The sequence below is a fragment of the Rossellomorea sp. SC111 genome (genome assembly GCF_024733565.1).
Classification (GTDB): Bacteria; Bacillota; Bacilli; order Bacillales; family Bacillaceae_B; genus Rossellomorea.
In genome coordinates, this window is the sequence record NZ_JANIOC010000009.1 from 1 (window position 1) to 56130 (window position 56130).

General features: G+C 45.8%; 66 protein-coding genes and 1 pseudogene (1 of these 67 only partly in view). 24 read left to right on the top strand and 43 right to left on the bottom strand.

Going from position 1 to position 56130, the window contains the following annotated elements; translation table 11 throughout:
- Positions 1-209: integrase core domain-containing protein (locus NQ095_RS12650; RefSeq protein ID WP_258263832.1), on the top strand; the 209-nt coding region annotated here is incomplete at its 5' end.
- 47 nt (positions 210-256) lie between these two features.
- Here NQ095_RS12650 and NQ095_RS12655 read toward each other — a convergent pair.
- Positions 257-867 (bottom strand): annotated as a pseudogene (locus NQ095_RS12655) (LysE family translocator).
- A 127-nt stretch (positions 868-994) separates the two neighbouring features.
- On the opposite strand from NQ095_RS12655, the gene NQ095_RS12660 reads away from it, so the two are divergent.
- Positions 995-1540: a cupin domain-containing protein gene (locus NQ095_RS12660; protein ID WP_258263833.1), complete on the top strand. Its 546-nt coding sequence runs from the start codon at positions 995-997 to the stop codon at positions 1538-1540.
- Positions 1541-1641: 101 nt separating this feature from the next.
- The gene (locus NQ095_RS12665) at positions 1642-2475 is read left to right on the top strand and encodes a YitT family protein (RefSeq protein ID WP_258263834.1); all 834 of its coding nucleotides are present in this window, start codon (positions 1642-1644) and stop codon (positions 2473-2475) included.
- 54 nt (positions 2476-2529) lie between these two features.
- On the opposite strand, the gene NQ095_RS12670 is transcribed toward NQ095_RS12665, so the two are convergent.
- The 7 genes from NQ095_RS12670 to NQ095_RS12700 all read right to left on the bottom strand — a co-directional run bounded on the left by NQ095_RS12670 (position 2530) and on the right by NQ095_RS12700 (position 10048).
- Positions 2530-3396 carry an alpha/beta fold hydrolase gene (locus NQ095_RS12670; protein ID WP_258263835.1) on the bottom strand — a complete coding sequence of 289 codons (867 nt, stop codon included), beginning with the start codon at positions 3394-3396 and terminating at the stop codon, positions 2530-2532.
- Positions 3397-3742: 346 nt separating this feature from the next.
- Positions 3743-4750 (bottom strand): aminoglycoside phosphotransferase family protein, encoded by a 1008-nt coding sequence (locus tag NQ095_RS12675; RefSeq protein ID WP_258263836.1) that lies wholly within the window; start codon positions 4748-4750, stop codon positions 3743-3745.
- Positions 4751-4840: 90 nt separating this feature from the next.
- Positions 4841-5248 carry a RidA family protein gene (locus NQ095_RS12680; protein ID WP_258263837.1) on the bottom strand — a complete coding sequence of 136 codons (408 nt, stop codon included), beginning with the start codon at positions 5246-5248 and terminating at the stop codon, positions 4841-4843.
- Positions 5249-5321: 73 nt separating this feature from the next.
- Positions 5322-6029, bottom strand: a complete 708-nt coding sequence (locus NQ095_RS12685) for a DNA alkylation repair protein (RefSeq protein ID WP_258263838.1) — start codon at positions 6027-6029, stop codon at positions 5322-5324.
- Between the two features lie 43 nt (positions 6030-6072).
- Positions 6073-7182, bottom strand: a complete 1110-nt coding sequence (locus NQ095_RS12690) for a GerAB/ArcD/ProY family transporter (RefSeq protein ID WP_258263839.1) — start codon at positions 7180-7182, stop codon at positions 6073-6075.
- Between the two features lie 24 nt (positions 7183-7206).
- The gene (locus NQ095_RS12695) at positions 7207-8433 is read right to left on the bottom strand and encodes a Ger(x)C family spore germination protein (protein WP_258263840.1); all 1227 of its coding nucleotides are present in this window, start codon (positions 8431-8433) and stop codon (positions 7207-7209) included.
- Entirely contained in the window at positions 8423-10048 is a 1626-nt protein-coding gene (locus tag NQ095_RS12700) for a spore germination protein (protein ID WP_258263841.1), read from the bottom strand. Before NQ095_RS12700 ends, NQ095_RS12695 begins: the two co-directional genes overlap by 11 nt.
- A gap of 132 nt (positions 10049-10180) precedes the next feature.
- Between NQ095_RS12700 and NQ095_RS12705 the strand changes: the two genes are divergently transcribed.
- The gene (locus tag NQ095_RS12705) at positions 10181-10405 is read left to right on the top strand and encodes a YczF family membrane protein (protein ID WP_258263842.1); all 225 of its coding nucleotides are present in this window, start codon (positions 10181-10183) and stop codon (positions 10403-10405) included.
- Between the two features lie 81 nt (positions 10406-10486).
- Here the strand turns inward: NQ095_RS12705 and NQ095_RS12710 are convergent, their stop codons facing one another.
- Positions 10487-10690: a hypothetical protein gene (locus tag NQ095_RS12710; RefSeq protein WP_258263843.1), complete on the bottom strand. Its 204-nt coding sequence runs from the start codon at positions 10688-10690 to the stop codon at positions 10487-10489.
- Between the two features lie 195 nt (positions 10691-10885).
- Between NQ095_RS12710 and katG the strand changes: the two genes are divergently transcribed.
- The 3 genes from katG to NQ095_RS12725 all read left to right on the top strand — a co-directional run bounded on the left by katG (position 10886) and on the right by NQ095_RS12725 (position 14915).
- Entirely contained in the window at positions 10886-13102 is a 2217-nt protein-coding gene (gene katG / locus NQ095_RS12715) for a catalase/peroxidase HPI (protein ID WP_258263844.1), read from the top strand.
- A 497-nt stretch (positions 13103-13599) separates the two neighbouring features.
- A complete protein-coding gene (locus NQ095_RS12720; protein ID WP_258263845.1) occupies positions 13600-14142 on the top strand; it encodes a helix-turn-helix domain-containing protein in 543 nt (180 codons plus the stop codon).
- Entirely contained in the window at positions 14139-14915 is a 777-nt protein-coding gene (locus NQ095_RS12725) for a phosphatidylserine decarboxylase (protein ID WP_258263846.1), read from the top strand. Before NQ095_RS12720 ends, NQ095_RS12725 begins: the two co-directional genes overlap by 4 nt.
- 416 nt (positions 14916-15331) lie before the next feature.
- Here NQ095_RS12725 and NQ095_RS12730 read toward each other — a convergent pair whose 3' ends face one another.
- The 3 genes from NQ095_RS12730 to NQ095_RS12740 are packed head-to-tail and all read right to left on the bottom strand — an operon-like array spanning position 15332 to position 16956.
- Entirely contained in the window at positions 15332-15808 is a 477-nt protein-coding gene (locus NQ095_RS12730) for a DMT family transporter (RefSeq protein ID WP_258263847.1), read from the bottom strand.
- Positions 15809-15820: 12 nt separating this feature from the next.
- The gene (locus NQ095_RS12735; protein ID WP_258263848.1) at positions 15821-16519 is read right to left on the bottom strand and encodes a Crp/Fnr family transcriptional regulator; all 699 of its coding nucleotides are present in this window, start codon (positions 16517-16519) and stop codon (positions 15821-15823) included.
- Positions 16520-16530: 11 nt separating this feature from the next.
- Complete coding sequence (locus NQ095_RS12740; RefSeq protein WP_258263849.1) at positions 16531-16956, bottom strand: DMT family transporter; 426 nt, start codon at positions 16954-16956, stop codon at positions 16531-16533.
- 214 nt (positions 16957-17170) lie between these two features.
- Here NQ095_RS12740 and NQ095_RS12745 point away from each other — a divergent pair, with 214 nt between their 5' ends.
- Complete coding sequence (locus NQ095_RS12745) at positions 17171-17746, top strand: type 1 glutamine amidotransferase family protein (protein WP_258263850.1); 576 nt, start codon at positions 17171-17173, stop codon at positions 17744-17746.
- Positions 17747-17834: 88 nt separating this feature from the next.
- Here NQ095_RS12745 and NQ095_RS12750 read toward each other — a convergent pair whose 3' ends face one another.
- From NQ095_RS12750 to NQ095_RS12765, 4 genes are all read right to left on the bottom strand, one after another.
- The gene (locus tag NQ095_RS12750) at positions 17835-18377 is read right to left on the bottom strand and encodes a DUF3231 family protein (protein WP_258263851.1); all 543 of its coding nucleotides are present in this window, start codon (positions 18375-18377) and stop codon (positions 17835-17837) included.
- Between the two features lie 214 nt (positions 18378-18591).
- Positions 18592-19212 carry a TetR/AcrR family transcriptional regulator gene (locus NQ095_RS12755; protein WP_258263852.1) on the bottom strand — a complete coding sequence of 207 codons (621 nt, stop codon included), beginning with the start codon at positions 19210-19212 and terminating at the stop codon, positions 18592-18594.
- Positions 19166-20425 carry an MFS transporter gene (locus NQ095_RS12760; RefSeq protein ID WP_258263853.1) on the bottom strand — a complete coding sequence of 420 codons (1260 nt, stop codon included), beginning with the start codon at positions 20423-20425 and terminating at the stop codon, positions 19166-19168. The genes NQ095_RS12755 and NQ095_RS12760 overlap by 47 nt, the downstream gene beginning before the upstream one ends.
- A 218-nt stretch (positions 20426-20643) precedes the next feature.
- Complete coding sequence (locus NQ095_RS12765) at positions 20644-21105, bottom strand: hypothetical protein (protein WP_258263854.1); 462 nt, start codon at positions 21103-21105, stop codon at positions 20644-20646.
- Between the two features lie 136 nt (positions 21106-21241).
- Here NQ095_RS12765 and ahpC point away from each other — a divergent pair, with 136 nt between their 5' ends.
- The gene (ahpC, locus tag NQ095_RS12770; protein ID WP_258264048.1) at positions 21242-21805 is read left to right on the top strand and encodes an alkyl hydroperoxide reductase subunit C; all 564 of its coding nucleotides are present in this window, start codon (positions 21242-21244) and stop codon (positions 21803-21805) included.
- Between the two features lie 12 nt (positions 21806-21817).
- On the top strand, positions 21818-23344 hold the full coding sequence (gene ahpF / locus NQ095_RS12775) for an alkyl hydroperoxide reductase subunit F (protein ID WP_258263856.1): 1527 nt from the start codon (positions 21818-21820) through the stop codon (positions 23342-23344).
- 142 nt (positions 23345-23486) lie between these two features.
- Here ahpF and NQ095_RS12780 read toward each other — a convergent pair whose 3' ends face one another.
- From NQ095_RS12780 to NQ095_RS12805, 6 genes are all read right to left on the bottom strand, one after another.
- Positions 23487-24344: a protein phosphatase 2C domain-containing protein gene (locus NQ095_RS12780; protein ID WP_258263857.1), complete on the bottom strand. Its 858-nt coding sequence runs from the start codon at positions 24342-24344 to the stop codon at positions 23487-23489.
- A 141-nt stretch (positions 24345-24485) separates the two neighbouring features.
- Complete coding sequence (locus tag NQ095_RS12785; protein WP_258263858.1) at positions 24486-25166, bottom strand: Dph6-related ATP pyrophosphatase; 681 nt, start codon at positions 25164-25166, stop codon at positions 24486-24488.
- A 142-nt stretch (positions 25167-25308) separates the two neighbouring features.
- A complete protein-coding gene (locus NQ095_RS12790; RefSeq protein ID WP_258263859.1) occupies positions 25309-25761 on the bottom strand; it encodes a helix-turn-helix domain-containing protein in 453 nt (150 codons plus the stop codon).
- A gap of 171 nt (positions 25762-25932) precedes the next feature.
- Positions 25933-26325 carry a DUF5412 domain-containing protein gene (locus NQ095_RS12795; RefSeq protein WP_258263860.1) on the bottom strand — a complete coding sequence of 131 codons (393 nt, stop codon included), beginning with the start codon at positions 26323-26325 and terminating at the stop codon, positions 25933-25935.
- Between the two features lie 125 nt (positions 26326-26450).
- On the bottom strand, positions 26451-26846 hold the full coding sequence (locus NQ095_RS12800) for a nuclear transport factor 2 family protein (RefSeq protein WP_258263861.1): 396 nt from the start codon (positions 26844-26846) through the stop codon (positions 26451-26453).
- Positions 26847-26931: 85 nt separating this feature from the next.
- Positions 26932-27822 carry a DUF6843 domain-containing protein gene (locus tag NQ095_RS12805; RefSeq protein WP_258263862.1) on the bottom strand — a complete coding sequence of 297 codons (891 nt, stop codon included), beginning with the start codon at positions 27820-27822 and terminating at the stop codon, positions 26932-26934.
- Positions 27823-28474: 652 nt separating this feature from the next.
- Between NQ095_RS12805 and NQ095_RS12810 the strand changes: the two genes are divergently transcribed.
- A complete protein-coding gene (locus NQ095_RS12810; RefSeq protein WP_061809084.1) occupies positions 28475-28744 on the top strand; it encodes a DUF3243 domain-containing protein in 270 nt (89 codons plus the stop codon).
- 53 nt (positions 28745-28797) lie between these two features.
- On the opposite strand, the gene NQ095_RS12815 is transcribed toward NQ095_RS12810, so the two are convergent.
- Together NQ095_RS12815 and NQ095_RS12820 are read right to left on the bottom strand one after the other, a co-directional pair.
- Positions 28798-29565 carry a PAS domain S-box protein gene (locus NQ095_RS12815; RefSeq protein WP_258263863.1) on the bottom strand — a complete coding sequence of 256 codons (768 nt, stop codon included), beginning with the start codon at positions 29563-29565 and terminating at the stop codon, positions 28798-28800.
- Positions 29566-29764: 199 nt separating this feature from the next.
- Positions 29765-30313: a CBO0543 family protein gene (locus NQ095_RS12820; RefSeq protein ID WP_258263864.1), complete on the bottom strand. Its 549-nt coding sequence runs from the start codon at positions 30311-30313 to the stop codon at positions 29765-29767.
- Between the two features lie 247 nt (positions 30314-30560).
- Between NQ095_RS12820 and coxB the strand changes: the two genes are divergently transcribed.
- The 5 genes from coxB (at position 30561) to NQ095_RS12845 (ending at position 34781) form a co-directional block, all read left to right on the top strand.
- The gene (gene coxB, locus NQ095_RS12825; RefSeq protein ID WP_258263865.1) at positions 30561-31550 is read left to right on the top strand and encodes a cytochrome c oxidase subunit II; all 990 of its coding nucleotides are present in this window, start codon (positions 30561-30563) and stop codon (positions 31548-31550) included.
- Between the two features lie 93 nt (positions 31551-31643).
- A complete protein-coding gene (locus tag NQ095_RS12830; RefSeq protein WP_258264049.1) occupies positions 31644-33518 on the top strand; it encodes a cytochrome c oxidase subunit I in 1875 nt (624 codons plus the stop codon).
- Positions 33515-34099 carry a cytochrome c oxidase subunit 3 gene (locus NQ095_RS12835; RefSeq protein ID WP_258263866.1) on the top strand — a complete coding sequence of 195 codons (585 nt, stop codon included), beginning with the start codon at positions 33515-33517 and terminating at the stop codon, positions 34097-34099. The genes NQ095_RS12830 and NQ095_RS12835 overlap by 4 nt, the downstream gene beginning before the upstream one ends.
- Before the next feature lie 2 nt (positions 34100-34101).
- Complete coding sequence (locus tag NQ095_RS12840; protein WP_258263867.1) at positions 34102-34368, top strand: hypothetical protein; 267 nt, start codon at positions 34102-34104, stop codon at positions 34366-34368.
- Between the two features lie 176 nt (positions 34369-34544).
- Positions 34545-34781: a hypothetical protein gene (locus tag NQ095_RS12845; RefSeq protein WP_258263868.1), complete on the top strand. Its 237-nt coding sequence runs from the start codon at positions 34545-34547 to the stop codon at positions 34779-34781.
- Between the two features lie 84 nt (positions 34782-34865).
- Here the strand turns inward: NQ095_RS12845 and NQ095_RS12850 are convergent, their stop codons facing one another.
- Positions 34866-35162: a general stress protein gene (locus NQ095_RS12850; RefSeq protein WP_309137641.1), complete on the bottom strand. Its 297-nt coding sequence runs from the start codon at positions 35160-35162 to the stop codon at positions 34866-34868.
- Positions 35163-35225: 63 nt separating this feature from the next.
- Entirely contained in the window at positions 35226-35495 is a 270-nt protein-coding gene (locus NQ095_RS12855; RefSeq protein ID WP_483880575.1) for a KGG domain-containing protein, read from the bottom strand.
- Positions 35496-35706: 211 nt separating this feature from the next.
- Between NQ095_RS12855 and NQ095_RS12860 the strand changes: the two genes are divergently transcribed.
- Positions 35707-36900, top strand: coding sequence for an MFS transporter (locus tag NQ095_RS12860; RefSeq protein WP_258263869.1), 1194 nt, complete (start codon positions 35707-35709; stop codon positions 36898-36900).
- 311 nt (positions 36901-37211) lie between these two features.
- Here the strand turns inward: NQ095_RS12860 and NQ095_RS12865 are convergent, their stop codons facing one another.
- The 8 genes from NQ095_RS12865 to blaOXA form a co-directional block, all read right to left on the bottom strand.
- A complete protein-coding gene (locus NQ095_RS12865) occupies positions 37212-37712 on the bottom strand; it encodes a hypothetical protein (RefSeq protein WP_258263870.1) in 501 nt (166 codons plus the stop codon).
- On the bottom strand, positions 37709-37999 hold the full coding sequence (locus NQ095_RS12870; RefSeq protein WP_258263871.1) for a phosphatase: 291 nt from the start codon (positions 37997-37999) through the stop codon (positions 37709-37711). The genes NQ095_RS12865 and NQ095_RS12870 overlap by 4 nt, the downstream gene beginning before the upstream one ends.
- Positions 38000-38003: 4 nt before the next feature.
- On the bottom strand, positions 38004-38183 hold the full coding sequence (locus tag NQ095_RS12875; RefSeq protein ID WP_258263872.1) for a hypothetical protein: 180 nt from the start codon (positions 38181-38183) through the stop codon (positions 38004-38006).
- Positions 38180-38896: a DUF2711 domain-containing protein gene (locus NQ095_RS12880; protein ID WP_258263873.1), complete on the bottom strand. Its 717-nt coding sequence runs from the start codon at positions 38894-38896 to the stop codon at positions 38180-38182. Before NQ095_RS12880 ends, NQ095_RS12875 begins: the two co-directional genes overlap by 4 nt.
- 259 nt (positions 38897-39155) lie before the next feature.
- Complete coding sequence (locus NQ095_RS12885) at positions 39156-39416, bottom strand: hypothetical protein (protein ID WP_258263874.1); 261 nt, start codon at positions 39414-39416, stop codon at positions 39156-39158.
- Complete coding sequence (locus NQ095_RS12890) at positions 39413-39853, bottom strand: GNAT family N-acetyltransferase (protein WP_258263875.1); 441 nt, start codon at positions 39851-39853, stop codon at positions 39413-39415. The genes NQ095_RS12885 and NQ095_RS12890 overlap by 4 nt, the downstream gene beginning before the upstream one ends.
- A gap of 12 nt (positions 39854-39865) precedes the next feature.
- Entirely contained in the window at positions 39866-40078 is a 213-nt protein-coding gene (locus NQ095_RS12895; RefSeq protein ID WP_258263876.1) for a hypothetical protein, read from the bottom strand.
- Between the two features lie 230 nt (positions 40079-40308).
- A complete protein-coding gene (gene blaOXA, locus NQ095_RS12900; RefSeq protein WP_375162838.1) occupies positions 40309-41091 on the bottom strand; it encodes a class D beta-lactamase in 783 nt (260 codons plus the stop codon).
- A gap of 144 nt (positions 41092-41235) precedes the next feature.
- Between blaOXA and NQ095_RS12905 the strand changes: the two genes are divergently transcribed.
- Complete coding sequence (locus NQ095_RS12905) at positions 41236-42606, top strand: aminotransferase-like domain-containing protein (protein ID WP_258263877.1); 1371 nt, start codon at positions 41236-41238, stop codon at positions 42604-42606.
- 68 nt (positions 42607-42674) lie between these two features.
- On the opposite strand, the gene NQ095_RS12910 is transcribed toward NQ095_RS12905, so the two are convergent.
- The 3 genes from NQ095_RS12910 to cidR form a co-directional block, all read right to left on the bottom strand.
- Positions 42675-43049, bottom strand: coding sequence for a hypothetical protein (locus NQ095_RS12910; protein ID WP_258263878.1), 375 nt, complete (start codon positions 43047-43049; stop codon positions 42675-42677).
- The gene (locus tag NQ095_RS12915) at positions 43046-43582 is read right to left on the bottom strand and encodes an acyl-CoA thioesterase (RefSeq protein ID WP_258263879.1); all 537 of its coding nucleotides are present in this window, start codon (positions 43580-43582) and stop codon (positions 43046-43048) included. Before NQ095_RS12915 ends, NQ095_RS12910 begins: the two co-directional genes overlap by 4 nt.
- A 189-nt stretch (positions 43583-43771) precedes the next feature.
- Positions 43772-44665, bottom strand: coding sequence for a cidABC operon transcriptional activator CidR (gene cidR / locus NQ095_RS12920; protein WP_258263880.1), 894 nt, complete (start codon positions 44663-44665; stop codon positions 43772-43774).
- 57 nt (positions 44666-44722) lie between these two features.
- Between cidR and NQ095_RS12925 the strand changes: the two genes are divergently transcribed.
- Positions 44723-45511, top strand: a complete 789-nt coding sequence (locus tag NQ095_RS12925; protein WP_258263881.1) for a class I SAM-dependent methyltransferase — start codon at positions 44723-44725, stop codon at positions 45509-45511.
- Between the two features lie 429 nt (positions 45512-45940).
- On the opposite strand, the gene NQ095_RS12930 is transcribed toward NQ095_RS12925, so the two are convergent.
- The 3 genes from NQ095_RS12930 to NQ095_RS12940 are packed head-to-tail and all read right to left on the bottom strand — an operon-like array spanning position 45941 to position 47310.
- Positions 45941-46813, bottom strand: a complete 873-nt coding sequence (locus tag NQ095_RS12930) for a GNAT family N-acetyltransferase (protein WP_258263882.1) — start codon at positions 46811-46813, stop codon at positions 45941-45943.
- Between the two features lie 6 nt (positions 46814-46819).
- Positions 46820-47116 carry an RNA polymerase alpha subunit C-terminal domain-containing protein gene (locus tag NQ095_RS12935; protein WP_258263883.1) on the bottom strand — a complete coding sequence of 99 codons (297 nt, stop codon included), beginning with the start codon at positions 47114-47116 and terminating at the stop codon, positions 46820-46822.
- Complete coding sequence (locus NQ095_RS12940) at positions 47113-47310, bottom strand: hypothetical protein (protein ID WP_258263884.1); 198 nt, start codon at positions 47308-47310, stop codon at positions 47113-47115. The genes NQ095_RS12935 and NQ095_RS12940 overlap by 4 nt, the downstream gene beginning before the upstream one ends.
- 96 nt (positions 47311-47406) lie before the next feature.
- Here NQ095_RS12940 and NQ095_RS12945 point away from each other — a divergent pair, with 96 nt between their 5' ends.
- Both NQ095_RS12945 and NQ095_RS12950 read left to right on the top strand, forming a co-directional pair.
- Positions 47407-48315 (top strand): WD40/YVTN/BNR-like repeat-containing protein, encoded by a 909-nt coding sequence (locus NQ095_RS12945; protein ID WP_258263885.1) that lies wholly within the window; start codon positions 47407-47409, stop codon positions 48313-48315.
- On the top strand, positions 48302-49150 hold the full coding sequence (locus NQ095_RS12950) for a hypothetical protein (RefSeq protein WP_258263886.1): 849 nt from the start codon (positions 48302-48304) through the stop codon (positions 49148-49150). Before NQ095_RS12945 ends, NQ095_RS12950 begins: the two co-directional genes overlap by 14 nt.
- A 238-nt stretch (positions 49151-49388) precedes the next feature.
- Here the strand turns inward: NQ095_RS12950 and NQ095_RS12955 are convergent, their stop codons facing one another.
- The 3 genes from NQ095_RS12955 to NQ095_RS12965 all read right to left on the bottom strand — a co-directional run bounded on the left by NQ095_RS12955 (position 49389) and on the right by NQ095_RS12965 (position 52410).
- Entirely contained in the window at positions 49389-49934 is a 546-nt protein-coding gene (locus tag NQ095_RS12955; RefSeq protein ID WP_258263887.1) for a hypothetical protein, read from the bottom strand.
- 94 nt (positions 49935-50028) lie between these two features.
- Positions 50029-51003: a class F sortase gene (locus NQ095_RS12960; protein WP_258263888.1), complete on the bottom strand. Its 975-nt coding sequence runs from the start codon at positions 51001-51003 to the stop codon at positions 50029-50031.
- Between the two features lie 63 nt (positions 51004-51066).
- On the bottom strand, positions 51067-52410 hold the full coding sequence (locus NQ095_RS12965; protein ID WP_258263889.1) for a copper amine oxidase: 1344 nt from the start codon (positions 52408-52410) through the stop codon (positions 51067-51069).
- Positions 52411-52913: 503 nt separating this feature from the next.
- On the opposite strand from NQ095_RS12965, the gene NQ095_RS12970 reads away from it, so the two are divergent.
- From NQ095_RS12970 to NQ095_RS12980, 3 genes are all read left to right on the top strand, one after another.
- Positions 52914-53942 (top strand): ATP-grasp domain-containing protein, encoded by a 1029-nt coding sequence (locus NQ095_RS12970; RefSeq protein ID WP_258263890.1) that lies wholly within the window; start codon positions 52914-52916, stop codon positions 53940-53942.
- The gene (locus NQ095_RS12975) at positions 53939-55642 is read left to right on the top strand and encodes a methyl-accepting chemotaxis protein (RefSeq protein ID WP_258263891.1); all 1704 of its coding nucleotides are present in this window, start codon (positions 53939-53941) and stop codon (positions 55640-55642) included. Before NQ095_RS12970 ends, NQ095_RS12975 begins: the two co-directional genes overlap by 4 nt.
- Before the next feature lie 388 nt (positions 55643-56030).
- Positions 56031-56130: the start of a nuclease-related domain-containing protein gene (locus tag NQ095_RS12980; RefSeq protein WP_258263892.1), read on the top strand. It continues 863 nt past the right edge of the window; 100 of the gene's 963 nt are visible here — the first part of the coding sequence; it begins with the start codon at positions 56031-56033; its stop codon lies off the right edge, out of view.

Genomic DNA, 56130 nt, shown 5'->3' on the forward strand with positions numbered 1-56130 from the left:
CTAGAAGAGGAAACTGTTGGGACAATGCCCCTATGGAGTCATTCTTTGGTCATTTTAAAGACCATGTTAATCACAAAGAGTGTGAAAGTCTTACTGAATTAAGACAACAAGTTGATTGGTTTATAGAGGAGTACAACTATTATCGTTATCAATGGGGCTTGAAAAAAATGACCCCAGCGCAATACCGGGGTCATTTACTAGCAGCATAGGTCCTTTTTTTATAAACTGTCCATTATTAGGGGCGCAGTTCATTGCTTCAAGGTTGTTTTTCAAAGGCCAACTTCAGTCCGAATCCGATTAATACTGTGCCTGTGGCTTTTTCCATCCATCCCTGCACTCTTGGGGTGGTGAGCCAGGTGCGCAGGTAGTTGATGAAGAAGACATAAATGAAGAACCAGAGAATGGAAAGGATCGTATAGGTCATGCCCATGAGGATGAGCTGTTCCGCTGCCCCGGATTCTGCATTTACGAACTGAGGCAGGAACGTCAAGAAGAAGATGGCGACTTTGGGATTGAGCACATTCGAGAACAGCCCCTGCTGAAACGCTGACTTATTGACCGCTCTCTGATCCGGGACCTCCTCATTCTCTTTTTTCGATAAGAAAGAAGAAACGCCAAGATAGATCAGGTAAATCGCCCCTACATATTTGATGATTTCGAAGGCAGCAGCCGACTGCATGAGGATGGCGGAAAGTCCGAACGCCGCCGCGAAGGTATGGACAAGTGAACCGGATGTAATCCCAAGTGCCATCTTGAACCCCTCGGTCTTTCCATCCGAGATGGTCTCTTAGTCAGTAATGCCGTGTCGATTCCGGGACTCATGACCACAAACAGAGAAAGCAGAATAAACGTGACGAATTCATTCATGTCATTCAATCCTCCTGACAAATATGGTAAAATTTGATTTAACTAAAGTTAATTTATTTTAACACATTCTTCCCACCTGTGTTCATTTAAATTAATTAAAAGTAAATTAAATTTAACGGAGTGACTTATGGAAGACATCAATATCGGTAAAAAAGTAGAAACATATAGAAAGTCCCAAGGTCTCAGCATCAGGGAACTGGCCAACAGGGCCGGCATCACCCCCTCAATGTTAAGTCAGATTGAACGGGGCCTTGCCAATCCATCGATCCAAACCCTTAAGGTCCTTGCCAAAACCCTCCAGGTTCCTACATTCAGTTTCCTGTTGGAAGAAGTGAGGACGGAGGAATTGGTGGTCAGATCTCAACATCGCAAAAAAATGATCATGGATGATGTATCATATGAGCTGGTGTCCCCGGATATATCAGGGAAATTGGCAACGGCCATCATGCATTTCCCACCGGATAGTTCTTCCTCTGAAAAGCTCCTGGATCACCAGGGGGAAGAAGTCGCTTACGTCATAGAAGGCAAAATCCGGATCAGCCTAGAAGGCGAGGAATACATTCTGGAATCAGGGGACAGCGTGAAAATCCCATCCTATATGAAGCATAGATGGATCAACGACTTTAATGAAAAAGCAGCGATTTTATTTTCCGTGACGCCTCCTTCGTTTTGAACCATGGAGGCAGGTCATTGCAAAAAACAACCAAGGGACCTGTCCCCGCGGTTCCCCATGTGCTATAGTATCCTAGTATCAATGGAGAACGGAGTGAGCATATGAATTCAACAACGAAAGAAATCACACTGATTATCATCGGGTCCCTATTCTTCGCCCTCGGGGTCAATTTATTTGCCATCCCGAATGAGCTTGGGGAAGGCGGCGTGACGGGGATTTCCATGACCCTCTATTATGTATTGGATTGGTCGCCTGGTATCACGAACTTCGTCATGAACGGCATCCTCCTCGCGATCGGATATAAAGTATTAAATAAACGGGTGACATGGTACACCATGCTTGCCATCTTCTTTACATCCCTCTTCATTCAACTGACGGAAGGGATGGGAAATTCAGTCGACATCATGCTTGGCACTGTGTTTGCCGGGGTGTTCATCGGGATCGGACTGGGACTTGTGCTTCGCTCAGGCGGGACAACGGGTGGATCGACGATCATTGCCCGCATGCTCAACCAGCAATTCGGCTGGGCTGTCAGCACGACCATGTTTGTCTTTGATATCGTTGTGGTGCTAGGTTCCTCGTTCGTCATCGGGATCGAGAATACGATGTACACCGGAATCTCTATCTACATCAGCACGAAGATCCTCGATTACCTGATCGACGGATTCGATACACGGAAAGCCGTCACCATCATCTCCCAAGACACCGATGCCATTGCGGAAAAAGTAAGCGCCGAAATGGACCGTGGTATCACAATCATCAACGCTCGAGGCCATTATTCCAAATCATCTAAAGATATTCTCTATGTCGTGATCAACAAACAGGAGCTCTTTCTCCTGAAAAAAATGATCCAACAGATCGATGAGAAAGCATTTGTGGTCGTGCATGATGTGAGGGATGTGTTTGGGGAAGGATTTACGTTTCCGAAGACGTAAGCAGGGGGACGGTTCTCGTGCTTCCACTTTTACTAGAGAGACAGGTCCCTTGGCTCAATTGGGCCATGGAACCTGTCTCTCTTTTAATTTCTGTAAACATTCCACCACAATCCCCGGCTGATCTTTATGTACCTCATGGTCACTTCCCTCAGCAATTACAAGTTCCCCTTTCTTTGATAACAGTGCAAGCTCCACTTGCAGTTCACGCCACACCTTTTCATGAAGCAAAGCTTCCTCTTCTGGTATGCCATGTTCCATGTAAGGCTTGGCAGAGAATTCCTCATCTCTTGCGATGACAATCAGGGGAATATCCGGAAAAGGTCTACCAGACTTGATTCCTTCCCTGCTGTTGGACCAGTTTGCAAACTCATCTGAAATCGTTTGGTAGAGGACAGGGTTTGTAAGAAATGCTTCCTCCTCATCTGACAATACGCTATTATTTTCTTTATACCATTCTTCCAATTCACCTTTGCTTTTCCCTGCAGTTTCCTCGTTTGTCTCAATCAGTTGCTCCAACGAAATCATAGAGTACATGACAGGCAGATTGAGATCATAAAGTCGTTGAAAGTTGTGGGAAGTCGCATCAATGAGGAGGACCCCGTCCAGTTTTCCAGGGTACATCCTCGCATACTGCTGAGCACATAGCCCACCGAATGAGTGGCCGGCTAGTAGAAACCGGTCGATCTTCAGATGTTCCATAAGTGCATTGAGCTCCATTGCGATATTTGCTGTAGTCCGATGCTCCGGGGACGTCCCGCTTTTTCCATAACCTGCCCGATGATACAAGATAACGGTAAAGTCGTTCTTGATCCGGTCCATAAACGGAATCCAGCTGTAGAAGGAATTGCCGATTCCAGTTTCAAGGACGAGTATTTGCTTTCCTTCTCCTAAAATGCGATATTCGAGATTGATTTCACACATGGTATGCCTCCTGAGTTTAGTGTTCTCTTATAAAAAAAGCCATTTCCCTACCAGGTTTTGATGAAAATAGAATCAAACTCTCTTGTTTCCTCATCAGTAGGGCTCCCATGAGGACGTTATCTCAGTCTTCATTGTCATTCAAAGCGCTATCCCCCATTTTATGATCCGCTTTTCACCATTTATGGTCCGCTTTACTGATATATGATCCGGTCTGGATATTTATAAACTCGTACTCTGAAATATGAGCCACCATTAACCCTATATGAACCCTTTGTCGAATAATCTCGTTTCATAACTAAAGTACTCTTTCAAATCAGGGCAGACATGGTACCCGATACCCGCCACCTCAGCTTCTCCCCAACATCTCCTCATACGTCCTCCCCGCAACCTCCACCTCATACCCCGCTTCAAACTGCCCGATCAGCAGTCGCAATCCATTTTTACGGTCTTCAAGGTCTCCTTCTTCCTCCAATAACTGTATGCCATATGAAGCGATATCCGCCACAACCCGTTCATTCCGGTAATAAGCAAGAAGGACCGGATCCACCTCCACTTCTCCATAGCCCCTGTAGAAAAGGTCGATATGCTCACGGCCCTCATCCTTGAAGCACAACCCCAAGCCCACTCCAGGGAACATCAAATCCCTTTCGACAGGGGCCATGACGGGATCGTCCCAATCGACGATCAAAAGCCTTGAATCCTCATCAATCATCACATTCCCGGGATGGATATCCCCGTGGCATAACACAAACCCACTTTCATCTCGATCCTGGAGCTTCTTCCCTAGTTCCTCTGTCCGCTCCACAAGTGTCAGAATGTCCAACCGCTTCCTTTTCCAAAAATCAATGAGTTTCTTTGCCAATTCGTCACGGGGGTGATCTGAATCCATCTCCCGGTCGAGTTCCCGGACTTTCTCACACCAGGGACCGGAGAAATCTTCTTGACGCAGTTGCTCTTGAAGGTCATGAGGGACCCCTACAGAATGAATGGACTTCAGGATCTGACCAAACCGGATGGACTGTTGCTCGCTTAACGGCGTTTCGAAACCCGTTCGCCCGTCTACGAATGGCGAGAGGATCCAGTTGTATCCTTCATGATGGACCGAAAGCTCATGACTAGTCGCAGGGATGGGAGGTATGACCGCGTCGATCCCTTGAGTAGAGAGGAAATGAACGATCCTGATCCCCGTGTCATCAAAGGAACCTTGGATCATTTTTAGAAAAAAGACTTCGTCACTCCACCCAGCGACACGATAGACTGCCGCTTTCGGATCATGTCCGATGGGCAGGAACGTCACTTCTTTCGCTAATCCATCTATGATTTTTTCCTGGTTAAACTCAGGTTGTGTTAACATACATCCGGTTCCCCCTTCACATGCGCCAGAGGGACAGGTACCGAGTCTCAACATGAGCCGCGGGACCTGTCCCTCTGGTTTACCTCTGATTTATACGGTTCTGATTGCCGCAACCGCTTCGATTTCCACCAATTGATGTGTGTATCCGAGCACAGTCACTCCTGATAATGTACTCGGAACGTCATGATCCCCAAATTCTTTTCTTATCGCCTCCCAAGCCGTCACTAAATCGGACTGATGATGAGACGCTACAAGGACCCGGGTATAGACGACGTCCTTCAAGGAGGCACCGCTCTCTTTCAGTACTTCCTTCATATTCTCCACACACAGCCTGGCTTGGAGTTCGTAATCCTGCGCATGAGGAACTTCCCCTTCTTTATTCAGAGGACAGGCTCCGGCTAAAAAAAGGAGGTCCATGTCTGAAGGCACTCTTGATGCGTAGGCATAATCAACATCAGCTAAATGCGTTGATCGAATAAAGGAAATAGTATTTGTCATGGTGTTTCCTCCTCTCTGAGAAAATTTCACGAGTGGCTCAATACTAAGCCATGGGACCTGTTCCCATGACGACTCAACACCTCACATACTTCCGCTTAAACCCAATCCGTCCCTTCTCCACCTGCTTAAGAATATCATCAGCAGACTTCAGGACACTGTTCTTCTTCCCTTCCCGCACCATCTCGACAGGACCGATTTCCTTGGCTGTCTCGAGGGCAGCTTCATGAAGGGGAACATAGGAAACGCCAACTGTCGTGACGAAATTACTCATCGCCGATTTCGTCCGTTCGGGTGCCTCGTGAATGGTTTCTTTCACTTTCTGAAGCATTCCGGCAAGCTTCGTTTCGGAAAACTCTTCATCCTTCCGGTTCCCAAGGAGCCAGCAGTAGCAGCTCCATCCCGCTGACATTTTCAGTTCCTCCCCGCTCTCAATCCACTTATCGGCGACAGCTTGCGCGATATCGGCTTCTGCCAATGTGACCGATACCACGTTATCGGACAGCATGTAGAAGTACGCCCCTTCGATCCAGCGGTCAAAGTCCGCTTCGGTCATCGCTTTCGGATCGGCAATGACGCCGGCAAAATACATAGCATCGTAATTTCCCGTAGCGTATAATTCCTCGGCCAAGGCCTGATCCTTCTTGATTTCCTTTGCCATCGGCTTCATGGCACCAGTCGCGACGCCAAATACCGGCTCACGGGCACCGTTCGATACGTACATTTTCTTCGTCCGTTCCTTGCCCAGGCCTTCTAGTTCCTGCATGACGGTTTCCAAATTCATTCCATCCACTTCCTTTATTTTGTCCATCTTATATGTATTCTTCTTACATCGTCTTGTCCCTTTTATTTTTTCTGTTTTTTATAAACGCAATCAAAAGGAGAAGAATCGGAATCGCTACAAAGAGAGGCATATGTAAGATAAACATTGCTATCTTTAGTCCTTCATGGATATGTTCCTGGAAATTGCTCGCAATCGTCATAGACATAAAGAGAACTACCAGACCCAATGGATAGGCCAGGCGTGAAGGCGATTGAACCTTAAATAAGCTGGCTGATCCTATGACAGCTGCATAAAACAACATGCTTATCTTAAAAAAAATCCCGATCACTAAGCCAAGCATAAAAAATACATCCAGCCGTTCCAAAAAATCTGCTACTTGGATGGTCTGAACTGTACTAAGAAGAGGAAATTGTGACCTTGCAGTCAGCCCCACACCAAGTACACTGATATTAATGAGCATTGTAAGAATCAAATTGATTCCACTTAATCCTGTTGCACATAACATGGTTATCTTTGCCTTCTTGGGGTTATTCAAATACGGTAAAATCATCGTAAATACGATGACTTCTGTAAAAGGGAAATAAAAGGTTTGAGTGAAAACCACTTTTAGGACAGGTGCAATTCCTTGTTCAAGGACCGGTTGTAAGTTGGAAAAGTCGATTAGACCAGAACTTACGATCAATATAAATCCAACGACCGAAAGGATAAACATGAGCATAAAAAGCAGTTCTCCTGATCGGGCGATGACCTCAATTCCTTTTCGGACCATATAAATAATGACCAGCATTAACAGGGCATTGGCGATGAATAATGGAGTTTCCGGATAAGCAAAGGTTAACAGCATTTCCCCAAAATCGCGCAGAACCCTTGAAGCATCATACATAAAGTAAAATAAATAAACAAAAGCAAGGACGGTTCCAGCTGCTTTCCCCAGAATCTTTTGCATGTACTCTGTGGGCAGTAGATCGGGATAATACCAATAAAGTTTATGATAAACGAGTAATAGGACGAAACTGACGACCATTCCAATCAGAATAGCCATCCAGGCGTCCTGTTTTGCTTCTATGGCAAGAGGGACTAGTAAAGCACTCCCCAGTTCAAACAGAACCATTAAGACAAAGAGCTGACTTGCACTAATTTTAGCTTTTTCCACTCTACCGGTCCCTCCTTTTCCTCACTATTGATCATCATTTAAACTTGAAAGAAACGATTTGTTTCGTAATCCCGCTCGACGGATATATGCTTCTACCGTGATGTCCACCTTTATTTCCGGAAAGTACACATCGTTCCACATCGGTTTTATTTTCTTCCATTCACTTGGATGGCTACGGTGGATGGCTTCCCCAAACCCAAAGATATCCGCTTTATTTTTTTGAGCCTCTACAACCGCTGTTCTTATCTCTTTTTTAACCTCTTTCTCCACCTCTTCTTCCATTTTTGAGATAACCTTTACATTCGTGATATCGACAGGTACATTCATTTCACCTATACTCCCTTCCACGCGTGTATGAATAGAGAGATGGGGGGCCCCATTCTTCACGTGTGCAGACACGTTTGTCTTTTGACGGATCGTTTGATAGGCGATGGCTTCTTTTTTTTCTTTCCAATCAATGTTGATGGCTGTCCCTTGGATTTTGTCAAGGGTCCATACAGTGCCTCTCGCCGTTTTGCCATACCACCAATCCACCAACTTACCTTCTTTTAAAATGGCAATACCGCTGGCTTCGAGGGTAGATTCAGGCTCACTTTCCTGAATGTTTTCCAACTGACTCGCATGCTTTGGATTTCCTACAAGACGAAATCCAGAAACCACCGTTGTTTCATCAGGGGATTGCAGACCTTTCATCACGTCCTGGATCGAGGTCTTTATGGTTTCTCCCCATTTCCTTTGGGAAAACTCTAGTGTTTTCAGTACTTTATTCGCTGGAATCTTATCAACGGGGGTTAATGCTTGCACGAGCTCTGCTGCAGATGAATGATTCGCAATCACCATGGTCGTGGTGATCCGGAATTCATGATCTCGATCAATGGCATCGATAAATGTCGCCACCCCTTCTTCTCTGGCAAGGCTTTCCCCCACGACCACCAGGTTGGCATGAGCATAATATAATCTTCGGGAAATTTTGCTTGAAGCATGCCTGCTTGCTTCTACTAAATTATCTCCTGTAGCAGAATAGATCGTAACAGGTGGGCTTTGAGTCCCACCGCCACCTCCACGCATGCCCCCGGCCACGTTCCCGGGATTAATAATTTGAAGTGTTATGGCATATTTTCCATCTTCCGTTTTATCTACCCCCAAGGCTGCCACGATGGCAAGATCGGTTAACTCCTTCTTACTCCAACAACCAGAAAGCAAAAGGGCCATGGTCATCAATAGTAAGAGAAAAGGCACTTTACGATTCATTGGTGTCCCCTCCTTTTCCATCCCGATTGACCATCGAACGGGAGGCAGGAGTCTTAGGTCCTTGTGTCGTCCCTTCCCTCACCGTATTGGCACTCATCAATCGTGGCCGTTGTTTAAGTGTCCACCATGGTAACCGTACAAATGTATCTTTATTATTGACGGGTATGAAAGGAGCGAATGGAGCCATATAGGGAACACCAAATGAACGTAAACTGCATAAATGGACAACCATCATCAGAAAGATCAAAATCATTCCGTAAAAACCAAATGTCGCTGCACCAATCATAAATAAGAATCGGATGAGACGGGCAGAAATCGCCATATCAAACGATGGGGTCGCGAAGCTTGCGATTGCCGTGATCGATACGATAATGACCATCGCCGGTGACACAATGCTCGCCTGAACGGCAGCCTGTCCGATAACAAGGGCGCCGACAATCGATACAGCGGAACCAATTGCTTTTGGCAGACGGATCCCTGCTTCCCGCAGAATTTCAAACGTGATTTCCATCAGAAGGGCTTCCACGAATGCCGGGAACGGAACCGCTTCCCTCTGTGCTGCAATCGCGACGATGAGGGTTGTCGGCACCATTTCCTGGTGGAAGGTGGTGACGGCCACAAAGGAAGCAGGGGCAATCAGCGAGATAGTGAACATCAAAATACGTAAAAGGCGAATGGATGTTGCAATATCAAAACGGGAGTAATAATCCTCTGCCGACTGAAAAAATTGAATGAACAGAGCAGGGGCAATCAACACAAAAGGGGTGCCATCGACAAAAATGGCGATCCGTCCCTCTAATAGATTCCCCGCCACAACATCGGGTCGTTCAGTGTTGAAAATCGTTGGAAATGGAGTCATGGTTTGATCTTCAATTAGCTGTTCGATATAACCTGATTCCAAGATGCTGTCGATGTCGATTTTTTTGATCCGCTGACGGATTTCTTCGATTACTTGATCATTGGCAATTCCTTGTATGTACATAAGCGTCACATCTGTCTTCGTTATGCGGCCAACCTTCAAGGTCTCCATCCATAAATCAGGAGTCTTAATGATGCGGCGAATCATTGCCGTATTGGTCCAGATCGACTCTGTAAACGCCCCTTTTGGTCCGCGGACCACCATTTGGGTGGTCGATTCTGATATGGAGCGTTGTTCTCCACCTTTCGTGCAAGCACTCAATGCCTTACCTATTCCGTCCACCAGAACAAGAGTGTCACCTGCCATTAAGGATGAAAACAGGTCATCCCACGTATCGAAAGATGACACGTTCCCAACCGTCATCATGTCATCAGAAATCAAATCTAACGCATCTTGCTCATTCAACTCTTCTTTATGGTCATCTTTCATCATGGATTGCAGTAAGAACTCTTGAATCGATTGATTGTCCACTATTCCTTCGACATACACAATCGCTGTTTCAATATCGGAATTCTTCCCCATATTCAAGTGACGAACGATCACGTCTGAACTGTGTCCTGTTTTCCGTCTAATGATCTCCAGGTTATTTGATAATGAGTTTTGTATATTTTTCTCTGATGAGCGATCAGAAGCTTGTTTTTCGGGATCTGATTTTTGGTTCTTTTTTGGTTTACGACCTTTAAAGAACGAAGGCATAGATTCTGACACCCTTCTCTTATTTTTTATTACTTTAACCATATGAGGGGGTTTTATGTAATTTTTAACAAAAGAGATGACTGTATGATACAGCACCCAAGGGAGGAAGCTAAGATGAGGAGCGTGATCTGTATGAAGATCATTGGTATTACCCTTTTAATGATGGGATGTCTAATGGCATTTTCTCTAAGTCTCGATATTCTTCAAGGTTTCGATGTTTCAGACGCATTGTACAATGCTCTCAGTCCCTTTCGAGTAATGGAAGTGGCCGAATTAGTTGTGCTCTTTTTCCTTCTTTTCCTTTTTTTCATGAAAATTGCCTATGATGTTATTAAGAAGAGAAAAGAAGCTAAATAAGCTTTGAAAATTCCTCCCCTGAGCTTGAGATAAAAGACACTCCATTACAGATGACTTACGATATATATGCGGTTCCTACAATCAAACCAGTGAACCCGAAGAAGTCACCATGATAAAATAGGTCAAATTCTTTATACACTTCACCTCTCCCTGAACTCGTATGTGATGATGATATGAGAATGGGTCTACATAGTCCATTATGTAGACCCATTCTTTATTGTTTAGAAATGGGTTATCATCCCACCCCCACTTTTTCAACCATTCCTTAAGATCGTTTCCATTCATTGGACTTTCCCCCTGGGGTCTTTAAATAATCTCATTTTGGTCACACCATGTTAAAATTCACCATTAAGAGAAGCTTCACGCTTTCAATACACATTCTAATCTTTTATAATGATAATTAAGAATTATTATAATTATCACACTATTTAGTGTGATAATTGTTTTTCCCTATATTTTAGAATAGGAAGGTGAATCGTAATGGAAAAAGAGAATCGCCCTGATCAAAAGGATCACTCTGCAGCATCTGGAGAATGTCCGTTCACTCATCACAAGGATAGCGCCATCACGACAACGACGGCTCCTGGAGGCACGACGAACAAAGAATGGTGGCCGAATATGCTGAACCTGAGCATCCTTCGCCAACACGACCGAAAAGCGAATCCAATGGGGGAAGACTTCAATTATAAGGAAGAATTCTCGAAGCTTGATTACGACGCCCTCAAACAGGATCTTCACAATCTGATGACAGACAGCCAGGATTGGTGGCCCGCAGACTACGGTCACTATGGTCCCTTCTTCATCCGTATGTCATGGCATGCAGCAGGTACATACCGCGAAACGGACGGCCGCGGAGGCGGTTCATCAGGTTCACAGCGCTTTGCTCCACTCAACAGCTGGCCGGATAACGTCAACCTCGATAAAGCCCGCCGCCTGTTATGGCCGATCAAGCAAAAGTACGGCAACATGATCTCATGGGCTGACCTGCTTGTGTTGACGGGTAACGTCGCCCTTGAATCCATGGGCTTGAAGACTTTCGGATTCGGTGCCGGTCGCGAAGACATCTGGCATCCTGAAGAAGATGTGTATTGGGGCAACGAGAAAGAATGGCTCGCCGACAACCGTTACTCCGGTGACCGTGAGCTAGAGAATCCACTCGCTGCCGTCCAGATGGGTCTCATCTACGTGAACCCCGAAGGACCGAACGGAGAGCCGGATCCACTGGGAAGTGCCCGTGATATCCGCGACACATTCGGACGCATGGGAATGAACGATTACGAAACCGTCGCCCTTATCGCAGGCGGTCACACATTCGGGAAAGCCCACGGAGCCGGTGATGCAGAGCTTGTAGGTGATGATCCAGAAGCTTCCGACATTGAAAACCAGGGACTCGGCTGGATCAGCTCACACGGAAGCGGTAAAGGCCGCGACACGATTTCAAGTGGTGTCGATGGTGCCTGGACAACGAATCCGACGAAATGGGATAACGGCTATTTCGACCTTCTATTCGGCTATGAGTGGGAGAAAACGAAGAGTGCAGCCGGCGCTTCCCAATGGACACCGGTCGGCATGACGGAAGAACATATGGCTCCGGACGCCGAAGATCCGTCCATCAAAGTGAAGACGATGATGACGACGGCAGACATGGCGCTTCGCATGGACCCTGATTACGAAAAGATTTCCCGTCATTTCCATGAAAATCCGGAAGAATTCGCCGATGCCTTCTCCCGTGCCTGGTTCAAATTGCTTCACCGCGACATGGGTCCGAAAGCAAGATACTGGGGTCCGGAAGTTCCGGATGAAGAGTTGATCTGGCAGGATCCGGTTCCGGCAGTGGATTATGATCTGTCCGAAAGTGAAGTCGCTTCATTGAAGGAAAAAATCCTCGAGACTGGCTTAACGGTGAGCGAACTCGTGAAAACGGCATGGGCTTCCGCCAGCACCTATCGCGGTTCCGACATGCGTGGTGGCGCGAACGGTGCCCGCATCCGACTCGCTCCTCAGAAGGACTGGGAAGTGAACGAGCCACAGCAGCTTGAGAAAGTCCTTGGTGTCTACGAAGATCTTCAAAGCAAGCTTGATAAAAAAGTCAGCCTTGCCGATCTGATCGTATTAGGCGGAAACGCAGGTGTTGAAAAAGCAGCTCGTGATGCAGGCTTCAACGTGCCCGTTCCATTCTCCCCTGGACGCGGCGACGCATCGGCCGAACAGACCGACGACGAGAGCTTCGGCGTATTGGAGCCGGTATCAGACGGCTTCCGCAACTACCAGAAGCAGGAATACGCCGTCAGCCCGGAGGAAATGCTTGTGGATAAATCACAGCTTCTTGGTTTGACTGCACCTGAAATGACCGTCCTCATCGGAGGCATGCGAGCTCTCGGTGCTAACCACGGCAATTCGAAACACGGCGTCTTCACTGACCGGGTCGGTGCATTGACGAACGACTTCTTCGTCAACCTGCTGGATATGAACATCGAATGGAAACCAGCCGGCTTCAATCAGTATGATGGCCGCGACCGGAAGAGCGGTGAAGTTGTGAGAACCGCTACCCGCTTTGACCTTGTGTTCGGATCGAATTCCGTGCTCCGTGCTTTAGCTGAAGTATACGCGCAGAATGATAACCAAGAGAAATTCGTCCGTGACTTTGTTGCCGCGTGGGCGAAAGTGATGGATGCAGATCGGTTTGATTTAAGATAATGAGTTACACGCCTTACCCCGTCCGGGATAAGGCGTGTTTTTTTGGGGGAATCATATAGTGGTTCCGGCTGATAGTTTGGGTGTCCGGATCATTAATCCGTATTCAGGATCATATCTCAGGATTCCAGCTCGTAAAAGCTGATTGCCGCTCATAAATTGAAATTCCGGATCATATTTCGGGAGACCAAACCATTACTCCACATTCGGGATCATTTCTCATGGTTCCAAGCTCATATCTATTTAGCCCCCTATAAAAAGCCTAAAACCAAGCCCTATCTAGCAATAACGAATCATATTTACCGCTCCACTAACAAAGGATTTCCCTACTAATCCTATAAATATTGCAAGATTCGAGTTCATATAGAGATAAATTTTCATTCTAACCGGTCACCCTTTTTATTTGTGAACCTACTGGCCCTCTTCCCTCCTATTGACAAATCCCCTTCGACCAATTATTATCAATATCGATAACAATAACAATTGAAGGATTGAATTCCATGACTGAAATAGATACAGACCTATTCCTCCACCCGGTCCGTATGCGGATCATCCAGCAGCTTTCCAAGGGGACGGCTACGGTACATGAGCTCAAGGAATGGATGGCAGATGTCCCCCAGGCCACTCTTTACCGCCATTTAAATCGACTGACCCAAAGCAAGATCATTCATATTGTCGATGAACGGAAAATCCGCGGTGCCGTCGAGAAAACCTATGCCATGCAGGAAGACAGCCCGTATAGGACGGTTGAAGAATTGGAGCAGCTGTCAGGTGAAGAACATCTTAAATTGTTCATGACCTTCCTTTCTTCCGTGACGGGACAGGCCAGGACCTATCTTCTGAACAATCCTGACCTTACCCGGGATTCATTCGGTTATAACCAGCTGGACCTGTACCTGACAACCGATGAACTTCAGGAGTTAACTCAAGGTATGAACGAGCTCCTGAGTAAATTCCATTCCAACAGACCGACGGATGAGAACGAAAAGATTTCCCTCATCCAAATGCTTCTCCCAGAACCCAAAGGACGTGACCACATATGATCAGAACGAAATTTTACCGAAAAGTATTCGAACTGAACGGCCATCCCATCATTGCCAAAGGATTACGCTCGTTCGCTCAATCCAAGGTGAGCAAACCGTTCATCGCTTCTTTTGCCAAACTCTATAAACTGAACATGGAGGAAGCCACCCGCGGACTCCGTGACTACGGCACCCTTCATGACATTTTCACAAGGGAACTGAAGCCTGATGCCCGCCCTGTCTCAGATTCTCCCGATGCCTTCGTCAGCCCGTGCGATGCTTATTTATCCGTCGTCGACGACTTGACCCCGGAAAGCACGTTCATGGTCAAAGGGCAGAACTATACGGTGGAAGAACTGCTCGGATCGAGAGAGAAAGCAGCACCCTACTCAGGCGGGAAGGTTCTCATATTCTACTTAAGTCCGACCGATTATCACCGCGTCCACGTACCGATCGATGCGACGGTCGAGGAAGTCTACACACTCGGTAAGCACGCAGATCCCGTCAACGAACTCGGACTCACGCACGGTGTCCGTCCCCTCACGCGAAATTACCGACTCGTCTCACGGTTCGATGTGGCAGGAGCCCCTCTTGCCCATGTCATGGTCGGGGCGTTGAACGTGAACTCGATCGTCCGGACGAATATGAATGACGTCGTTCACCGGGGAGATCCTTACGGGTACTTCTCATTTGGATCGACGGTGGTAATTTGCGTTCCGGAAGGCAAGTTCAGCTTTACGAGAGAAAAAGGACCCGTGAAGATGGGGGAAGAAATCGGAAAGTGGCATTCATAAAAAGGCGTCTGCTCCCTAAAAGGTGGATTTCACTTATCGACTGGGAGATCGAGTTAAGCACTAGAGCTGATAAATAAACGGAAAAATTCCGTTTATTAAGTAATGAATAGTAAAAAAGGTGGAAATAGAAGGAAGGATTCCGCCTATTTACTCAAGAAATAAAAATATTGGTTATCTTTTTAGATATAAGCGGAATTACTTCCCTTATTCACCCCTAAGACAACCTCCATACGAAATGTAACCGGAAAATCTCCGGTTATTTTTCTTTTGCTGGTCTTTTATTAAAGATTACGAAGGCCGCATTACAAGTATCCAAATGTACTAAGGTCAATTCTACTCATTTATATACTACTACCGTCATTAAAAAAACGCCTGTTCCCCGCAAGGAACAGGCGTTTTTCCTATTTGACCGGGCATCACGCCCCGATACTCTTCCGTACTTCTTCCTCTGGTTTCTCCGTCCGCGTCTCCAACTTATACACCAGCACTCCACCGATCAACAACCCGATCCCAAGCAGCTTCTCCCAGGATAATGAAGACGGTTCAAACCCGAACCAGCCTCCCGTGTTGACGATGAAAGCAATCGTGATCTGCGAAATAAGCGCGATGGAGATCGCATATGCCGGGCCAATCAACGTGACTCCCCTCATCAGGAAAAACACGATCCCGACGCCGAACACTCCGCTGAAAAGAAACACGGGATTAACGCCGCTGAAATCAAAAAGACTTTTATCTTCCATTGTATAAAAGACCGGCAATGAACAGACGAGACCGAGGCCGAGAACGAGACTCGTCGTGGCCCATGGACCGGTTTTTTCACTGACCCGTGCATTGAATACGTTTTGTAAACTGATCAGGATTCCTGCCACGATGGCTAATCCGATTCCGAACATGTGAGATCCTCCTTATTCATAGATGTTTCCCTTCGCTAGGATGCTGAGTTTTTCAAGATCCTTGATGGTGATGGATCCGTTGACCCGTTCAATGAGTTCATCCGTCGCCATCTTCTTCAGTACCCTGTTCAGATGGCGGTAGCTCGTGCCGATCCATTCGGCGAGTTCCATTAGGTTCGATGTATGCATTTCCTGATGGAACATGGTCCCTTCCCCCGCTTCCGAGATGGACAGCAAATAGCTCGCCAGGCGCACTTCGACGGGGTACAGCATGTGCATACTCGTGATATGGGATTCGGTGTAGAACTTGTGAGCCACGGTATCAAACAGGAAGCGCATGATTGCCGGATTCTCCTTCTCGAGCCTTGAGAGATCCTCGAAACAGACCGACAAGAACACCCCGTCGGTGACGGCTTCCACCGAATTGAGCACCGCTGTGCCCTTCGAATATTCCACATCCCCGATCAGGGCAAGTGGCCGCTTGAACCGGTTGATCAGGAGCTTCCCTTCCGGCGTATGGGTGAAGATCTTGATCTTCCCTTCCATAAGGAAATACAGTTCGCCGAGTTCTTCCCCCGTTGAAAAAAGGACATCCCCTTTTTCAAAAGAGTAGGTTTTGATATCGTTTCTGAAATCGGCCGGAAATAAATCATCCAGCTCGAATCTAGTGATATACAGGTCTGGCTTTGCACCTTGAATTTCTTTCATCATCCCACTCCTTTCTACAGTTGAAACAGAATGACTCCTGCTAGCATCATCGTGAGTCCGACCACCTGCCGCCTTGTAACCGGGATTTTCTTTTCACCGAACCAACCTTTCGATTCTATGAGGAAGGCCGTTCCGATCTGTGCCACAAGCAGGATGGCAATCGCCGCTGCCGGTCCGATGGTATGGATCGCCGTCAATTCCGAGAACACGACGATCACCCCGAAGGTGCCTCCGATCAAATATAGAAACGGCACCTGCCTGAAGCTCTTCCCTTTTCCATCCCTCGTTTTCATATATATCGTCATCGAAATCGCAAACGCCACCAGGTGGACCATCGATGTCGTATGCCATCCGCCGATCGCGTCACTCATCCGAGCATTGAAGATTCCCTGCATTGTGATGCAAAGACCCCCGAAGAGGGCAAAAATAGCACCTTTCATCGTTCATCCTCCTATTCTTTGTTCTATTAAATAGGAGGTTGTGATTTTGTGAAAGGACATATGTCCTAAGGTTGTGCTGATGGGGGCTTGGGTATGCGTTTTCAAGTGTTATTCCTGGCCTCGGAAGTGAAATCTCCATACTATCAGTAATTTTAACGAAAAACCCGAAACCTTCAACACCCATATGGTAAAATGTAACAAGGAGGGGATGCATATGAAAAAAGTGTTGGTATTTTTGACAGATGGGTTTGCCGATTGGGAAGCAAGTTATGTGACGGCGGAGTTGAATAAGTCGTGGACAGATTATCAGGTTCAGACGGTTGCGATCGATAAGGACCCCAAGGTTTCCATGGGAGGACTGACGGTACTTCCGGATTACAGCATGGACGACCTTCCAGAAACGTTCAGCATGTTGATCATGCCCGGCGGAACAACCTGGCGTGAAGAGAAGAATCAGCAGGCTAAGAAGCTTGTGAAAGACTGTTTTGAAAAAAACATCACAGTCGCCGCCATTTGTGATGCCACGACATTCCTCGGGATGCACGGATTCCTTGATCACCATAAGCATACAGGAAATTCGCTTCCTTTTTTAAAGGAAGGGGCACCGGATTACCGCGGCGAGGAGCACTACATAAATCAACAATCGGTGCGAGACGAAGGACTGATTACGGCAAACGGAACAGGGGCAATCGAGTTTGCAAAAAACATTTTAGAAGAATTGAAGATATACGAAGGGGAAGATCTTCAAGAGTGGTATGAATTATTTAAGATAGGTTCTGTCCGCGCTTAGACTGTAAAAGAAGAGAAACAGGCTCAAGTCCTGTTTCTCTTCTCTTTTTTGGCGGGATATAAAACGTTTATCATACACAAAAGAAACTTCACGGTGAGCCAGGGGGATTATACTTAGGCGGAACCCGGAGCCAGCCCCTTGATATCATCAAATTCTTTAACGGCGCAGCGAATTTCATCAAGTTGATTTGAATGGAAAAGAACATCAGTCCGACATCGGTCCGAACGGTCTTTGACATTGCCTGTGCGCAATAGGTGATGGACGCTGCCACTTTGGCTGAGATGAGATTGGCGATCTCATCATCCGTCAGCTTGACCCCTTCCGGCACGGCGCCTTGCTCTGACAGTGGTTTTCTAGGATTGACCAGGGGCAGAGGCACTCCTTCTTTTAAAAGGAACTTCTCTATCTTTTTCGTGTCCAGCATGCTTCCGTTCAAGGCGGTCTCCAGAACATGTTGCAGATCTTTGTCCGTCGTGGTGTTCAGTCCTACTTGATAAAGGGCGTGGGCTTCGTGAAATGCCGTGAATGCGGTCCAAAGATCCATCACTTCACCGACATGGAGAGGCGGCTTCGGCGCTTCATCTACAAAATTCTTTATGATAGCGGAAATCGCTTCGAATGCATTGGTCATCCTGTAACCTCCTGATGCTTGTTGCCATTATTATTGGCTATACATTCAGATTGGATACATGTTTAATTGGCAAGAAAAAACAGACCGACGACCGGCCTGCTTGAAGGTTAAGGCATATTCTAAAGCGAATTCCGCTTCCTATGGGGTCTCCGTATCCGTTCTCAACGAAAAGGAATGATATCAGCGACCCCACATTTCACACTGCATATCTCCTCTACTCCTCCACACCCAATCCCCATCTAACATAACCCATCAACCACTCCGTCTGCTCCTTCAACTGAATCGTCTCAGAGTCCAGAATCGCATGGTCCATCGCCATCCCATCGATATGGGAGATGATTGCCTTGGCAATGACTTCAGGTTCAAACCTAGGGGAAAACTCCCCTGCCTTGACTCCTTCTTCGATGATGTTGACGGTCATTTGATACGCCTGAAGGAATCGTTTCCTGGCGTGTTCCTTCCTTCTTTCATCGTTGCGTCCCGTAATGAAATATTCAAGCTTGGAAGGTGCCAGGGCATCCATGCCATTGGTTGCCTGCTTACTTTTCCCGAGGAAACTCATGAGCAGGACATCCCAATAAGAACCCTGCTGCTTCCTCATCTCCTGAATAGATCCTTCGACAGCCTCCATCAGCTCATCTTCAATCAAGGCTTCAAAGAGATCTTCTTTATTTTCAAAATATTGATATAGTCCTCCCCTGCTTACACCGGCCCGTTCCATGACGTGCTTCATGGTCGTATTTTCATAGCCGTGCTCGCTGAAGACTTCCCGTGCTGCTTTCAATAAGTTAGAGCGGCGTTGCTCCTTGTGTTCCTGGCTGACTTTCGGTGACATCTGGCTCCTCCTCTACTTTATTCTTAACTGCGATTGAAATGATGAATAAGACGATCAATAATGAACTCGTTACGATAAAGGAAGGGATGATCCCAATGACCGTGGCCAGGGCTCCCCCCGCCAACGGCCCGATGATCGTCGCCGTCGTTGTCGTACTGTTGACGACCCCGAAGACCCTTCCTGTCATGTGAACCGGTGTTTTTTCCTGGGTCGCTGCCTGGAAAGGAATGAAGACGAATCCGGCCGAGGCACCTGCGATCAGTCCAAGTAGTGGTACCCAGATGATCGACAAACTCAGGTCATAATGAGTGAGGATCGCCATCGGACCGAAGCCTGCGCCAATTCCCAGCACTCCAAAACACATATAAACGAATGCATTGTAATCGGTTTTCTTAGAAAGGTAAATCCCCGTAAGCAGCATCCCGATACCGGCGCTCGTTACCAAATAACCGAACAGGTCTGGCGATACATCCGACAGTTCCCTCAGCAGGACGATTAGCTGAGAATCCGATAGTTGGAGTATCAATAAACTGACACCAAGTAAAAACAATCCATATAATAAGAAACTACTTTTCTTAATGAACGTGAATCCGACCTTGATTTCTTCCTTGAATGAAGGTCCGTCCCTCTTCTCTACTTCAACTTCCTTGACGGCTTTCGGCAGGAAGAAAATGAGGATCGCCGATAGGATGAACGTAGCAGAGTCCAGATAAAAGACGTTGTACGTTCCGATCAGGGAAACGAGGATCCCGCTCACGAGGGGCCCGATGACCTTCGTGCCTGAATCGATGGTGGATGAAAGGGACATGGCCCCCTTAATGTTCTCATCTGCCACAAGCTCCTTCAGCTTTCCATTTTTCGCCGGAATGAACACCGAGGAGAAGATTCCCGTCAGGAACAAACACCCGTACACCATCCACACATTCGTCGCCACGGTCAGGAGCAGAATCAGCACACCCCTCACCACATCGGAAAAGACCATCAGCGTCTTCCGCTCCATCCGGTCGGCAATCGTTCCCGTGATTGGACCGAGTAATGCCATCGGCAGTGCGAGACTCAAGATGATCAGCGACATCTGCATCGGTGTTGCTTCCCATTTTAACCCAACCAGCGTAATGATTGCCACAATGCTCAACCAATCACCGAGCCCTGAAATCGCCTGCGCCGTCATCAACGTAATGAACGGTTTGTTTTTCCGTAAAGAATTCCCCATTTGAATCGCCCCTTTTTAAAATGACACTTGTGTCGTTTTGTTACTTCTAGTATATCGACACGAATGTCATTTTGCAACCGGATTATTAATTTTTTTAAATAGGTATACTTACCTTATAATAAAAAGGGGTCTGCATATGCCTAAATCGTTAAATCTTGATATGTTGATAGGGGAAATGGGATCGCAGTTTTGGGGGGAATTATCTACACCAAATAGCCTCAATCCACCAGCAGTGATCCATAATAATACCCAGCATCCTGCAGCGCAGCCTCCATATCAATATAATTTGTCAATGCAAAATAAAGCCCAAGACCGGCCAAACAGGTAATAACCATCCCGACTGACCTAGGAAGATGTTTTCTTTTTTTATAAGTAATCATTGTTGTAATACAGACAATAACAAAATATCCGGCCGATATAATCAGCGTGAAACGGTGACCTGCTACTTCATTCACAGCTTCCCGAAAACTCTCCAGTGTTTCTTCGTTCTCATTGCTTTCCTGGAACGTCCTCTTATGGTTCTCATGACCAATTTCCCACGTTATCGCACGACCTTCAGTAATTAATTTATAATGGAAACCACCTGCACTTCTATCTTGCATCACCGCAGATGTCTCAGCATTTACCTGTATAGGAAACAGAGCGAGCAAGAGCACCAATATCATTGCATTTTTGAACATAAAATCCCCCTTTCCTAAAACAGAAGCTTTTCCCTTGACAAAAAAACGCATTTATATAATAATGAATATCGAATTAGAATTATTACAATCTGTTAATGATTCTCAATCAACCACATACTTAGGAGGAATTTACACTATGTCATTAATCGGTTCACAAGTCGTACCATTTAAAGCAGAAGCATTCAAAGACGGTGAGTTCATCACTGTTACAGACGAAAGCCTGAAAGGTCAATGGAGCATTTTCTGCTTCTACCCTGCAGACTTCACATTTGTATGCCCGACAGAACTTGAAGACCTTCAAAATAACTACGATACACTTAAAGAGCTTGGCGTAGAAGTATATTCTGTTTCTACGGACACGCACTTTACACATAAAGGCTGGCACGACAGCTCTGAAAAAATCGGTAAAATCAAATACGCCATGATCGGTGACCCGTCACAACGCATCACTCGCGGATTCGATGTATTAAATGAAGAAGATGGTCTTGCTGACCGCGGAACATTCATCATCAATCCGGATGGCGTCATCCAGGCAGTTGAAATCAACGCTGGCGGAATCGGCCGTGACGCAGATATTCTAGTAAGCAAAATCAAGGCGGCACAATATGTGCGCAACAACCCAGGCGAAGTTTGCCCGGCTAAATGGCAGGAAGGTTCTGAAACACTTAAGCCAAGCCTTGACTTAGTTGGTAAATTATAAGGAGTGCTGAACATGCTCGAAGCAGATATTAAAGCACAATTAGAACAATACCTGCAGATGATGGAAGGCGACATCGTCCTGAAAGTCAGTGCAGGTGACGATGACACGTCGAAGGAGATGCTCGCTCTTGTAGAGGAGCTCTCTTCCATGTCATCCCGCATCTCAGTGGAAAAAGCAGAACTGACAAGAACACCAAGCTTCAGCGTGAATCGTCCTGGTGAGGAGACCGGTATTACTTTTGCCGGGATCCCTCTTGGACATGAATTCACTTCCCTGGTTCTTGCCCTCCTTCAAGTGAGCGGCAGAGCGCCAAAAGTGGATCAAAGCGTCATTGACCAGATCAAGAGCGTCAAAGGTGAACACCACTTCGAGACGTATGTCAGCCTAAGCTGTCACAACTGTCCTGATGTCGTACAGGCACTGAACATCATGAGTGTCCTGAACCCGAACATCACACACACCATGATCGACGGAGCTGCCTTCAAGGAAGAAGTGGAACGCAAGAACGTCATGGCTGTTCCCGCTGTTTATCTGAATGCAGAATTCTTCAACGGTGGCCGCACGACTCTCGAAGAAATTCTTTCAAAAATCGTGGAAGGTCCCGGTGCGGATGAGCTTTCAGATAAAGACCCGTATGACGTCCTTGTCGTCGGTGGCGGACCTGCTGGATCCAGTGCGGCGATCTACGCTGCCCGTAAAGGGATCCGAACAGGAATCGTCGCTGAACGCTTCGGAGGTCAGGTGCTTGATACGATGAGCATCGAGAACTTCATCAGCGTGAAGCAAACGGAAGGTCCGAAGCTTGTGGCGAGTCTTGAAGAGCACGTGAAGGATTACGGCATTGAAGTCTTGAACCTTCAACGCGCAAAACGCCTCGAGAAGAAAGATCTTGTGGAGCTAGAGCTTGAAAACGGCGCAGTCCTGAAGAGTAAAAGCCTGATCATCTCGACAGGTGCACGCTGGCGCAATATCAACGTTCCTGGTGAACAGGAGTTCAAAAACAAAGGAGTGGCATACTGCCCTCACTGTGACGGACCACTGTTCGAAGGCAAAGATGTCGCTGTCATCGGCGGAGGAAACTCCGGTATCGAAGCAGCCATCGACCTCGCAGGAATCGTCAAGCATGTCACGGTACTTGAGTTCAACTCTGAACTAAAAGCCGACGACGTGCTGCAGAAACGTCTTTTCAGCCTGCCGAACGTGACCGTGATCACCAACGCACAAACGCAAGAGATCACAGGTACCGATAAGGTGAACGGAATTACCTATAAGGACCGTGAAACTCTTGAAGAGAATCATGTCGAACTACAGGGTGTATTCGTCCAAATCGGTCTAGTTCCAAACACAGACTGGCTCGGCGACCTTGTCGAACGTACGAAATTCGGTGAAATCATCGTGGACAAACATGGTGCCACCAACGTCCCTGGCGTATTCGCCGCAGGTGACTGCACAGACAACGCCTACAACCAAATCATCATCTCAATGGGATCAGGAGCCACCGCCTCACTCGGCGCATTTGACTACCTGATTCGGAACTAAAGAGATTAAGAGGTCCGTTCCTTTTTGAGGGACGGACCTCTTTTTGTCTTGAATTGTGATTCCTTTGAACGAGTTTAGAGGTCCGTCCCTCTAACTTCCCTCAGCCATGTGGCATATCCTCGAATGGAGGTCCGTCCCTCTCTCAAGTTTCTTCCCAAAAGCTCAATACAATGCCAGCTTTGTCGTCGCTCTTTTTGAATCGTGGGTAGGTGATGCATTCGGGGTCTGATTCTTCAAGGTCGATCAGGTCGGCAGCATATTCCCCTATACCTTTTTCAAGAATACTGCACGCTATGAATTCCCAATACGATTCTCCCTCTGGTATCGATTCCGCCGGAAGGAATAGTCCGTCGGTCAAGAGGATCAGATGCGTCAGCCCGACTTTGTTGATCTTGCCGTATTCGAAATACCCGACCGCTTCAGCCTCCCCGTTCAGGACTCCATATCCCCCTTCCGCATTACTCAGCTGCCTGTTCGCAATCAGTTGCTCCTTCACATGGGGCATGATTTCATCCCTCGTCCTGAACCCCCGTCGGATGCACTCCCTCCACAGTTCAACCGCCGTCTCTTCCAGATGTTCTACCTGCAGCCTCGTCAAGGGACGGACCTCGCCGCTCTCATAGACGGCAAGGATCATACAATCCCCGGTCTGGATGAACTCGATCCCGTTATCCTGAACGCGGACTGCTGCAACGGCCGTCCCCCACAGCTCCTCTTTCCGATTACTGTCGATTTGGTATTCTGTCATTTTCATATGTAAATGTTCATTGATCCGAGTCAATGCCCCATAAAGTGACTGTTCCCCCGAATCTATTGCTTCCAATGCATCCTTCACCGCATGGGAAGCGATGTAGCCTCCTGTCAGATTCCCATTTGAGGCGAACGGAACGAGGGAAGATACCCCGTCGGCGACGCCGAATAGGGACTGTTGCTCATTGAAGATCAATGCATCTTCGTTAAGAGGTCCGTCCCCTTTTATGGTGATGTGGTGTAGTTTCATGTGAACACGTCCTTACTAGAAATATACTTTTTGGTGAAAAGGGCTCTCAGGAGACACTTATCAGCGATATTTTCAATATATCAGCGAAACTCCCTTTATATCAGCGAATCTAGGAATATATCAGCGATTCCCATGTCCGACTCACTTCGGAACAACATCCCGAAACAAAAAGCGGTCCCGACCCGTCACCGCGTCTGCAGTCACTCTTTCCTCCCCAAGCTCGTACCGGAGCGGAAACCCAAAGTTCGGACCTTCAAATACAAACGTATGGAATTCCCCATTCTCCCCGCAGATATCGCAGTTCTCTGGATAATCATTTAGAAAATCCTCGTCATATACTTTCCCCGCAAACGAACGGTCCAGCTGATCCATGTCGATACAGGTGAGCACAGTTTTGAATCCACGATCGATAAATTCACGACCCAGTTCTCCAACATCCCGACCCCACAACGGAAAAATCGGTGTAATACCTGTCCCTTCAAGCATCTTCTCCCGATACGCCCGTACATCCTCCAGGTGAATATCCCCGAAGACCATATGCGTAACCTCGTCCTCCAGCATTCCGGAGACCGCTTTCCCCATCCGATCCTGATACACTTCATTCGGGCAATCCTGGGGTATCCATACCTCACGCAGCGGAATCCCGAGAGATTTCGACTGCCGTTTCAACATCTCATACCGGACTCCGTGAATCGATACCCGGTCGAAGCCTTCCGTCAGTGTCACGAGTAGTGAATCCACCTCGTACTCAGGATTTTGCTGTATTTTATATAATGCCAGAGTGGAATCCTTTCCACCGCTGAATGCTATGACTGTTTTCATGTTGGCCTCCTTGTTTCCCCAATGAATTTTCTCACTATTCATTATTCCAAACCTGGACGTGGAACTCAAACTTCTTGGCGTAAAAAAAAGAGGCTATTATGCCCCTTTTAGTTGATGATCTTATTATTAATATGAATCTCCCCTACTCCTCCCTATACTTATCCTTAACCACACCAGAACCGAATCCCCCTCCAAGCATAAGAATCAGTGGGCCGAAATTCCACAAAAATGAACCGCCATATAAAGTCGCATCCATCGGGGTGAAGTGATTCACCCCCAGGACGATCAATTTGATGACAAGTAATATGAAACCTATTAAAAACAACACGTCGAACATAAATTTAACCCTCGGATAAGCAAGTTGCTTACTGTCTTGAATGACCTTCTCCGTCAACTCTTCATCACTCCTCAATAATTCATCGATCGTAACGCCGAACAAGTCGCTCAATCGGATAATGATTTCGATACTCGGATAATTCTGACCGTTCTCCCATTTCGAAACCGATTGTCTGCTGACAAACAATTGCTCTGCCAATTCACCCTGGGACCACCCTTTATTGGTTCTCTCCCTCTTTAACTTCTCACCGAAGACCATTCCATCAGTCACCTTTCGTTGTTGATAGTTTCATTGTTGCCCATCATCTTTCAAACGTAAAGAACGGGATCGTTGCACAAACCCGCAACCCCACGTTGACATGGGGAAACCCCTGTTATATCAATGATTTCGATATCATTTTTCACAGGGAAAAAGTGGCCCAGATCATCTTCATTGATGCCGGAAATCAAATTCTTCACCAGGAACGTTCAGCGTTACTCCATTGATCACGACCGTATCCTTATCCGTCCACGAAATCTCGGCCGTCTCTTCCCGATAGTTCCAATAAATATTTTTCGTCTTGTTCTCTTTTTCGTTATCAACCAATTCTCCTCTAACCCCATAGGAAGTCGTTGCTCCCCCATTCGTGACATATGCCCGCATCGTGTATTTCCCATCAGGAGATGCTTCTTCTGTCAGAAACTCACCTTCCGGCAGCCTGTTCATATCATAAAATGCCCAATAGACTGCATAGATCCCAAATCCAATCACACAAACAGCAAAGAGACCCAAAACAGTAAAGACTACTTTCTTTTCAGTTTCAACACCGCGATTTGACCCCATCTTATGTACTCCTTATAAACCATTATTCTTTCATTTATCCATTTCTCTCAGAAAAAAACATTGAGGGACGGACCTCAAATCTCCCCATTCCCCAACTCTCAGAGACCGATTTTGAGGTCCGTCCCTCAAGAACCTCCCCCAACACCAGTCTCAATATAACTCCTTACTAATTTCCAACCTTCTTCTCGTTTCTTAAAGGTGTTGAAGAACATGTTTCCGGTGTCCATCGGTCCTCCGTCCAGTATGATGGTGGCAAAGAGGATGGCCATCGTTTCATCCTCTTTCAGAGGAATGACCGACACTTCACGGATTTCCCATTCTGCCTGTTGCTCTTTCACGTAGGCAAATCCCTGTTTCCAGCCTTCTACCGACTCCTCATATCCGAATGCCTCGATTTCTACATCCCTGACTTCCCTCCCTTGGTAGTCAGCGGAAATGAATGTCTCTAATTCTGTGAGTGATGAATTCTCCCATGCTAGTAAAAATGCATCGAGAGCTGATCTAAATGGTCGATTTTCCATGGTAAACCTCCTAAACTTCATCTCTACCAATTATTTCAAATACTCAATGCAAACTCAATCCCCTAAAAAAAGAAGCCCGACTCATTCAGTCAAGCTTCCCCTGCTCTTCGTAGTATTTTCCGATTTCCCTTCCCTGGGCTGAGTATCGTTCATTTCCATGCAGTGTAAAGTCTTCGCCGCAGACAGAATTCGTCACCTGGAATTCATCATACATCATCTCTTCCCCGTCAGAACGAGTAACGTTCCCTCCTCCGCTATGGTAAATGCAATCCTCTTCCATCCGAACCCGGTTCCCTTCTTCATCTACATAGAAATATTGATTTTGACTAATCTGAAGGACTTGATCCTTTGTGGCCGTCCTGTAAGTTCCGTATCGTTCGATATCCGTCCTCATGAGTGTAGGCAGACTTTCTATCTCGACAGGAACGACAGCAAACCCGCCCTCTTTTTCAAGGGCTGGCCGACCCGTAACGCCATAGAAAACGACAATCGTCCCCTCATATCCTTTTGGGATGAGGTACTTAGACTTTATTCCTTCTTCTCTGTCATTACCGGGTATCCAATTTACAGCTACAATCACGATAGCTAAAACAATCACGACGCTTCCTAATTTCAGATAAAACCGCTTGTTATCAAAATCGACACCATACTCATGCTTCCTTTTCAACCATTCATCTATGAAGAAAAAGATCACCGCACAGATGACAGCGAACCATGCAAACCCCTCGATCACTAAGTATGTAAGACCGCCAAATAAAGCATGGACAAATCCTGCGGTCATCAACCGCCCTTTCCACATCTTTTTCGTCAGCCAATCAGACAGCAGGGACACAGGGATTCCATACGCAACGTTTCCGGCCAACGCATAGATCAGAACAATCGGAAAGATCCAGAGCCCTCCGTCCGTTATGCTTATGACCATCATGAACGTTGAAAGGATCAGGGAGGTATAAAGTGCCGCTTTGAATTTAGTCACCGTGTCGACCTCCATAAAGATATTGTGAATTATTTCACAATAAAACTTTACCATATAATGTGATTTTTCTCAATCATCAACTATAGTAGCTTTTTATTCCCCTTCACCATCAACAACAGTACGCATCCATGAACGAAGGAAACCAGTAAAAGCGTCACGTAGGGAGACATTCCATCCCAGGCATCCAGGATATATGATTTTTCAGAGACTGAGATGATAACGCATCCAACCACGACCATAAAAAAGACCTGATAGAGCGCACTCGGATACAGTCTGCTTTTAAAAAAAACCCCTTCATGACGCCATCCCCTGATGAAAAGACCGTTTACAATTAGGGATAAAAAACCGGCCATTAGGATGGTTTTCCACGAAATTGTATTGCTGAGGATGTCAGTAAAATTGAATATACAAATACACATAAGCAGTGCACCCACCAAAGAATAAAGAACCTTCTTCAATTCGACTCACCCACTTCCCGCTAATATTTAGTGTAATTTTACACCAAAAGAAGAACTTTTCCAATATTTTCTTGAAGTGGGACTCCAATATGCTCTCACCTGTTTAACCTCTTTTTAAAAGGGAAACACACTACTACAACCAACAAAAGGAGGAATTCATTATCGCACACGATCCTAAACAAGCAGCGGCAAAAATGAATGAAGACAAAAAGGAAGATATTCTGCAGCATTTCGATTCGTTCAAGGATTATTTGGGTAATCAGGTTCAGAAGGGTGAAAAGCTGGGTCTCGGAGAGGAAGCTCTTTCGAAGGGGGCTAAGCGCGTGGCCGATTATTTAGCCGAGCATGAGGAACCACGTAACCGTGAGCAGAAGGTGCTGAATGAAATGTGGCATGTCGCCAATAAGGAAGAGCGTGAGCATATGGCTCATGTGTTAGTGAAACTTGCAGATCAAACCAATTAAGGAACACAGTTCCGAGCCCCCAATGGAGTAATCGTTGGGGGCTTTTCCTATGATTAATTCTGTTCTTGTAAGATCATGCCTATTTGCGCCAAGGCCTCTTTCACGGTAGCCACTGTTGGAATCGTGGATAAATCGATTCCCACCTCGATCGCTTCAACGGCTAATTCCGGTCTTACTCCTGATATGATGGAACGTACACCGAGCAGAGATAAAACGTTGGTAATCTTGAAAAGATAATCGATAACCATGCGATCAAGGGTATACACACCGGAGAAATCAATGATTAAGCGATTGATGTTTTGTTCCTTTACTTTACCAGGGATTAATTCCAGGAGGGTCATGACTTTCTCTTGACCTATTTTCCCTCTCAGTGGAAGCACGGCCACATCATCCATTAACGGAACAAGGGTCGCTGATAATTCATTGATTTCCTCGTTCATGTCATGCTGATTCTTTTCCACTTCTCTCCGTTTAGAGATATCCCAGACATACGTTTGAATGGCCTTGGTACTCCCGATTTTCACAGGATGACAATACAACTCGGCCTCTACACTCGTCCCATCCATGCGGTAAACCGTTTCTTCAATGACGTCTGCAGGCTCTCCATACGCAGATTGAATTCTCTGGCTGATACCGTCCTTTGAGCTTTCTTGGAAAATATCGAGGGGATTCGCACCGACCATGATTTCTTTGGTGCTCCTGAAAAACTCTTCCGCAGCACGGTTTATGAACAGGACCTTATAGTCGGTGTGAATAATGAGTGGATCCCGTGAATATTCCATAACTTCTAAATAATCTACTTCTGCAATCGAAACATTCACATTATCACTCCTTTTCTTCTTACGATACAGATTGTTTTACTAGATAGCAAGGTTGATGGTATTGGTTTCCAATAATTTAAAAATCAGAAAAAAAGCCAACAGTACCTGTCAGCTTATGTACACCGTTCATTCCATTATTGATCGTATTCACCCGGTTATCAAGATCACGCTGAACTTAAGTGGTGATCCCCGCTTCCATTTATTGCTCCCTTTCCTTTCTAAACACATACTCTACAATTCCTCTTATCACATAAGACAAAAGAAAATAGATGACAAATGACCACCACAATTTCCAGTGATATATTTTGTATATTTGTAACCATTCAAATACCATTTCACTTATAAAAGAGGATCCAGCCGAGAGAATGATGGTTGCATAAAAGAATGCTTTTCCTTTAGGAAAGTATTTATATAGGAGCATGTAAGTGACCGGGATCAAGGCATAGTCAAATAAGTATGCTTTCGGAAGAACCGGGATTAGTTGTCCAGGGTACCCCCACAATCCAAGGTCGAAACCGAGACCGTCCAGATTTGCCGAGAAGATGATCCATACCAGTCCCAGGAATAGCAGTTTAGGCTTATTCGTTTCCTTTCTCGTTAAACGGATAAATACCACCCAGGTCAGGATAAAAAGAGTGAGAATACACCACCAGCGAGGAGACAGAAAACAATACTCCAGCCAGTAGTCGATATTTTCCCGTGTCACTTCCAGAGCCTTTTCTCTTATTTGATCATATCGTTCTTGCATATACTATCCCCTTTTAAAAAACGCCCTCATAGATGATCTAAGAGGGCTTTGAATGCTGGTATATCCTTCGGTTATAGTGTTGGCCAATTAAAAGATTTTATTCCCTGTCATGATACAAACTCCTTCACCTTCACTATTTTCTAAATCTTTCGTTTAATCGATGGAATTTAGAGGTAGGGTATGTATGGAAAGGCTTACCGTCTTATGTCCAGGGACGGACCTTGCGAAATGATGAAAGGGGGATTCCATGAAGCGTCTTTGTTGCGGTATCTTGCTCACCGTATTGTTCCTCACCGGCTGCAGTTCCTTAAAAGTTCTCGACCCGAAAGGAACGGTGGCCGAACTTCAATTGAACTTATTCCAAATTTCCATTGCGATCATGTTGTTCGTCTTTTTTGTCGTGTTTTCCATGTTCGTGTACTTCACATGGAAGTATCGTGAAACACCGGAGCGCCGCCACGTCAATCCTTCATATGTGAAAGGGAATAGGAAGCTTGAAGTCACGTGGACCGTCATTCCGATTCTCTTATTGGTGATCCTCGCCGTCCCTACCTTAAAAGGAACCTTTTCCCTAGCCGAGTCGGATGAAACCAGTGAAAACCCTCTGACGATCGAGGTTACGGGACACCAATACTGGTGGGAGGTCCATTATCCCGATCAGGGCATTACCCTGACGAATGAAGCATACATACCAGTGGATCGGCCTGTCGTGTTCCGATTAAGGTCCGAAGATGTCATCCATTCCTTCTGGATGCCGCGGCTTGGTGGAAAAAAAGATCTCATACCAGGGAAGACGAATACCCTGACGTTGAATGCCTCAGAGGAAGGCGTCTACAAAGGACAATGTGCAGAGCTCTGCGGGGCTTCCCATTCCTATATGAGATTCCAGGTTCACGCAGTCGGGAAACAAAAGTTCAGTAAGTGGGCCGATCAAATGTCTCAGGAAAAGGAACCTGAAACCCTCGATCCGACAGCTGAAAAAGGAAAGAAACTATTTATCTCCAAGTGTTTAACCTGTCATGCCGTTTCGCCTGCGGAAAGGAGCAAAGGCCCGAACCTTGCCGGATTTGCCGATAAGGAGCGGATAGGCAATGTCCTTTTGAACACGGATGAAAATGTGGAGAAATGGATCAAGGATCCGTCCTCTTTCAAACCGGATATCAATATGCCTCCGTTTCCTGATCTGACAGAAGAAGACCTGGAAGCATTAAGTACGTATCTTTCACAATTAGAATAGGAGGTGGAGAATATGGATATCAAGTACACCCTTTTCGGACGGGAATTCGTATTCCCCTCTGATATCATTGCGGCAGACATCTCGATAATCCTGATGGCAGTGGCTGCACTGTTTTTATTGACACGTTATAAAAAGTGGAAGTGGGCCTGGGACTGGGCAACCTCCACTCACCATCATAAAGTCGGCATTTTATATCTTGCGGCAGGAGGGGCCTTCTTCCTTCGCGGTGGACTTGATGCCCTGATCATAAGGATTCAACTCGCACTCCCGGAGAATCAGTTCTGGGTCTTTCAAGGTGAAAAATATAACCAAATGATGACCACACACGGGACGACCATGATATTCTTCGTGGCGATGCCGTTATTGATCGGGCTGATGAATGTCGCCGTCCCCCTTCAAATCGGGGCAAGGGACTTGGCGTTTCCCCACCTCAACTTGCTGAGCTTTTGGCTGTTTCTTGTAGGAGGGGCATTGGTCAATATCAGCTTCGTGCTCGGTGGATCCCCTTCTGCAGGCTGGACGGGCTATGCCCCCTTAAGCCTTGATGTGTTTACCCCTGGACCCGGTCTCGACTATTATGCCATCGGAATCCAGATCGCCGGTGCCGGGACGATCATGTCCGCCATTAACTTCCTGGTGACGATCATACGGAAACGGGCTCCAGGGCTCACTTTTATGAGAATGCCGTTATTCACGTGGTCCGCTTTTGTTACATCCATCCTGATCTTATTCGCTTTTCCCGCCCTGACCGTCGCCCTGTTACTCATGACGATGGACCGGGTGTATGGGACAGCTTTTCTGACGGGGACAGAGGGAAATCCCATCATATGGCAGCATTTATTCTGGATCTTCGGTCACCCGGAAGTATACATTTTGATACTACCTGCGTTCGGCATCTTCTCCGATGTGATCACCACCTTCTCAAGACGTAATCTGTTTGCCTATCCTGCCATGGTCTTTGCCCTCGTCCTGATTGGGTTTCTCGGGTTCATGGTATGGATCCATCACATGTTCACCGTAGGGCTCGGGCCGATATCGAACGCCATATTTGCCCTTTCCACCATGTCCATTGCAGTTCCGACGGGCATTAAGATATTCAACTGGCTCTTCACACTCCGGGGAGGGGTCATCAGGTTTAAGACCGCCATGTTGTTTTCACTGGCGTTCATCCCTACCTTCCTCATCGGTGGAGCCACCGGTGTCATGCTTTCATCGGCACCTGCCGATTATCAGTATCACGACAGTTATTTCGTCGTCGGTCACTTTCACTATGTAATCGTCGGCGGGACCGTCCTCGGTATCTTTGCTGGAGTGTATTATTGGTGGCCGAAAATGTTCGGCTTCCTTCTCAATGAAGCATTGGGAAAATGGCATTTCTGGTTATTCACCATCGGTTTTCATGTTACCTTCTTCCCGATGCATCTCATGGGATTGAACGGGATGCCCCGCCGCGTGTTTACCTATTTAAAAAGCGACGGTCTAGGAACATTGAATCTGATCAGTACCATCGGAGCCTTCCTCATGGCTCTCGCCGTGATGATCTTTCTTTGGAACATTTTCTGGAGTTACCGGAATGAAAAGCGTGACCTCACCGGTGATCCGTGGGAGGGACGGACCCTTGAATGGTCGATCCCGTCCCCGCCGCCTCTGGGCAATTTCATCCAGCGACCCCTCGTCACCACGATCGACCAGCTTTGGTATGAGAAGCAGGAAGGGGATGGAACCATTCGAACGGCAGAGGAAGAAGACCTTATTTACGTATCAAACCCTACAGCACAGCCGCTGATGCTCGCAGGTGCCCTTTTTGTCTCTTCCTTTGGCTTCATCTTTGGTTTTCCTCCACTGCAATGGTTAGGTTTTGCCAGTGTAATCGGAATGCTGACGCTGCGCTCCTTCACTGCCGGACGTACTTGGACACCTTATACGCCAGATGAACTGCGGGAAGAAAGGAGGAAAGGGTCCCAATGAATCAACACACTTTCGAATTCGAACAAGAGCAGGACAAGAAGCTCGCCATGTGGTTCTTTATCGCCGCGGAGGTTGTCATCTTCGCTTCCCTTTTCGGGGTATTTCTCACGCTTAAATCCCATGTATCCGATGGTCCTTCCAGCGACCAGATGCTTGAGTTGAAAAGTGTCATGATCTCGACGGTCCTTCTCCTCTCAAGCAGCTTCACGATTTATGCCTGTGTCAGGTGGAGTGGAAAGGGAGAAACCAGGAAGACTTTCCTTCTATTACTCTTGACTCTTTTACTTGGCAGCGTCTTTTTGATGATGGAATCAAGGGAGTTCATCCACTACTATGAAAAAGGATTTGAACTGGGTACAAGTCCATTCTTGTCCTCCTTTTATCTGTTGGTCGGGACCCATGGCATGCATGTCCTGGCAGGCGTCATCTGGATGGGGATCCTGCTCATACATTTTAGGGTGAAAGGGGTTTGCCGGGAAACCTCATCGAGACTTTCGGTGTTTTCCCTTTACTGGCACTTCGTCGATCTCGTATGGGTCTTGATCTTCACCCTCGTCTATCTGTTTGGAAAGGTGGGATAAGTGTGAAAAAAACTGCGTTCATCTTCCTTTATATCATGGTGATCGGTTCAGCCATCGGGGGGTACGCACTCGTTGAATATAGCAAGGAACAACTTGACCGTTCAACGCTTCTCCTCCTGCTCTTAATCCTTGCCTTTTTATCCATCAGCCTGCAAATGACGGTATTGATGAAAACGGAAGCACCCCTGACCAAATGGAAATGGCTTTCTTTATCCAGCGGTCTGCTGATCGGGGGACTGACTTTTCTTTATTTATTTCTTCTAAAATAAGTTGAAAAGGGAGCTGGCATGCTCCCTTTTCCATTTTAACCACACATTTCTTTACCTTACGCTATAAACCTGTATGCAAAACACGACTTTTCTCCCTTATCCCCCTCTCTTATTTATGTTAAAATAAGCCAAAATCAGACAAATAGTCTTCCCTTTATTGAAAGGAGATGTAGATAATGTCAGAAAATAATGAGCTGTACACCATTTTAAGGACACTTGAAACCTATTCCCAATGTGACATCACCCATTCATTTTCTGAACATGATACTGACCTCTTGAAGGTTTCCTATTCCCATGAATCCAAAGTGTTTGTCATCACACAACATGACACAGTGGAAACCTATCAGGATATACTTTCCGCTTTAGCCAGGTTAGAATCACTCATAAATGATTTAAAAAGCCTTACCCGTTAAAAAAAGCATGCAATGCCACAAAAAAAAGACCCGTCGCCGCTATCGATCGACAGGTCTTCTTTCGTTTCCGGAAACCATCCGGTGCTAGTTATTGTTGTTTGAATTGTTTGAGCGGCTGGAGTTGCTTGAATTGCTGGAATTACTAGAGTTGCTTGAGTTACTGGACTGACTCCCGCCCTTCGCTCCGATTTCCTGATAAAATTTCTTATCGTGATTATCTGAAGTGGCTTCTCCACCTTTTTCACCGATCTCCTGGTAGAATTCCTTATCATGATTCTTCGCTGTTTGTTCCCCGCCTTTACGGCCGGCTTCTTCGTAGCTCATTTTGTTGTTATTGTTACCACTATTTTTATTATTGTTATTATTGTTGTTGTTTGACATAAATAAAATCCTCCTTAAGTTTAGTAAAGTTGGTTTTAAACGAAATCATCAAGGCCGTGGATTTTAGTTTTTGTTGCTGTTTGAATTCGAGCTGTTTGAGTTACCTGAGTTATTGTTGCTTGAGTTGCTGGACTGGCTTCCGCCTTTTGCTCCGATTTCCTGATAAAATTTCTTATCATGATTATCTGAAGTGGCTTCTCCACCTTTTTCACCAATCTCTTGGTAGAATTCTTTGTCATGATTCTTAGCTGTTTGTTCGCCGCCTTTGCGACCAGCTTCCTCGTAACTCATTTTGTTGCCGTTGTTGTTGCTATTGTTGTTACTGTTAGACATAAAGCAAATCCTCCTTAAGTTTAGTAAAATGGTGTTGTACGATTGTACATTGGTTATATACCTCGTGTTCGGAAAGATAAACGATTTTGGGGGTTTTTAACATTTTTGTAATTTAATTTATACTTTTAGGTGGGTAGTGCCTTTTAATAGAAGTACTCTCAACGTAGGTGTATGATGAAGTTACACGAATTGTACGAAGGAGTCTTGCAATATGGAATACATCAAGCGGGGAACATCAGCTTTCAAGCATGCCAACCTGGCTTTGTTTGCGGGAGGCTTCAGCACCTTCGCGATCCTGTGGGGAACGCAGCCCCTGCTTCCGGAAATCGCCCGGGAGTTTCATGTCTCCCCCGCCACATCGAGTCTCAGTCAATCGTCCACCACCATTGCCCTGGCGATCAGTCTGTTGATTGCGGGATCGTTATCGGATGTGTACGGTCGGAAATCCGTCATGACCTTCTCGTTACTGGCCTCTTCCATCCTTGCCATCTGTACGGGATTTGCATCGGGCTTCCACATGCTCGTGGCCGGCCGGATCCTGCAGGGGATAACGCTTGCAGGACTGCCCGCCGTCGCCATGGCGTATTTGGGTGAAGAAATCGAAGCGAAGAGCCTTGGGATGGCAATGGGATTATACATAAGCGGGAACTCCATCGGAGGGATGTCGGGACGGATCATAAGTGGCGTCCTGACCGATTATTTCAGCTGGCATATTGCACTGATGGGAATCGGCGTCATCAGTTTATTATCGAGCATTATCTTCATGGTCCTGCTTCCTAGGTCCGCCCATTTTGAACCTCAGAACTTTAAGCTCATATCACTGGCGGGATCCCTGTTCAGTCAGTTCAAGGTTCCGGGACTCACACTCCTCTTCACGATCGGCTTTCTCTTGATGGGCGGTTTCGTTTCCCTCTATAATTACATCGGATTCGAGCTGATCGCACCGCCCTACTCCCTCAGCCAGACCGTCGTCGGCTTCATCTTCATCGTCTACATCGTCGGCACCTTCAGCTCGACGTGGATGGGAATGCTCTCCGATCAATATGGAAAAAAGAAAATCCTGCCTTTGTCGCTTATCATCATGTTAGCAGGCGTCGTGACAACTCTGCATCCGAACCTTTGGGTGAAAATCATCGGGATCGCCGTCTTCACATACGGATTCTTCGCCGGCCACTCCATCGCCAGCAGCTGGGTCGGACGATTAGCACTCCATGATAAAGCACAGGCCTCTGCCCTCTACCTTTCTGCTTATTACGCGGGATCAAGCGTTGGTGGTACCGTCAGTGGAAGCTTTTATCATCAGTTCGATTGGCAGGGCGTGGTGTGGATGATCGTTGTCCTGTCCGTTGTGTCAATCGGGATATCATTGCGGTTGGGGAAAAGGGACGCTGCTCGGGCCATATAAAAAAAATGAGGACTTTTCGTGAAGTCCTCTTTCTTTGATCGTACCTGGGTTTTACTCATGTAACATGAGTAATATAATGCGCATGTATGTTACTAATGGATCTTTTGCAGTCACCCGAGAGTGATTCTTAACGTCTCCCGCTACTTTATGAGCCTGTTTTAGATGTATGGTCTGGTTCTCTTCTTTATGGGCAGGTTTATTGATACATGAACTCGAATTCTGAGATATGATCCCCTTTAGAATTATATGAACCGTCTGTCGAAAAACCTCCGTTGTACAGGCACACTTGATTTTATCTGGCACATGCATGATCAAAAATCGACCTCTACCGCATCACGATACGTCATGCCCAAATATTCATACTCAATTAACACTCGATGTACTTTCTCATCATGAAACACGTTGACAGCGTAGATCATATCTTCCTTTGTAGCTGTTCCATCATCCAGACTAGCCAATTGCTCCGCATTAGTGGGACCGGCTTTAATCTTAACGTCCCCTACATTTTCGAAGCTGATTCCTACCGGCAGCTGATCATCGGGTCCATCGGTAACCGTATATCCTCTCAGCAGGTTACTCACCTGCATCTTCACTCCACTCGGTGTTTCACCATTATTGACTGTGACCCCCGTCACTTTCGCATCTTCCCACCCATGATTGGTCACTTCCACAAGGACCGACGTCCCTGTCGTATTACTAGCAACGACACCAACCTCCATGGGAGGATGCATCCTAAGCCAGACATAGCACCCACCAACCACTGCCACTGCCACCATTAAAATCAGAACCGCCACCCACCAACGCTTCTTCATCCGCCTATCTCCTTATGCTGCTTATCGCTTTCTGCCATATTCGTTCGGAATTCCAATACTATCAACACAATGCCCGTGCCTCCTGCTATCACCGCCAACACTAGTGGCAAGGTCCCAACCTCCCTCAACGCAGTTCCGAATACACCGTACCGAGAGTCCCATCCGAGACCGCCATCTTCCGTCAGCATGCCAGAATAAACGGCTGCCGCTATAAGCGTCGCCCCGTAAAGAATCGCACTGACCACCAAACATGTTAACCCAATCCAGAATCGTTTTATCTCAAACACCCCCCTATCTTCCAAAGAACTCCGGCAATTGCACCCCAAGATCGAATAAAGCGCTCGTCACAAGGAGGATGAGCACCGGGATTACGCAAAGTATGAGAATCCATGTCCAGGTTTTGTTGAACGATTCCTGGCGTTTTTTCTTTCTATACAGTTCTTGAATCCGTTTCTGTTCTTCGCTCGTCATATGCCCGCACCATTCTTGATACTCCAATAGATTTCTGTCTTGTCATTACAAAAAAACCCCTCCAGATTAGCTGATTCAACGATCCGGTTTAAGGTTTCCCTTTCTCCGCATAACATGGAAAAATGACTGTCCCAATGAGTGGTAACAAGGATTTTCTGATCGTGTGTGAAGAGGTTTCGTCGTTCCCGATGCAGAATGGTCCCATCATCGTTTATTACATCGTCCATATACTCAAGCTTTCTTTCTGTACAAAATTCATCTCCGCACCATATCCAGTCATAGCCCTCTTTTTGAATCGCCCGCAATAAATCATCCATGACGAGGTCGGGGAAAAGCCCCTCGGAAGGAAACACAATCTTATTCTTCTCGCATATATCGATGATACGATTGGCCCATGTTCTATTTTCATACGCCTTGTTAAGTCCAAGAATGATACTTCTAAGCCCTATATCCAACTCTGCTATATTCGTTAATCCCGAAAGGATCAGAAACTCCTGCCACGTGACTTTTTCACAAGTATTCACAATTTCCCGTTTCCCGGGATAGGTATCCGGACAAAACAGCTCAAAGTCTGTGCTAAGAGGTTTAATAAATGGATGGAAAAAGATGAAGACATCTTGAAATACTTCTCTATAGAACTCTTTAATCGGCATGTCAGCATCTGCACAAACCGCATATACATGGGGTGCCGGCAATACTTTCACTTCAGACATGCACTCCCCCCTCCCAAGTTGTTTTCCTTTAAGATATTCGTCAGCCCCTGATGATAATCCTGTTTTTTCCATTGAACTCATTTGTTCCTTCTAGTGAAAGGCAAATGTACCTAGGTTTGATTTTAGCAGTATCTCTTTGATCATAAAAAAAACGACCCCTCATTCAGATCGTTTCAGAGAAAATCATTTTTTACATGGGACGCTTCCCTAAAAGTAAAGAAGCAGCCAGTAATTCCTGATTACTTCCCTCCTGCATGAATTAGAATCCCGACCCCATCAACCCAGCTATAAATAACCCGATCACAAGGATAAACCCAACCGGAAGCACCACCAGAATCACAGCCGATGCCTTCCTCCAGAATCCCGGTGCACTATACCAGGATGCACAAACAGCACCGATATATCCGATTGCGATGATCCACAACCAGAGATGACCGATCTGTTTCCCGACAAGAGCCTGTAAAATCAGAAATGTGACAATTAGAATACTAATCGATAGAAGACCAAAGTATTTACTCATGTCCTTCTCCACTCATACAGAATATCCGTCAGATTTTCCTCATTTTCACGCCCCCTGCCGATCACCACAAACCCGTTCTTTTCATAAAATCTCTGCGCGTTCTCATTCACTTCAAATGTATATAGGGTCAAGCGACCGCCAGACTTCGCCTTCGCTTTATCCAATAGCATCTGACCAATCCCGAATCCTTGATAATCAACGTGAATATAAAGCTGACTGATTTCCGAATCATTATATGCCGCCATCCCGACGACTTTTCCATTTATGAGAGCCAAATCCACTTGGAACTGCCGAGGCAGGATTTCAGTTAAAAAATAAAGATGACTTTCCACACTGTGTTTTTCTTTTTGCCCAATGGCCCGCTCCTTACTTTCCCGCCACATGGCCACCGTTTCCTCGGCATACTGCGGGTCGAGTGGAATGATGTCTGCTTTCATCCATGTTCCTCCTCAAGAATCTTTCGTGTATTGAAAGGCAAGGGTTGATAAAATAAATGACAAAGCGATGAGTATTGGTATTACAACCAGCAACCCTACTAAATCGGTCTTATAATTCCACGGCACGAATGCCTCCCATAAAAAAGCCGTCCCTTTCCATAACACGATGAAGATGAACAGCGTGAAGACAAGGTAAATCAGCCATCCCACCAAGCTTTTCATCATGTGTCCACCTCATTTTTTCTCTTTTAAAATCGTAAAAATCAAAAAGGAGATTAAGACCAAAAAGACAATCCCGACCCCTCTCAGGATGTCGTAGATGCCGCTCACAAGATAGATCATATAAATCGAATCCCCCACTCCTTTTTTCTAATTATTTCAAAAAGTGGAATCTTTCTCAATCCTTTTTTCAGACGTAAATAGAAAGCTTACCCGCCTTGGGTAAGCTCTCTCCTTTATTCTTTCGGGATGATACTCAATTTCTTCAGTACCTCCAACGTCAAGTTCTTCGCTTCTGTCCCGCTTCCATCCAGATTGACGGCGAATATCCACTCTCCCTTGTCGGTCTCCACATAACCTGTGTACCAGCCGAGGCCGTAGTCTGATAGCCGGGTGCCGGTTTTGCCGTGGATGGTATAGTCATCCTGCTCGTCATTGATCATGATCCGTTTCACCGTTCTCATGTGCTGTTTGTCATAGGGGAGGCTCTCTTCCACAAGATCTTCGAAAAAGTTGGTTTGCTCCCGGGCCGATATTTTCAGACTGCTGTCGAGCCAGAAAGAGTCGATGCCACCTGAGATGTCGGTATTCCCGTAATCCAGCAGATCCAAATTCTCTTGCATTCTCTCTTCCCCGATATCACGTGCCATATCCTGATAATACCAAATGACGGAGTATCTCATGCCGGATGCAAGCGTGTGATCTCTGTTCCAATCAGGAAACTCCCTCATTACTCCGTCCCATCGTTTCACCTCATATTCATCCCTGACAGCACCCGTCGATAATCCAATCAAGGCGTGGGGGACTTTGTACGTCGATTCAGGTGTATACCGCCGCTCACTCCTAACCTTGTTGTAAACGAATTCCTTTTCTGTCTTCACGTTGCGGATGATGATCGTCGCGTCCTTTCCGTTCATCATGTCCGTGATTTCAGATTTGATACTGTTCTTGGCGTCCGCATACGTTCCTCCCATGACGACCAGGGCAATACTCAATACTAGTGCAGCCATTCGTTTCACATCATTCAACTCCCATGTATATTTACTAGAATGACAGGCAAATGGTCCATGCCAATCTTTCTTAATTTTTAGTATACTGACAGAAAAGGTTTTGCCCAATGCCGTTTTTCATAGACTGTACCCCTACAGATGGGAGGAAAAAGAGTGCCCCATGCCAAATTTGAAGAAATCATCCGTCACATAGAAGAACTGGCCGAGTCGGGTAATCTTAAGCCCGGAAGCCGCCTGCCATCAATCAGAATCCTCGCCAACGAATTCTCCTGCAGCTTGAACACCGTCATCAAAGCGTACAAGGAATTGGAATTCAGCCATAAGATTTATGCAGTGAGTAAAAGCGGGTATTATTTAGTGGAAGACTTTCCTTATAAAAGACAAGCCGGTTCTCGAGTAACCGTCTATGACTTCTTATCCGCCGGCCCCGATAAACACGCTATGCCCTACCTCGACTACAAGCACTGCATGAACCTGGCCATCGACCGGTACAAAGAAGATATGTTCACTTATTCCGACCTTCTCGGACTACCCTCACTGCGTGAAGAACTCGCCCGGCATCTGCGGGATCTCCAGGTGTTTACAGATCCTTCTCGCATTGCCGTCACGACCGGATCCCAACAAGCCCTCCATCTCTTGATACGGCAACCGTTCCCGAATGGCAAACAAACCATCCTGACCGAGCAGCCGGCTCATCCCAGTTTCATAGAATCAGTGAAGAACCAGCCCTGTCTCGGGATTGACATCGGGAGGGACGGACCTGACCTGGAGCGGCTTGAGTCCATTTTTCAAAAAGAAGACATTAAATTCTTCTACGCTGTTTCCCGTTTTCATAACCCCACCGGGCACAGTTACACGAATGAAGGAAGAAGGAAAATCGTCGAACTTGCTCAAAGGTATGATGTGTATATCGTGGAAGACGACTACATGGGAGATCTTGATCCCGACCTGAAGCAGGATCCCATGTTTGCGTATCAACCGAATGGAAGGGTCATTTATACGAAGAGCTTTTCTAAAACCCTATTGCCGGGCTTACGTCTCGGGCTTGCCGTCCTTCCCCCTGAGTTGATCGAGGGATTTACACGTGCCAAGTTTGCCGCAGACGTCCATACACCGGTCATCACACAGGGAGCCCTGGAAATCTATTTGAAAAACGGGATGTTTGATGCCCATATTGAAAAGACCCGGAAGCTGTATCGGAAAAAGGGTGATCTGCTTCGCGTGGCGTATCGTGCTTTTATGCCGGAGGGAACGTTTTATACTTGTCCCACATCAGGATTCTACTCAACGGTCAGACTGCCTTCTCCATTAAAAGCTGATGGATTGATTCTGCGGTTAAAAGAGAGAAACGTCTTGGCGCAGAGCACGGAATCCATGTATCTGGAGGATTTCATGAGACATGACGAGCTCCGTCTCAGTGTCTCCCATGTGGAGAATCGCATGATTGGAGAAGGGATTGAGCTGATGGCAGAAACCATTCAGGACATGGTGAAAGAAAGGAAAAAAGGGGTGATTTGGAGTTAGCCATTTGAAGAGGTGTCGCCCATACTATAAAAAGCCGGAAGACTCCCCTCTTCCGGCTTCACTCTCCATTACTTTATAATTGTCGACCCCTGCAGCAGTTCCGGCTTCGCGCCAAGGATCAATAAGAATAATTTCGAGTCACTGATTTGTCTATGCTTTTTCATGATGTCTTTCAGCTGGGCCATATTTGGATGATTTTTCAGCTTCCGGACCTCGTCCTGATAGAGTGAGAGGATCGAGTCGCGGACAAACTGCGGTTCGTAATCCGGCAGCTCTTTGTCACGGAGTAAGGACCCCATGTAGCCGTACTTCAGCTGTAGTTGTCGCGTCAAACTCGTGACGTGGACTAGCTGTTCATTCAGTTCGGGGTAATCCTGCTTCAGTGCTTCTACATCTTTTTTTGCTTCGTGCAGTTCGTTCATTCCTGCTACCATCATGCTCATGATGCCTCCCCTCCCAAGTTCCAAGGTTTTTCGAGTCCGATGATGTCATTCAGGATCTTGCTCTGCTTGCGGCGGATCCTTCTTCTTTCCGCACGCTCTTTTCCTGATTCGAACAAGAATTTCTCTTCTTCTGTTTCCGGTACGATTTCCGGTACCTTGACGGGATTTTTATTTTCATCAAGTGCGACAAAGGTTAGGAAAGCGGTCGCGGCCATTCGTCTTTCTCCTGTGATCATGTCTTCGGCAATCACTTTGCAGAAGATTTCCATCGATTTATTCCCGACATAAGAGACGAAAGATTCGACGCAAACGGAATCGCTCTGATGGATCGGATAAAGGAAGTCGATGGAATCTGTTGACGCTGTCACACATTCCTTCACCCGTGCATGACGTCTAGCGGATAGCGTCGCATTATTATCAAGCTTCTTCATTAAAACCCCGCCGAACAGGGTATTGTAATTGTTTAAATCATTGATCATGACCTGGTCCGTGCTGACGACCAGACTCTCTTTCGGATGTTTCTTGTTTGGCATGGAGAACAAGTCCCTTCTGTTTGTGTACTGGTATTTCAAACGTTTGATACCTAAAGTGTACGCCCCGAATCAGGATAAGTGAAATGAATGTTCCTCATCATTACCATAGATACTATCTATGCAACGGCTTACAATTGAATGGTATCAATCCCTAGTTTTCCTAAATCGGGGCAAAAAAAAGAGCATTTCTCAGTCGGAAATGCTCCCCATTAATCGTTCCTGGGTAAAGGTGAGCCACTCTTTTGTGGCATACGATAAATATTGATTTTTTCTCCAAATGATGGCGAGGTCCCATTCGATGACGGGTTTTACGACACGAATCGCAACCAAATCTTCCTTCAACTGTTCATAGACGCTGTAAGGCAGGATCGAAATCCCAAGTTTGGCCTCGATCATCTTCCCGATAAAGTCCCATTGTGAGCTTTCAGACACCACTTTCGGAAGAAATCCAGCTTCTTTACACGCCTCACGGATCCGATCATTCAGGGCAAAATCCTTGTTAAAAAGGATAAGCTGCTCGTCCTCAAGCTCCATTAATTTAACTTGTTTCCTGCCAGCTAATCGGTGAGTCTTTGGAACAACCATTCTCAATTCTTCCCTCATAAATGAAAAATGATGAAAATCCTCTTCAGCAGCAGGCAGTACCCCGACACCGACATCCAATTGATCGGCAAGGATATCTTCTTCAATCCGCTTCGTCCCGTTCTCGATCAGCTGGAACGTGATGCCCGGATAGAGCGCATGGAACTCCCCAAGCACCTTGATGAATTGACCCGCATCCATGATCGGCGGAAGTCCGATACGGATATGTCCCCGCTGCAGGCCAATCAGGTCATCAAGCTCATGTTGGACGTTCTCGAACGCCTTATCGATCGTCTGAGCCTGCGTCAAAATCGCCCTTCCCGCATCCGTCAGCACGAGCTGCTTCCGGGAACGATCGAACAGTTCCACTCCCAGCTCATCCTCTAAGTTTCGGATCATCTTACTGATCGTCGGCTGTGTCACAAACAAATGATCCGCCGCACGGGTAAAACTTTTGAATTTCGTTACTTCTATAAAATATTTTAAATGTCTGATGTCCACTTGATCACCTTCTTTTACAATGTCCATTCCTTTATAATAATATCAAACTCATTCTAAATGTTAAGGACGGCGAATCAATTGAGAACCAAACCAACGTATCAAACCTGGATTCGAGTGAATAAACTTCTTATTTTCCTGGGGATTTCCCTTCTTTTTCTGATGATCACATTCTTCCCCATCTCCATTTACCTGCGCATCCTGTCAGGTATGCTTGCATTGCCGTTTCTCTATATCGTCTTTATCCTATCTTACTCTATCTTTCAATTTGCAGGATTCGGCGGAAACTATCAGTCGAAGATTCATGATGTGATTGTCTCAAGAATGGATGTTGAAAGTGGAAAAATCCTCGATATTGGTACAGGGAGTGGTTCTCTGATCATCAAAATCGCTAAGAGGTTTCCCCATTCATCGTTAATCGGAATCGATTATTGGGGAGAGAACTGGGAATATTCAAAAGCTCAATGCGAAGAAAACGCTGAAATCGAAGGGGTTTCAGATCGGATTCAATTTTTGAAAGCAAGTGCCTCGAAGCTCCCATTCCGGGACGCGGAATTCGATGTTGTTGTCAGCTGCCTCACGTTTCATGAAGTGAAAGATTCCCGTAACAAAACGGACGTTATCAGGGAAGCTTTCAGAGTGTTAAAGCCCGGTGGCACGTTTGTCTTTATGGATCTTTTCCTGGATGAGGCTATGTTTGGGGAGCGTACAGAGTTGGTAGCCGACCTGACTGATACAGTTGAACTGAAACAGGAGAAACTAACCGATGTTTTGAACTTACCCAAACTTCTGCTGAACAAAAAAGTACTGGGGAATGCAATGGTGTTCCATGGAAAGAAGACGAAATAAAAAAGCTTCGAGGCGTTCTTAAACCGCTCCGTTTTGAAGTGATTTTATAAAAAATGTAGTAGCATCATTATAGGATTACAACAAGGAGAACTCACCTTAGTACATTTGCGAGTTTCTTTAATACTTGTGATACGTTTCATCGTAATCTATTGAATAGAAGAACCAGCCAACGTAAAATAAGCGGAGTTTTTCCGGTTACATTCAGAATGGAGCTTGTTTTTGGGGTAAATAAGGGAAGGTATTCCGCTTACGGACAGAAAAATCACCTATTTTCGTAATTTTAATCTTAATAGGCGGAATCTTTCCCTCTATTTCATCCTTTTTCATCTAGTAATGACTAATTAAGCGGAATAATTCCGTCTATTTATTATAATAACAAAGCATCCGTCTCGAAGCTTTTCCCTTAACGAAATTCAATGTTCCCATTCACTACTCTTTATTCCAAACATACCTCTTCCCGACCAGTTCAAAACCGGCCGATTCATATAGTCGATTCGGTGCAGGGAATTTCTCCGGCATGCCTGTATAAACAGTTGCCTGTTTGGCGCCAAGTTCTTTCGCGGCATGGAGTACTTGTCGTAACAGGGCTTTGCTGAACCCTTTCCCCCTGTATTCAGGAAAACAGGACACCGCCTCAATCGTCACCAGCTCATTCCTTTCATCATATCTCCCACTGCATAACGCGACCACCTTGTCATCAGGACCCGTCACGACCAAATCCAACTCTTTTCTGTAAGTGGATGTTTCATAGAAACGATCAAACATCGTCTGATTGAACAATAGACCATAGCATAGCTTATAAGCTTGAAATACTTCTTCCTGCTCTTTTAGATCAGGGACGGACCTTACCTCGCACCCTTCAGGAAGCCTGCCTCCTTCCACCGGCTGTGTAAGATCGAAATCCCTTCTTACCCAGTATTCCGCTGACTTGAGAAATCCCCTGTTTGACAGGACTTTTTCCAAATCCTTATCACCGTCATACACTTCCCATTCCATCCCTGGGAAACACCTTTCTGCCACCTCCACCATTTCCTCAAAAAGGAATCGGTGATCTCCCGCGGCACAAAATGCCCCCTCTTCAAGAAGTCCGACCAGACGATCACCATTAAACCAAAGATGCACATTCTCCAATACTTCATCTAGCCTCTTGACCCGCTCATCCAATCCACATGAAAGGGCAGTTTGAAATTCAAATAGTGTGAGATTATGATCAAATCTCGTATGCCCGAACTCTTTTTCCAGGAATATTCGAATTTCGTCATAGTCGTGTATACCTTCGTACTGTCTATGTATGACGGCCATCTTCTCTTACCCCTCTTCTTTAAACGACAAGCCCTTCTCCCCAAGGGCATTTCGAAGCTTAGGGATCGACGAAGGGCCCATCCCATGAAAAGCAAGAAGCTCCTTCTCACTGAATCCTGCCAGCTCTTCAAGCTTCGTGATCCCGTTATTCTCCAACGCTCTTCTTGCCGGGCTTGCAAGAATCGACAGAAATCCGGTGTCGGGTTTCCTTTCTTTTTCACATTCTGGACAGGTCGGACAATCACTGTTTTTCACATAGGTATGGCCATAGTCGCACATCTTTACGTTTTCCTTAGAATTCATAACACTTCCCCCCCCCTTTCCTTGTTCCTTCTTCTCCACATCCACGAAGCCACAAGAAGAACCATCCCAACACACGTCGCAATCAGATTGTACCCAAAAAGGTCTCCTGTTTTTATATAAACAATCGCAAGCGTCCCACCAAAGATGTTCATGATGGAAAACGATAAGCGAATAAGGTACGCATTTATTTTCATATCATCCCTCCTCCTTCCATTATTCCAAAATATGTTATCTCGTTCAATCTTTTCTCTATGATAAAATAGAAAATATAACCAAAGGAGTCTGGTAATGTGAAATACATCATGATCGGGACCGCTTGTCTGATGGTCATCGGGATCATCGCAGGCACGTATTTTTTTGAAAAAGAGCCAAACATAAGCCAACCGGCGACGCCGGAACTAACTGATCCCGGTCCTCCTCCGCTTCAAGCGTTGAATGAGGCTGCCCCTGTCGGATATTCGCTTCAAGAGGATCAGCTGCAGATCACCTACAACCATGGAGAGAAGTGGATTCAAGTTCCCGTGGAAAAAGAGAATCTATTCCAAGGGGAGTATTCCGGGAGTGAGGACGAGCTGATAGAGGAAAGTTATATTCTGACAGAAGATCTTGCTGCCTTCTTATATGCCCGTGACTATTCCGTCGATAAAAGCGTCCGATTGCTTTTTTCAAAGGACAAAGGGGAGACTTGGGAAGATGCCCAGGTCACAGCTTCTTCTCCGCCCATCCGTTTCAGGAAGGTCGGCTTTCTCAATGAGTCCTTCGGCTATGTGATTCTTTCAGCCGACCGGACGATGTCACAGGAATTGACAACTGTTTATTTGACGAAAGACGGAGGGGAATCGTGGCAGGAGACGGCAAGCCCCGACACCATGCGCCTCATAGATGACGGGGGATTTGTTGATGAAGACACAGGCTTTCTGTCGTTCGGGATCCTCAACCCGGAAGAACCGGATCTTCATCTCACACATGACGGGGGAAATTCGTGGAACAAAGCAGCGATGGAAATCCCGGATCAATATAAAAGGATCTTTGTCATGGCAGAGGTCCCCTTCAAAGAAGGTGATCACCTGGCCGCCTACGTCAATCAGGGTCCGAACGGTGATTATAAAGGCGGAAAAATAAAAGGGAAATTCATCTCAGAAGATCAGGGACGGACCTGGTCATTCCAAGAGGAGGTACAGCCAGATGAAACCGACTAAAAAAAGAATTGGGCGTCTACTATTCATCTTATCCATCATCCTGTTCATCTTCCAGATGGGATACCTGTTCCTGAACGACACATATAACTTGGAATATATCGATAATCGTCTATTCTATGTAGTCAATACCCTCATTGTGGCGGGCATGGCTGCTTCTATCTTCCTCCTCTTTATCATTCCGAAGACGTGGAAGATCATCTCCTCCGTGACAGCGGTTATTCTCATCCTCCTTCAAGGGGGCCTCATTCTGAACCATGGTCAGCAGACCAAACAGATTGTAAGCTTTTCACCCGATATGAAAAATCAGTTCGTCTTAAAAGAAGACAGAAAAACGGGTGAGGCCGTCTATTATAGAACTTATTACCGGTTCTTCGCCAGACCGAAAGAAGTCCTTCCCTACGAAACACAAGGGAAATTCAAGTTAAAATGGCTTGAAAATGACATTGCGACGTTGACCTACCGTGCATCTGACAACAGTATTCACCAGTACATAGGTACATATGGCGCCAGGGACTCAGGTATTTCGTATACTTATGTCGGACCGACGATTCAAGGCCAGTGGAAAGGAAACGATGCCAGGATTGACTGCACACCGAAGGGCATCTCCATTGACTACAACGGAAAATCCGGCCAGTACTACGATTGGGACAACGTCGTCCAATTCGGCACCATTGCCATCGTCCTGATGAGAGACGGTGAGGCGGAATGGACAATCGGATTGAATGAACATTTTCAAAGTCACTCGAATGACCCAAAGCCTCCCTCTGGGGAGATTACGTTGTATCGGGCGAGTATGGATCGTGTTGAGCCGGTCAGGCTTACATTCATAGAATAGCAAGAATCCGGGATTGATTGCTGATCCCGGATTTCCTTTTTTAATAGTGGTCGTTCGTCGAGTATTGAAAATGGATTATGTATGTTGGAATATATGGTCTGATTTCAGATCATTTTCTGGAATCTGGCTCATCCAGGGAGTCAAGACCCAATTTGGGGTTTCCGACTCTTATAACGTTATCTCGTCTCTATAATCAAGAAGCCTCTTAAACAGAATAACCTTTCAAATAGCGACCGCCTCATGAGTCCCTCTCTACCGCTGCCCAATCGATCAATAAATCCACAATAACCTTCACAAGCATCCCCACCACAATAAGAGCCAGATAGGATTTCAAGTAGTTCCAGTCATATAGAACATAGAAATGAAAATGGACAAAAATCGGCACCCCTACAAACGCAATAATGGCCATAATGATGGCATTCGCAATCAAATAAGGTTTCCACCCACTATATTTCTGATATAACAGCGTATGAATTACCGGAATGGTCAGGAAGTCAACGGCATTCATGACCCTGAACGCTGTGATGAATTGATGTGGATAGCTCCACCAATGATAGTAATAGCCGAGTTCATTGATGAATCCCACAAGGATGAAACTTATGAGAAAAGCGATGATGACCTGCAAGGGACGCTTACGATCCAACAGTTTGATCAATACCATAAGAAAGAGAATGTTTACGATGACAATGACCCACCAGTGGAGACTGAACAGGTCCTCACTCAGCCAATAGTTGGTTTCCAGTTTACTGGCTTCGTGATTAAGCCTCTGTATTTCTTCGAACATAAAAAAACACCTCCTTAAAGGAAGTATTTCCTTGTTTCAGCCATTCATTCGAAGGAAGAGACCCTCCATCATCAGAAGGGTCTCATGCAAAGTCTTATTTAACTTCCACTTTTTCAGAGGGAGCAGATTCTTGATCCTCTATATTCACGGTTGTGACGTAATAAGTGTCCCCTTTTCCAGACTCTTTGTCAAAGAAGCTCTTCCGTTCGTGGGCAGAGATACTTGCGATATGGTTGAATTCTTTTTCGTCCGCGGTCTTTTTATAAACTCTGTATCCCATGACTGTATCACTCTGCACCGAATGCCATGAAACCGAGCCTGTGTCCACCTGAACAGCCGTTGGAGATTCTGGCACTTTTACTTCATTGACGTTCGTTTCTGAGATAAGTTCCGTATACACGACCAGCCGGTCCGGATAAAGATGCTTGTCATGATTAAACGTACCTGTGCATGTAATGACATTCAGGTTCCGGTTATCCGATGGTCCGAAAATCTTCTCGATCGGCGCTTCGTCACTCGGATAGCTTTCCTTTGATTTCACCTCAAACGTTCGCTTCATTCCTTGTTCATCTGTGACGATGACCTCTTCCCCTATTTCGATGTTCTTCAGATAGAAGAAGATGGCCGGTCCTTTTTTACTGTCGACATGACCTGCAAGGACGGCATTCCCCTTGGCTCCGACCTTTACACCACGGTCGTACCAGCCGACGACATCCGTTTCTTCGGGCACTTCCATTTCCCCGTTCTCAAGCAGTCCGACTGGGATGACGTTCGTATCAATGTCCATGCTCGGAATCTGGACACGGGAAGGCGTAATTCCTTCTTCTTGAACCTTTACCTGCTCTTCAAGCTCTGTTTTCTTCTTCTTTAAAGAGTCAAGAAGAACAAATTCTTCTTCCTTATGGGCGGTACCCACCCCGCTTTTTGCTTTTTCTTTTTTCACTGTTGGTTTCTCGACGGATTGGGCGGTCCGGGTTTCTTTCTCAGTTCCATTCTTGGCAATGGCCTGAAAGCCGACTGCCCCGATCATCAGGACTGCAATTACTATGATAAGCATTCGTTTCTTCATCGTGTTCCCTCCACTTAAGAGAAGAGAGAAGAGCAGAATCCCGCTCTTCTCATGGCTCTATGATTATTGTTGATTTGCAAACTTCTTCTTGATGATAATTCCGCCTGCCATCATTGCTACTGCTACAAATGTGATCCATGCAGCCATTGGCATGCCTTCTTCAGCTGCTCCACCCATTCCTGTGTTTGGCATTTGTTCAGGCATGTCACTTGATGCAAACTTTTCAGGATTTTGCTTCACAATCGCATCTCCAAGTGCTTTCCCTACACCGAACATGAACGCATATCCTTCACGGAATGTATCTGTGCTTGCTTTATAGTCTTCTGCTACATATGAGTCAAACGCTTTCACGACTTGATCTTCATGTGTTTTAAGAGAAGAGATGGCCGCGTCTTTCGGAAGGTTTCCTTCTGTTGCCGTTGCAAGGAATGTACCGAATTCTTCTGTGAACATACCCAGGCTGTCTTTCGCTGCCTTCACGCCTTCTTCGTCACCTGCTAATGTCGCGCTCACAAGATCTGCCTGGGCATTAATGTGCTCACTTGTCCATAATTTCTTGAATTGTGCCGCGCCTTCTTCACCATAAATGGATCCGATCGCTTTCGTCCAGGCTTCTGTGTTCATGTCTTCTGCCCAAGTCGCTGTATCATAATCAGGCGCTTCGTTGACACCCTTTTGCATGCTCATCGCTGCCAGTGCAAAGTGTTCTGCAGCCAGATTATTTAATGTAGAGCGTAATTCCGCTGCCGGTGCATCTACTTTCGTGTTATTGAATTTATCCGGCATCTGCGTCACGATCGCTCCGGATAAAGCTTTCGAGATATCGAACATTCTGTCGTACCCTTCTTTGAAGTTCGTTTGATATCCTTTATAGTCTTCTTCTACATAGCTGTCAAACGCTTCGATGACATCCATTTCATGTGCTGTTAATACTTCTTTCGCTGCCGCTTCCGGGAGATTTCCTTCTGTTGCTGTTGAAAGGAAGCTTGAGAATTCGTTGACGAAATCTTTCACTTCGGCTTCAGCAGCTTTTCTCATTTCCGCGTCGTCTGATTTGGCAGCTTCAACGAAATCCGGTGAATATTCATTATGTCCGGCAAAGATCTCTTCGAATTTCTGAGCTCCTTCTTTCCCGTAAATCGATTCGATCGCCGGTGTCATATCCAGTGCATTTTGATTAAGTGCTTCATATGCTTCTTTCTCATCCGGTGCATCCTTGTAATCTTTTACCATGGCGTTGACCGCTAATACATAGTGTTCAGATAGTAATTGATCCAACGTGGAACGAAGGTCGGAAGCCGGCGTCACCGCTGTCGGTGTTTCTGCCGCGAAACTTACCGTTGGAGCTAGTAGAGATAATCCTAACATCGGTGCTGCGATTTTCTTAAGTAATTTTGTTTTTTTCATTTTTTAAACTCTCCTTTTTCGTTTTGTTTTTTGTGTTCTGGTAAGATAACGCAGCGTATTTTGATATGGATCACTTTTTTTCAAAAAAACTTTTCACCGGTATGTATTGTAGAATACGGGAGTTTACTTTTTAAAAGAAAAACCTCGAATTTCAGGCAATTCATAAAAAAACCAAGCACGCAATTAAGAACAAAAATCCTCTTATTCCCAATATAATTGGTTGTCATATCCACTTTACTTCATGAGCCACCTACCCCATGAATAAAGAACTTTCCTGCTACCGCACCGCTCAACCCGTTCTCAATAACATGTCTTCATTACTGGAATTTTCGGAATACGGTAATCGTTATTAACATACCAACCTTAAGACCGATAACTACTATATAAAATAGGAGGTGTTTTTTATTATTATTTTAGAAAACCAAATTGTTTCACCTTTATTATTAAAAACCGCGATTGATTTAAAGCTCCCAATCTACTACGATACGGACGGGCGACATCCGGTGATTCGTGATGAGGATAAGGTGCTGACCAATTCTGAAAGTTGCTTGACCGTTTTGGAAAATGAAGCCCCCTCTCATCCTTTCACCACCGCATCCAAGCTGGTGAAGAACAAGGCTGGTTTCCGCCAATTCTTATCTAGTGTATATCCAGACTATTACTTCCGCCTCGTCTCTCTTGAAGACTTACTTCAGTTGAACAAGGAAGAAATCCCTTTCCCGGTCGTCATTAAACCGAATAAGGGATACTCGAGTATCGGTGTCTATATAATCGAAACCGAACAAGAGTGGGACCAAGCAGTGGAAAGCTTATATGCAGACCTGCTACTCACGAAAAATACATATTCAAACACAGTTGTTAACGGAGAAGAAATCATCATTGAAGAATGGATCGATGGAGATGAGTATGCCGTGGATTGTTATGTCACTCCTTCCGGTAAACCAGTGGTCCTGAATATTCTCAAAAGGAACTTCATGAATAACCGGGACACATCAGACAGGATTTACTTTACGTCGAAACAAGTGATCAACGAGATTCAGGAAGAAATTGAAACCTTCCTCCATATGCTAAATGAGCGAATGGACATAAAGAACTTCCCCTTCCACCTTGAGGTGAGAAAAAGCCGAAATGGGATCAGGGCCATTGAACTTAACCCCCTTCGCTTTGCTGGAGCAGGAACCACCGATTTAAGCTATCATGCTTATGGTGTCAATGGAGCACAGTATTATTTCCAGGAGAAAGAACCGGAGTGGGAACAAATTAAAGCACAGAAAGGTAATGAAGTCTACGGCTTCTTCTGTGCAGAGATTCCTTTACATATCAGTAAGCATTTCGTAGAATCCATCGATCATGAAGGACTCATGAACAAATTCAGCCAAGTCCTTGAATACCGGGCGATTCAGGCATCCAATGACCGTACATTTGCCGTGATATTCTTCCAGACATCCGATATGGATGAATTGCAAGCGTTACTGCATCTGGATTTATCCACATTCATCAGGTTAAAACAAACAGAGGAGACGGCCGTATGATGAAGAATTTATTCAATCCGAAAAAATCAATTCAAGCGCAATTATTTTTAAGCTTTATCATTCCTTTTTTTATTTTAGGCGCACTTATCTTTTTATTTATCCGATTCTTGACTGGGTACATTTTTGAAGAGCATGTATTGCCACAATTTGATCAGCTGTTGACGATAAATGGAGAAGATTTAGCTAGATCAATCGATGAAACAGTCGTGAATGATATCATCCAAAATGAGGAAAAAAGTAACGGGGCCGTCGGAAATGAGTTAGACCAGTTTATTGAAGGGAAAGAAGGCATCGAGTATGTGTATGTCCTCACACAAAAGAACGGGAAGGATTACATCGTAGGACTGAACGACAGCCCTGACACAATGGTCGAATCCCCCTTCACAGATGATCAGGCAAAAGCGTTCACCAACCGAGAGCCGGTCCTTTCATCGATTTATTCGGATGAGTGGGGAACTCACAAATCATATTTCGTCCCACTTGAAGGAACGAATGCCATTGTTGGAATCGACATGAGTGCTCAATTTATTACAGACTTAAAACGGAAGATTACAATATTCCAATCCATTTTCATCGGGGTTGCCGTACTCCTCGGCGCAATCTTATCGTACATCATCGGCAGACGCATGAAGAAGAACATTGAACAGCTTCTCTCTTCTATGGACATGGTCACCAATGGAGACTTAACAGAAAGCATCACCATTGATCGTGCAGACGAAATCGGCACACTGGCCCTTCGTTATGAAGAAATGAGAGCGAGCCTGAAACAGGTGATCCACCATGTTCAAGACAATGCCAATCAGATCAATGATACAAGTGCCGTCCTCCTGACAGCCTTTGATGAATTGTCAGACGGTTCCAATCAAATTGCCATTGGAACAAGCGAAGAAGCCAATGCCAGTGAAAGCCGTTCTGTCCATATTGATCAAATATCTAATGGAACGACTCTTATGTCCGACAAAATCACCAGCGTAGCTAACCAAACAAAACAAATCGACCAATTCACACGAAACACCGGTCAAATTGCCAAAGAAGGCACTGGAAAAATCAATAAAATCCAAGACCAAATGAACAAAATCAGATCCAACGGGGAAATCAATTCTACTAAATTAACTCAACTTGACGGAAAGATTTCTCAAATCAACCGGGACATCGATCTCATTAAAGATGTAGCAGATCAAACAAATCTGCTTTCCCTCAATGCTTCTATAGAAGCGGCACGTGCAGGAGAAGCTGGAAAAGGATTCTCCATCGTCGCCCAAGAAGTACAGAAATTGGCGAGCCTAACCGACGAAAATGTCAAAACCATCAATGCTGTACTGAAAGACATCACGGACCAGACTAATGAAATGTTGCACGCTAATAAAGAAATCAACACAGATATAAAAGATGGCGCCGACCTTGTGTCAACAAGCGGTGAACTGTTCCACCAGATTTTCCAAGCCGTTGATTCCCTGACTAATCAGGTAGCTGCCATGGTAGAAGATGTGGCAGACATACAAGGCACATCCCAACGGACAGTCGAATCCATCCATGAAGTAGCCGCCATTTCCGAAGAAGGTGTCGCCACCATCCAGGAAATCTCAGCTGCCTCTCAACAACAGCACACCACCGTCAGCATGTTACGAAATCAAAATCAAGAACTGAAAGAAATGGCAGACTCCTTAAAGAAACTTGTAGAGAATTACAAACTATCATAATGAAAATAGGAAGCTCCCGGCAGACTTGTTTCTGCCGGGAGCTTTTGCATTACTTGCCTGCTGATATACATCTTGAGCTTCTCTTAGGCTTTGTGGTGTATTTTGCTATTCGGGATCATTTCTTCACGATGAGGATTATATTTTGCTATTCGGGATCATTTCTTCTGATTCCGGATCATATATGGCTATTCGGGATCATATTGCGTTTTCCCAGATCATTTCTTCAAATTCCAAATCATATTTACAGAAGGGAGATCAAAAGTCTCTCACACTCCGATGAAGTATTTGTTTTAATTCGTCTTCCATGGCACTATTTCAGAAAAAAGGAGGATTATATCATATAATGGCGAATTAACTTTAAGAATAACCAGCCATAAGGAGTGATAGTTTGATTGTAAAAGAAAGAAAACCCCCTAAAAGACTTCTTCAAACGTATGCCTTATTAAAGAGGCTGATTCCCCTTAACCACCCCAAACGGACAGTCATCG

Coding starts and splice junctions, on each gene's coding strand:
- NQ095_RS12850 (WP_309137641.1), bottom strand. CDS start 35,162: ATGTCAAACAACAACAATAATAACAATAATAAAAATAGTGGTAACAAT.
- NQ095_RS12885 (WP_258263874.1), bottom strand. CDS start 39,416: ATGAGTAAATACTTTGGTCTTCTATCGATTAGTATTCTAATTGTCACA.
- NQ095_RS12790 (WP_258263859.1), bottom strand. CDS start 25,761: ATGGTCTTCGGTGAGAAGTTAAAGAGGGAGAGAACCAATAAAGGGTGG.
- NQ095_RS12915 (WP_258263879.1), bottom strand. CDS start 43,582: ATGCCAAACAAGAAACATCCGAAAGAGAGTCTGGTCGTCAGCACGGAC.
- ahpF (WP_258263856.1), top strand. CDS start 21,818: ATGCTCGAAGCAGATATTAAAGCACAATTAGAACAATACCTGCAGATG.
- NQ095_RS12975 (WP_258263891.1), top strand. CDS start 53,939: ATGATGAAGAATTTATTCAATCCGAAAAAATCAATTCAAGCGCAATTA.
- katG (WP_258263844.1), top strand. CDS start 10,886: ATGGAAAAAGAGAATCGCCCTGATCAAAAGGATCACTCTGCAGCATCT.
- NQ095_RS12855 (WP_483880575.1), bottom strand. CDS start 35,495: ATGTCTAACAGTAACAACAATAGCAACAACAACGGCAACAAAATGAGT.
- NQ095_RS12760 (WP_258263853.1), bottom strand. CDS start 20,425: ATGGGGAATTCTTTACGGAAAAACAAACCGTTCATTACGTTGATGACG.
- NQ095_RS12820 (WP_258263864.1), bottom strand. CDS start 30,313: ATGCAAGAACGATATGATCAAATAAGAGAAAAGGCTCTGGAAGTGACA.
- NQ095_RS12735 (WP_258263848.1), bottom strand. CDS start 16,519: ATGATGAAAGAAATTCAAGGTGCAAAGCCAGACCTGTATATCACTAGA.
- NQ095_RS12785 (WP_258263858.1), bottom strand. CDS start 25,166: ATGAAAACAGTCATAGCATTCAGCGGTGGAAAGGATTCCACTCTGGCA.
- NQ095_RS12665 (WP_258263834.1), top strand. CDS start 1,642: ATGAATTCAACAACGAAAGAAATCACACTGATTATCATCGGGTCCCTA.
- NQ095_RS12745 (WP_258263850.1), top strand. CDS start 17,171: ATGAAAAAAGTGTTGGTATTTTTGACAGATGGGTTTGCCGATTGGGAA.
- coxB (WP_258263865.1), top strand. CDS start 30,561: ATGAAGCGTCTTTGTTGCGGTATCTTGCTCACCGTATTGTTCCTCACC.
- NQ095_RS12875 (WP_258263872.1), bottom strand. CDS start 38,183: ATGACGAGCGAAGAACAGAAACGGATTCAAGAACTGTATAGAAAGAAA.
- NQ095_RS12865 (WP_258263870.1), bottom strand. CDS start 37,712: ATGAAGAAGCGTTGGTGGGTGGCGGTTCTGATTTTAATGGTGGCAGTG.
- NQ095_RS12810 (WP_061809084.1), top strand. CDS start 28,475: ATGAATGAAGACAAAAAGGAAGATATTCTGCAGCATTTCGATTCGTTC.
- NQ095_RS12835 (WP_258263866.1), top strand. CDS start 33,515: ATGAATCAACACACTTTCGAATTCGAACAAGAGCAGGACAAGAAGCTC.
- NQ095_RS12730 (WP_258263847.1), bottom strand. CDS start 15,808: ATGTTCGGAATCGGATTAGCCATCGTGGCAGGAATCCTGATCAGTTTA.
- NQ095_RS12940 (WP_258263884.1), bottom strand. CDS start 47,310: ATGAAAATAAATGCGTACCTTATTCGCTTATCGTTTTCCATCATGAAC.
- NQ095_RS12925 (WP_258263881.1), top strand. CDS start 44,723: ATGTTAAGGACGGCGAATCAATTGAGAACCAAACCAACGTATCAAACC.
- NQ095_RS12725 (WP_258263846.1), top strand. CDS start 14,139: ATGATCAGAACGAAATTTTACCGAAAAGTATTCGAACTGAACGGCCAT.
- NQ095_RS12750 (WP_258263851.1), bottom strand. CDS start 18,377: ATGACCAATGCATTCGAAGCGATTTCCGCTATCATAAAGAATTTTGTA.
- NQ095_RS12890 (WP_258263875.1), bottom strand. CDS start 39,853: ATGAAAGCAGACATCATTCCACTCGACCCGCAGTATGCCGAGGAAACG.
- NQ095_RS12720 (WP_258263845.1), top strand. CDS start 13,600: ATGACTGAAATAGATACAGACCTATTCCTCCACCCGGTCCGTATGCGG.
- NQ095_RS12830 (WP_258264049.1), top strand. CDS start 31,644: ATGGCAGTGGCTGCACTGTTTTTATTGACACGTTATAAAAAGTGGAAG.
- NQ095_RS12935 (WP_258263883.1), bottom strand. CDS start 47,116: ATGAATTCTAAGGAAAACGTAAAGATGTGCGACTATGGCCATACCTAT.
- NQ095_RS12670 (WP_258263835.1), bottom strand. CDS start 3,396: ATGTGTGAAATCAATCTCGAATATCGCATTTTAGGAGAAGGAAAGCAA.
- NQ095_RS12910 (WP_258263878.1), bottom strand. CDS start 43,049: ATGAGCATGATGGTAGCAGGAATGAACGAACTGCACGAAGCAAAAAAA.
- NQ095_RS12860 (WP_258263869.1), top strand. CDS start 35,707: ATGGAATACATCAAGCGGGGAACATCAGCTTTCAAGCATGCCAACCTG.
- NQ095_RS12740 (WP_258263849.1), bottom strand. CDS start 16,956: ATGAAAGGTGCTATTTTTGCCCTCTTCGGGGGTCTTTGCATCACAATG.
- ahpC (WP_258264048.1), top strand. CDS start 21,242: ATGTCATTAATCGGTTCACAAGTCGTACCATTTAAAGCAGAAGCATTC.
- NQ095_RS12695 (WP_258263840.1), bottom strand. CDS start 8,433: ATGAATCGTAAAGTGCCTTTTCTCTTACTATTGATGACCATGGCCCTT.
- NQ095_RS12800 (WP_258263861.1), bottom strand. CDS start 26,846: ATGGAAAATCGACCATTTAGATCAGCTCTCGATGCATTTTTACTAGCA.
- NQ095_RS12950 (WP_258263886.1), top strand. CDS start 48,302: ATGAAACCGACTAAAAAAAGAATTGGGCGTCTACTATTCATCTTATCC.
- NQ095_RS12710 (WP_258263843.1), bottom strand. CDS start 10,690: ATGAATGGAAACGATCTTAAGGAATGGTTGAAAAAGTGGGGGTGGGAT.
- NQ095_RS12660 (WP_258263833.1), top strand. CDS start 995: ATGGAAGACATCAATATCGGTAAAAAAGTAGAAACATATAGAAAGTCC.
- NQ095_RS12765 (WP_258263854.1), bottom strand. CDS start 21,105: ATGTTCAAAAATGCAATGATATTGGTGCTCTTGCTCGCTCTGTTTCCT.
- NQ095_RS12755 (WP_258263852.1), bottom strand. CDS start 19,212: ATGTCACCGAAAGTCAGCCAGGAACACAAGGAGCAACGCCGCTCTAAC.
- NQ095_RS12930 (WP_258263882.1), bottom strand. CDS start 46,813: ATGGCCGTCATACATAGACAGTACGAAGGTATACACGACTATGACGAA.
- NQ095_RS12845 (WP_258263868.1), top strand. CDS start 34,545: ATGTCAGAAAATAATGAGCTGTACACCATTTTAAGGACACTTGAAACC.
- NQ095_RS12780 (WP_258263857.1), bottom strand. CDS start 24,344: ATGAAACTACACCACATCACCATAAAAGGGGACGGACCTCTTAACGAA.
- NQ095_RS12700 (WP_258263841.1), bottom strand. CDS start 10,048: ATGCCTTCGTTCTTTAAAGGTCGTAAACCAAAAAAGAACCAAAAATCA.
- NQ095_RS12955 (WP_258263887.1), bottom strand. CDS start 49,934: ATGTTCGAAGAAATACAGAGGCTTAATCACGAAGCCAGTAAACTGGAA.
- NQ095_RS12685 (WP_258263838.1), bottom strand. CDS start 6,029: ATGAATTTGGAAACCGTCATGCAGGAACTAGAAGGCCTGGGCAAGGAA.
- NQ095_RS12705 (WP_258263842.1), top strand. CDS start 10,181: ATGAAGATCATTGGTATTACCCTTTTAATGATGGGATGTCTAATGGCA.
- NQ095_RS12895 (WP_258263876.1), bottom strand. CDS start 40,078: ATGATGAAAAGCTTGGTGGGATGGCTGATTTACCTTGTCTTCACGCTG.
- NQ095_RS12880 (WP_258263873.1), bottom strand. CDS start 38,896: ATGTCTGAAGTGAAAGTATTGCCGGCACCCCATGTATATGCGGTTTGT.
- NQ095_RS12965 (WP_258263889.1), bottom strand. CDS start 52,410: ATGAAAAAAACAAAATTACTTAAGAAAATCGCAGCACCGATGTTAGGA.
- NQ095_RS12680 (WP_258263837.1), bottom strand. CDS start 5,248: ATGACAAATACTATTTCCTTTATTCGATCAACGCATTTAGCTGATGTT.
- NQ095_RS12795 (WP_258263860.1), bottom strand. CDS start 26,325: ATGGGGTCAAATCGCGGTGTTGAAACTGAAAAGAAAGTAGTCTTTACT.
- NQ095_RS12675 (WP_258263836.1), bottom strand. CDS start 4,750: ATGTTAACACAACCTGAGTTTAACCAGGAAAAAATCATAGATGGATTA.
- NQ095_RS12960 (WP_258263888.1), bottom strand. CDS start 51,003: ATGAAGAAACGAATGCTTATCATAGTAATTGCAGTCCTGATGATCGGG.